The following is a 56,233-nucleotide window of genomic DNA, read 5'->3' on the forward strand; positions in this document are numbered from 1 at the left end:
CGCGCGTGATGGGGCGTCAGTCGGTGCCCAGCTCCATGGCGGCGCGGTCCAGCGCGTCCTCGTCCGGGGCGGTGCCGCGCGAGGCGATGGCCTCGGCGCCGCCGTCGGGGAGGGCGCCGATGAGGCCGGTCGCGGCCGCGGTGCCGACGGCCGGGTGGTCGGCGCCGAGCAGGCCGATCGAGGCGTACTGCTCGAGCTTCGCCCGCGAGTCGGCGATGTCCAGGTTGCGCATGGTCAGCTGGCCGATGCGGTCGGACGGGCCGAACGCCGAGTCCTCGGTGCGCTCCATGGACAGCTTGTCCGGGTGGTAGCTGAGGGCGGGGCCGGTGGTGTCGAGGATCGAGTAGTCCTCGCCGCGGCGGAGCCGGAGCACGACCTCGCCGGTGATGGCGGTGCCGACCCAGCGCTGCAGCGACTCGCGGACCATGAGGGCCTGCGGGTCGAGCCAGCGGCCCTCGTACATGAGGCGGCCGAGGCGGCGGCCCTCGTTGTGGTACTGCGCGAGGGTGTCCTCGTTGTGGATGGCGTTGACCAGGCGCTCGTAGGCCGCGTGCAGCAGTGCCATGCCCGGGGCCTCGTAGATGCCGCGGCTCTTGGCCTCGATGATGCGGTTCTCGATCTGGTCCGACATGCCCATGCCGTGCCGGCCGCCGATGGCGTTGGCCTCCATCACCAGGTCGACGGCGGAGGCGAACTCCTTGCCGTTGATGGTGACCGGGCGGCCCTGCTCGAAGCCGATCGAGACGTCCTCGGTGGCGATCTCGACGGCCGGGTCCCAGAACCGCACGCCCATGATCGGGTCGACGGTCTCGACGCCGGTGTCGAGGTGCTCCAGGGTCTTGGCCTCGTGCGTGGCGCCCCAGATGTTGGCGTCCGTGGAGTACGCCTTCTCGGCGCTGTCCCGGTAGGGCAGCCCGCGCTCGAGCAGCCACTCGGACATCTCCTTGCGGCCGCCCAGCTCCTGCACGAACCGCGCGTCGAGCCACGGCTTGTAGATCCGCAGGCGCGGGTTGGCGAGCAGGCCGTAGCGGTAGAACCGCTCGATGTCGTTGCCCTTGAAGGTGGAGCCGTCGCCCCAGACCTGCACGTCGTCCTCGAGCATGGCCCGGACCAGCAGGGTGCCCGTGACCGCACGGCCGAGCGGCGTGGTGTTGAAGTACGCGCGGCCGCCGGAGCGGATGTGGAAGGCGCCGCAGGCGAGGGCGGCGAGGCCCTCGTCGACGAGAGCCGCGCGGCAGTCGACCAGGCGCGCGATCTCGGCACCGTAGGTCTTGGCACGGCCGGGGACCGACGTGATGTCGGGCTCGTCGTACTGACCGATGTCGGCGGTGTAGGTGCAGGGGATGGCGCCCTTGTCGCGCATCCAGGCGACGGCCACCGAGGTGTCGAGGCCACCGGAGAAGGCGATGCCGACACGCTCGTCGACGGGCAGGGAAGTCAGGACTTTGGACACAGGAAAACTATGCAGTCCTCCGCATGTTCATGCAAGGCCGTTTCACATATCGGTCACTCGTCCGGGTAAAAACTCGGCCTTGCGCACGATGCCAATGCCCCAGTTCAGGGCGAAACGGACAAGCATGAGGGACGCGAAGCCGCGGGCGCGCGGGACCTTCGTCACATCCCGCACGAGTCCCGCGCCGGTTCGGCACCGGTACGGCCGATGCGTCACCACCCAGGCATATGGGTTATACAGGCCAGACGTTTCACCCGTGTCACCCGGGTCTCACCGGCCCCGGGCGGCGCCGCGGTCAGGCCGCCGGCGGGATGGTGAGGGTCATGAACGAGCCGGTCAGGGCGAAGCCGAGCTTGTCGTAGGTGTTGCGGGCCCGGTTGCCCTCGGTGACCGTGAGGCCGATCGCGCGCACCCCGTCCTGCGCGGCGCGGGCCAGGGTGCTGCGCAGCACGGTCACCCCGAGGCCGGCGTACCGGGAGGCCGCGTCGCGGAAGACCTCGGTGATCCACGGCCCGCCCATCGGCGCGCTGCCCGGGCGGTCGCTCACCAGGCAGGCGGCGATCGGCCGGGAGCCGTCCAGGACCGCGACGCTGCACGGCATGAGTCCGCCGATCAGCGTCCCGTCGAACAGGATCGCGAGCTGCTCGCGGGCGCTCTCGAAGGTCTCGCCGTGCCGGTTGTCCGGGTGGCCGACCGGATACGCGGACATCCACGCGGGCGTGAGGTGGGCCGCCTCGAGGTCGCCCGCCGGGACCATCACCATCGTGCGCGGCAGGGCCGGGAACTCCCAGCGCGGTTCCGGCGGGGCGGCCGCCAGGTCCCAGGTGTAGCAGTGCGAATGCCGGCGCAACTCGGCGCCGTGCGCCGCCAGTTGCACGCCGACCTCCTCGTCGACGGACACGTGCCAGTCCGGCAGGCCGGCGCGGATGGCGGCGACGAGGTCGGGTACCGGCGTACCGGGCGCGGCGCGCAGGTCGTCCGCCCACGGGCGGCCGCCGCGCATGCCGGCCAAGTAGTCGGCGACGATGCGCCCCCGGGCATCGCGGAGTGGCTCTCGTTCGGTCATCAGGTCATTGTCGCGGGAGCCCGGAAGCCAGGCGATGCGGAGGACCAATTGCGCGCAGTTCCGGCGAAGTTGCGGCGAACTGCCCTGCTGCGGACCGCGCCGCGGACCCGGTGGCGGGTGCGCACCGGCGCGCACATAGGGTGTCCGCATGGGACCTCTGACGCCTGACGTCGCCGACCTGATTGTCGCCATCCTCGCGTTCGCCTTTGTGTTCGCGATAGTCGGCGGCGTGCTGATACCCCGCATCACCAAGGTCCTCGCCGACCGCCACGACGCGCTCGAGGGCGGCTTCGACCGCGTCGGCCGCCTCGAGGAGGAGATCCGCGAGGCGAAGGCCGAGCTCGTCCGCGAGACCGCCGACGCGCGCCGCGAGGCGGCCCGGATCCGCCAGGACGCCGTCGACGAGGGCGCCGAGGCGGTCGCCGAGGCGCGCGGCGAGGCCGGCCGGGTGCGCGACGAGCTGGTCGCCGCGGGCCGCACCGCGATCGCTGCGGAGCGTGCCGCCGCCGAGGTCGTGCTGCACGCCGAGATCGGCATCATCGCGACCGAGCTGGCCGCCAAGATCATCGGCGAGCAGCTCGGCGAGTTCACCGCCTCGGGCGACACCGTGACCCGGTTCCTGGCCGAGGTCGAGGCCCGCGACGCCGCCAAGTCGGGCGCTGCGGAAGCTGCGGACGCCTGAGTCCGAATCTTCGGCCGAGGGGCCATCGGGGCGTTTCGCCCTGATGGCCCCTCGCTGTTTTCCGGGCCGCGCGGCGCCTATACTGGACAACAAAGTTGTCGATATGCGAGGGGTACGCCGATGGCTTCCGCGCCGCACGATGCGCCGGGCTTCGAGCTCCCGCTGCGCATGTTCATGGCCTTCCGCATGGCCCTCGACGAAGTGCACGCCGAACTCGCCGCCCAGGGCCACCCGGATGTGCGCCCCACGCACGGCTACGTCTTCCAGGCCATCGGCCCGCACGGCACCACCGCCGCCGACCTGGGCCGCGCGCTCGGCATCTCCAAGCAGGCCGCCGGCAAGTCCATCGCCACGTTGGAAGGCCTCGGCTACGTCACCCTTTCCCCCGACCCGCACGACGCGCGCCGCAAGCTCGTGCACCTGACCGCGCGCGGGGTGGACGTCCTGGTCCGCTCGGCCCGGGTCTTCGAGACCATCCGGGCCCGCTGGGCGGCCGAGCTGGGCCCCGAGCGGCTGCGCGAACTCGAGGCCGACATGCGCCGGATGACCCCGGACGACTTCTTCCGGCTGGACGTCCCCGGCTGGTTCGGCTCGGTCGGCTGACTCCCGGCGGCACCCCAGTCCGCACCCGGCGCCCGGCCGGGCCGCGCTAGCATCCCTCCGGGCTGCCGGGGGGCGAGCCAGGGACACGTCTACGGACAGGGGGACCGTGATGATGCGTAGCGGGGAGCGGACCGGAAGATCCGCGGCGGCGCGGCGCGCCGCCCGGCGGGCCGCGGTGGGCGCTCCGCTGATCGCGGCGGCATTCGCGGTCGCTGCGTGCTCGTCCGACATCATGGACGGCCCGATCCACGACACCACCCGCGACTACCTCAAGGCGGTCGCCGCAGGCGGCTCGGCCGAGGCGTTCCACGGCCAGTGCGGCGGGAAGCCCGGCGAGGACCCGTTGAAGGTCCTGGCCGGGGAAGGCACCGGGTTCACCGCCGAACTGACCGGCTCCGTGGAGAGCGGCGACACCGCGACGGTGAACGTGTCGATCACCGGCACGGACAAGACGCCGAGCCCCTACAACGTCGATCTGCGCCGCGAGGGCGGGACGTGGCGGGTGTGCGGGATCTCCACGGGCAGCGTCCACATCGACGTGGACTGACCGGCCGCCCGCCCGGCGCCGGGCCGGCCGTCGGCCGGCCGCGGCGCCCAGGCTGCGCTGGTCAGGCTGCGCTGGTCAGGCGGGCACCTCGACGCCGCGCGCCGTCACGACGCGCGTGCTGCCCTCGGCGAGCCGGTACGACATGCCCACGACGGCCGCGCGCCCGGCCTCGACCAGCTCGGCCAGCACCCGGGAGCGGTCCATGAGGACGTCGACGGTGTGCCGGACGTGCTCGTCGATGATGTCGTCGTCGGAGGTGAGTCCCGCGGCCCGGGCGGCGAGGACGCTGGGGGTCACGCGCTCGATGACGTCGCGCACGTAGCCGCTGGTCGGCAGCCCCTCCTCGACGGCCTGCCGGGCGGCCGCGACCGCACCGCACGAGTCGTGGCCGAGCACGACGACCAGGCGGCAGTCGAGCACTCCGGTCCCGTACTCGATGCTGCCCAGCACCTCGGCGCCGAGCACCTGGCCCGCGGTGCGCACCACGAACAGGTCGCCGAGCCCCTGGTCGAAGATGATCTCGGCGGCCAGGCGCGAGTCGGAGCAGCCCAGCAGCACCGCGAACGGCGTCTGCGCGGGCGCCTGGTCGGCGCGGCGCGTGGCGTCCTGGTTGGGGTGCTCGGGCACGCCCGAGACGAAGCGCTGGTTGCCCGCGAGCAGTCGGGCGAGAGTCTCGGCAGGCGAAGACGCGGCAGATCCCATATGGCTGAGCCTACGAGCGCCGTGATCATCCTGTGCGGCCACCCCCCTGCGCGTCCGCCCCGCGTCACCCATTCGCCTGCATGCGCCGGACGTTGGCCGCCCGGCTGAGGCATCCACGATGCGAGACACTGCGCATCGTGGACCTCGCCCGCCGGGGCGGCAGCGCGACGCGCGACGCCTGTTGCCGGACGCGACGGGCACCGCCGTACGGCCGGGGACGGCCCGAACTCCCCGCATTCCGCGCCGAGATGCCCCGGATCGCTCCGCAACGCGCCGTCCGCCGAAGCCGTTCGCGGATGGCGCTGACGCGGCGGCCGTCCTCGGGACACCAGTTCCGCAATCCGGTGCCGAGTTCCCGCGGCAACGCCCGGAGCGGCGCGGGCGGGGTTCAGGACCCGGCGAGCATGGACGCCACCAAGGCCAGCGGCGGCCAGTCGCGGCGCCCGTGCGGGGCGACCGCGTAGCAGCGCATCTCCACGTGCGGCGAGGCGAGCGGCAGGATGCGGACGCCCGGAACCACGGGGACGTCCATCGGGAGCAGGCCGACGCCCAGGTCCGCGGCGATCATCTCCTGGACCAGGTCGAGGCTGTCCGCGCGGTGCGTGATGCGCGGATGGAAGCCGGCCATCGAGCCCAGCGTGCCGATCACGACGTCGTCGGCGGTGTTCCGCGAGTTGACGATCCAGTCCCGGGTCCGGAAGCGGGCGAAGACGTCGACCGCGTCGGCGGGCGGCAGCGCGCCCTCGTCGGGTACGGCCAGTCCCCAGCGCGTGGTCCACAGCCGGGTCGTCCACACCGAAGGGTCGGGCGGCTCCGGGGCCATGTTGTAGTCGTACGTCAGGGCCAGGTCGACCTCGTCCGCGGCCAGCATCGCCAGCGCCTCGGCCGGCTCGTGCTCGCGGACCAGCACGTGCAGGCGCGGATGCGTCCCGGCGAGCTCGCGGACGACGGGCAGGAGCGAGCGGCGTACCGCGGTGGCGAATCCGGCGGCCCGCAGCGTGCCGTTCGGCTCGGCGTCCGAGCCCACGTCGAGGCGGGCCGCCTCGACCGCGGCGAGGATCGTCACGGCGTGCTCGGCGAGGCGGCGGCCCTGCGGGGTGAGGCGTACGCGCCGCCCGTCGGGCTCGATCAGGGTGGCCCGCATCTCGCGGGCGAGGACGCCGATCTGCTGGGAGACCGTCGAGGTGGTGGTGTCCATCGCCTCCGCGACCGCGCGCATCGAGCCGAGCCGGGCCAATTCCGCGAGCATCTCCAGGCGGCGTGTCTCCATGAGCCCATTGTCCGTCATCTTCGAACGGATCATCAACAATCAACACGTGGACACGAATGATCCATACGGCGTGTACTGGTCCCCATGAAGACCCACCACCTGGCTCCGCCTGCCCGCGGAGTCCAAGCCGGCGCGCTCATGGCGGTATCGGCCATGCTGTGCGTCCAGCTCGGGCTGGCCGCCTCGGTCCACATGTTCGACAGCCTCGGCCCGCTCGGCGCGGCCTGGGTCCGGCTCGCCTGGGCGGGCGTGATCCTCCTGGTCCTCATACGCCCGCGCCCCTCCGACTTCACCCGCAAAGACCTGATCGCGTGCGTGGTCCTCGGCGTCGCGACCGCCGCGATGATGCTGCTGTTCATGAGCGCGGCCGCCCGCATCCCCCTGGGCACCGCCAGCGCGCTGGAGTTCCTCGGCCCGCTGGGCGTGGCCATGTACACCGCCCGCGGCGGCCGGAAGATCTGGGCGCTGATCGCGGCGGCCGGCGTCCTGCTCCTCACCGAGCCGTGGCACGGCGGCGTCGACCTGCTCGGCGTCGGCTTCGCACTCGCGGCCGCGGTCGGCTGGGCCGCCTACATCCTGCTCACCCAGCACGTCGGCGACAACGTCACAGGCCTCAAGGGCCTCGCCGTATCGATGCCGGTCGCCGCCCTGGCCGCCACCTTCGTCGCCGCACCGACCGAGGCGGGCAACCTCACCTGGCAGCTGCTGCTCATCACCCTGGCGCTGGCCGTGCTGCACCCGGTCCTGCCGTTCACCCTCGAATTCCTGGCCCTGCGGAAGCTGAGCACCGCATCCTTCGGCGTCCTGATGAGCGTGGAACCGGCCATCGCCCTGCTGATCGGCCTGGTCTTCCTCGGCCAGATCCCGGGCCCGGCCTCGGTCCTCGGCGTCGTGTGCGTGGTCGCCGCGGGGATGGGCGCCACCCGGTCGGGTGCGCGTACCGAGTCGGCAGATTCCCCGGCCGAGGTTCCCGCTCCCCCTGCAGAGCCCGTCCCGGACGACACGCGCTCCGGCGCGCTCGTCTGAGCGCCGGCCGGCGTCCGCTCAGGTGGTCTCCGCCGCGCACCAGTCCACTGCGGAGAGGCCGAACTCCGCCATCAGGCGCCGCATTCCGGGGAGGGCGGCCGGGTGGGCCCCGGCGAAAGCCAGCACGGACACCAGCGGCCCGTCCTCCAGTCCGTAGACGGTGACGCCCTCGCCCGCGTCGAAGGCGTACGACCCGGCCACCCGGCCCGGCTGCCCGCCGAACCCGACGCCCCGGTGGACCTGGCCCTGTACCGGGATCAACTCCGTCAGCCGCTGCATCGGCAGGGCGACGCCGTCCAGAGGAACGGTCGGCGTCGCCCGCACGTGCAACTGGTCGAAGACGCGCAACTGCCGGCCTTCGTGCGTCACCTGCTGAGCATGGAACCGGTGGATCCGGCGGATCTCGGCCAGCTCCATCGCCACCTCCGCACCGACCAGGCCGGACACCAACTCGACCTGCCGCCAGTCGTCTTCGTGCAGCATGAAGAGCGGCTCGGGGCCGTCGTGCGGCTCCATCGCCGGGAGCGGGTCGCACAGTGTGGGCATCGAGTACTTCACGTCGCGCGGGGCCACCTGCTCGACGCGGGCCAGCGTCAGGACCAGGCGCCCCTGGGCCACGTACTCGGCGGCCGTGGGCGGATCGGCCCGGACCACCTCCCAGTCCACGCCGCCCATCGCCAACTGCGTCGCCGTCTCGAAGGATTCCGGCAGGTGACCCGCGGGCACCGGGCTGCGCGCGAACTCCGCGCCGGTCGCGGCGTCCACGAACAGGACTTGGATGACTGCTTCGTCGGCCATCCGCGTACGGTATCCGGCGTTCACGGGCCGCCGCAGGAGTCGCCCCCCTCGGCCGCCGCGGCCCCTCGGGGTCAGAAGGCTCCCCACGGAGTCGAAGGGCGGGTGTGGACGGCAGCCGGTGTGCGGGTCAGGGCGGCGGCCACCAGCGGGGCGACCTGGTCGAGTTCGATCAGGAAGCCGTCATGCCCGTAGGGCGAGTCGATCCAGGCCAGGTCGCGGGCGGTCGGGATGGCCTCGGCCAGGGCGCGCTGCTGGGCGGGCGGGTAGAGGCGGTCGGTGCCGACCGCGGCGACGGTGGTGGGGGCGGTGATCCGCGACAGCGCCGCGGCGATGCCGCCGCGGCCGCGGCCCACGTCGTGGCTGTTCATGGCCTCGGTGAGGACCACGTAGCTGCCCGCGTCGAAGCGGGCCACCAGCTTCGCGGAGTGGTGGTCCAGGTACGACTCGACCGCGTACCGCCCGTGCGGGCCCTCGCCCGGTTGGCGTTCCCGGCCGAAGCGGGCCTGGAGTTCGGCCTCGCTGCGGTAGGTGATGTGCGCGATGCGCCGGGCCACGCCGAGGCCGCGCCACGGGCCGGACTCCGGCGGCAGGTGGTGGTAGTCGCCGCCGTGCCAGCCCGGGTCGGCGCGGATGGCGTGGGTCTGGGCCGCGCACCAGGCGATCTGGTCCGCGGTGGCCGCGGCTCCGCAGGCGGCCAGGAAGAGCGCCCCCACGCGGTCAGGGTGGGTGACGGCCCATTCGAGGGCCCGCATGCCGCCCATCGAGCCGCCGACGACCGCCGCCCACCGGTCGATGCCGAGCGCGTCCGCGGCGGCGGCCTCGGCCGCCACCTGGTCGCGGATGGTGAGCCGCGGGAAGCGGCTGCCCCAGGCCCGCCCGTCGGGTGCGAGGGACGCCGGGCCGGTGGTGCCGCGGCAGCCCCCGAGCACGTTGGGGGCCATGACGAACCACCGGTCGGTGTCCAGCGCCCGCCCGGGCCCGACGAGTCCGTCCCACCAGCCGGGGCTGGGGAACCCCGGGCCGGCGGGTCCGGCGACGTGGCTGTCGCCGGTGAGCGCGTGCAGGACGAGCACGGCGTTCGACCGGTCCGGGGCGAGCGTCCCCCAGGTCTCGTAGCCGATCCGGACATCGGGCAGCACGCCGCCGGACTCGAGGTGCAGGGGACGGTCGAGGGCCAAGGTGCGCAGGCCGGACGGCATGCCGCTGCTCCGACCGGTCAGGCCGTCGGCACGGCGGCCGGCGGCGCGGGCGGGGCGGCGGCGTCCGCGCCGGGTTCCGCCGAGGCGCGGAATCCGGCCTCCAGGTCGGCGGTCAGGTCGGCGAGCCCTTCGATGCCGACCGCGAGCCGGACCAGTCCGGGCGTCACCCCGGTGGCGAGCCGCTCCTCCGGGGTGAGCTGGGCGTGCGTGGTGCTGGCCGGGTGGATCACCAGGCTGCGCACGTCGCCGATGTTGGCGAGGTGGCTGAAGAGCGTGAGCGCGTCCACGAAGCGCCGCCCGGCCGCGACTCCCCCGGCGAGTTCGAACGCCACGATGGCGCCGGCGCCGCGCGGCAGGTACCGCTGCCCTGCCTCGTACCAGCGGCTGTTCGGGAGTCCCGCGTAGTGCACGTGCTCGACCTCGGGGCGGCCGGACAGCCAGTCGGCGATCGCCGCGGCGTTGGCCACGTGCCGCTCCACGCGCAGCGAGAGCGTCTCCAGGCCCTGCAGGATGAGGAAGCTGGTGAGCGGCGCGATGGACGCCCCCACGTCGCGCAGCAGTTGCACGCGGAGCTTCGCGGCATAGGCGCCCGAGCCCAGGTCCGGCCAGTAGCGCAGCCCGTTGTAGCTCGCGTCCGGGGTGACGAAGCCGGGGAAGCGCTCGGCGTGCGCGCCGAAGTCGAACGTCCCGGCGTCGACCACGATGCCGCCGATGGCCGTGCCGTGGCCGCCGAGGTACTTGGTCGCGGAGTGCACGACGACGTCCGCGCCGTGCTCGATGGGGCGCAGCAGGTACGGCGTGGGCACGGTGTTGTCGACCACCAGCGGGACCCCGGCCGCATGCGCGACCCCGGCGACCGCCTCGATGTCCAGGACGTTCCCGCGCGGGTTGCCGAGGGTCTCCGCGAACAGCAGTTTCGTCTCGGGGCGGATCGCGGCCTGCCACGCGGCCGGGTCGTCGGGGTCCTCGACGAACGTCACGTCGATGCCGAGCTTGGGCAGCGTCCAGTGGAAGAGGTTGTACGTACCGCCGTACAGCGACGCGCTGGACACGATGTGGTCGCCCGCGCCCGCGAGGTTGAGCACCGCGAGCGTCGTGGCGGCCTGGCCGGATGCGGTGGCCACGGCCGCGACGCCGCCTTCGAGTGCCGCGACGCGCTGTTCGAGCGCGTCCGTGGTCGGGTTGTGGATGCGGGTGTAGATGTGGCCGGCCTGGGACAGGTCGAACAGCCCTGCGGCGTGGTCGGTGTCACGGAAGACGAACGAGGTCGTCTGGTAGATCGGGACGGCCCGTGCGCCGGTGGCCGGATCGGGTGCGGTGCCCGCGTGGATCTGGCGGGTCTCGAAGGACCACGTCGACGGATCGAGCGGCTCGGGCGCCGCCGCAAGGCCGTCGGCGGCATCGGCAGCCGTGTCGAGGGCAGTGCCGGGGGCGGCGTCGAGGGTGGTGTCGACAGTCATGCGCATCTCCTGCGGGGTCGCGGCGGCAGGCCGTGATGGTAGGCAGCAACTCACCAGGTCACCAAGGCTTTTGCGGCCTTCCGGGCGATCCGGCAACGACTCGTTCGCGCCGCGTTCACAAGTGGACGGACCGGCTGCGGGCGTGCTTTCATCGCCGCCATGGCCCCGCAGCAGATCATGTCCGCGCTCCTCGACCCGTTCTGGGCCGGGCGCCGCGCCGACCACTTCGACCAGATCTGTCGCTGACGCGCGCCCGGCGGCCCGGCACAGCCCGGAAGACCGCCGCTTCGCCCGCCCTCCGCTCCGCCGAGCCCCCCGACGCACCCCGTACGCCCCGTCCCGTCGCGCCCTTCGCCCGTGCGCCGTACGGCAGTTGCCGCACCGCGCCGCACGCGGCTGCCGAACCGCGCACCGATCGGCCGTACCGGGCATTTCCGAGGACCACGCATGTCAGCGACCACAGTGCCACCTGCCTCCGCCTCTCCCGACTCCGTCTCCCCCGCATCGACCGCCCCCGGCTCGGACCGGGCCTCCGGCTCCCCCGCGCTCCCGGTGATCGACATTTCCCGGTTCCGCGGCACCCCCGGCGAGCGCGCCGCGCTGCTGGCCGAACTCCGGCACGCGGCACGCGAGATCGGCTTCTTCTACGTCGTCGGCCACGGCGTCGACCCCGGACTACGGGCGCAGGCCCTCGCGGTCGCGCGACGCTTCTTCGCGCTGCCCGAGGAGCAGCGCCTGGAGATCGAGAACGTCCGGTCTCCGCAGTTCCGCGGCTACACTCGCACCGGCACCGAGTACACCGCCGGCGGCCCCGACTGGCGCGAGCAACTGGACATCGGCCCGGAGCGGCAGGCGCTGCGCATCGAGCCCGGCGACCCGGCGTACCTGCGCCTCGTCGGCCCGAACCAATGGCCCTCCGCACTACCGGAGTTGAAGGACGTCGTGCTGCGCTGGCAGGCCGAGGCGCTGCGGGTGAGCCGTGAGGTGCTCCGCGCGCTGGCCGCCGCCCTCGGCCAGGACTCCGGCTACTTCGACGAGTGGTTCGACGACGAGGCGGCGGTCCACGTCAAGGTCGTGCACTATCCGGGCCGTCCCGCCGCCGACGTCGAGCAGGGCGTGGGCGCGCACAAGGACTACGGGTATCTGGCGCTGCTCCAGCAGGACGAGGTCGGCGGGCTCCAGGTCCAGGCACGCGACGGTTCGTGGATCGACGCGGCACCGCTGCCCGACTCGTTCGTCTTCAACATCGGCGAGATGCTGGAGATCGCCACCGGCGGCTATCTGCGGGCCACGCAGCACCGGGTGGTGGCCCCGCCGCCGGGCGTGGACCGCTATTCCCTGCCGTTCTTCCTGGGCCCGCGGCTGGACGCGGTGGTCGAGCCGCTGACCCTGCCCGCGGAGCTGGCCGCGGTCGCGGACGGCGTCACCGAGGATCCCGGCAATCCGCTCGAACCCGCGTTCGGCGAGAACGCCCTGCTGGGCTGGCTGCGTTCGCACCCGCGCGTGGTCGACCGCTGGTGGCGCGACCTCGCGGAGGGCGGGGCAGTGCGCAGCGGCCCGGCGTTCGACACGCTGCAGGTCCACGCGGGCGCCCGTCCCGATCCGGTGACGGGTGCGCGGGCCGTGCCGGTGTACCTGACGACGAGCTACGTGTTCCGCGACACCGGGCACGCCGCCGACGCGTTCGCGCTCACCGACCTCGACACGCACGCGTACACCCGCCTGTCCAACCCGACGACCGCGGCGGCCGAGGAGCGGATCGCCGCGCTGGAAGGCGGCACCGCGGCGGTCGCGGTGGGCAGCGGCCAGGCGGCCACCACGCTTGCGCTGCTCAATCTGGTGCGGGCCGGCGGCCACATCGCCGCGGCGGCGTCGCTGTACGGCGGCACCCGCACGTTGCTCGAACACACCTTCGCCGACCTGGGCATCGACGTGACGTTCGTCGACGACCCCGACGACATCGGCGCGTGGCGGCGCGCGGTCCGCCCCGAGACGCGGGCGCTGTTCGCGGAGAGCATCGGCAACCCGCGCGGGAATGTGCTCGACATCGCTGCGGTCGCCGGCGTCGCGCATGCGGCCGGGGTGCCGCTGGTGGTCGACAACACGGTCCTCACGCCGTACCTCCTGCGCCCGCTGGAGCACGGTGCGGACATCGTGGTGCACTCGACCACGAAGTTCCTGGGCGGGCACGGCACGGCGATCGGGGGCGTGGTGGTCGACGGCGGCCGCTTCGACTTCGGGGCGCGCCCGGAGCGCTGGCCCGGGCTGGTGGCGCCGGATCCGACGTACCACGGGCTGTCGTTCTGGGACCGGTTCGGCGCCGACCGGGTGGCGTACGCGCTGCGCCTGCGCGTACGCCTGCTGCGCGACCTCGGCCCAGCCGTCTCGCCGCTCAACAGCTTCCTTCTCCTCCAGGGCCTGGAGACGCTGTCCCTGCGCGTCGCCCGGCACACCGCGAACGCCGAGCAGGTGGCGGCCTGGCTCGCCGGGCAGCCCGGCGTGCTGCGCGTCGACCATCCGAGCCTGCCGTCCAGCCCGTGGCACGAGGCCGCCCGGCGGTACCTGCCGCGCGGTGCGGGTGCGGTGCTCGCGGTCGACCTCGCGGGCGGGCTCGACGCGGGCCGCCGGTTCGTCGAAGGGCTGCGGCTGTTCAGCCACTTGGCGAACATCGGGGACGCGCGCAGCCTGGCGATCCATCCGGCGTCCACCACGCATGCGCAGCTCGACGCGGCGCAGCAGGCGGCCGCGGGCGTGTCGCCCGGTCTGGTCCGGCTGTCGGTGGGCCTGGAGGGCGTCGGCGACCTGATCGCGGACCTGCGGCGCGGCCTCGCCGCGACTCTCGACTCCGCACCCGTCGCGGGCGATGCTGATGCGGCTCTGGACCCGACCGCGGAGGCGCGCTCATGACGATCCATCACCTCACTGCCCGGGAGATCAAGCTGCGCGGCGCCCGCGGAGAGTTCCACCTGCGGGTCTGGCCGGCGGCCGCGGCCACCGGCGCCGCGGAGGCGGCGAGCGGCGCCGATGCGTCCGGCAGCCCGCAGACCGCACCTGCGGGGGTCGTGCTCTTCCTCCACGGACTGGGCGAACACGGGGGCCTGTACGGCCCGTTGGCCGAGCGGCTGGCCGCGGACGGGGTCGAGCTGTGGGCGCCCGACCACATCGGGCACGGTCTGAGCGACGGTACGCGCGTCCTGGTGGAGAGCCTGGACGCGCTGGCCGACGACGCCGAGCTGATCCTCGCCCGCATCGCGGAGGAGCGTCCCGGCGTGCCGCTGGTGCTCGCGGGCCATTCGCTCGGTGCCGCGATCAGCCTGCTGCTGGCCGGCGAACGCCCGTCCGCCGCACATGCGAAGGCCTTGGTGCTGGCCGGCGCGAGCATCGGGCTCTCCGCCGACGGAAACCCGGAGGCGGACCGGGCGGGCGGCCTGCGCAAGCTCCTCGAAGAGCTCGGGATCGACCCGTTGGACCTGCGCAAGGACCCGTCCGAGCTGTGCGGCAACTCCGCGTACGCGGACCAGGTCCGCAACGATCCCCTGGTCTGGGACGGCGGTCTGCGCCTGGAGACCCTGGACGCCCTGGAGGAGGGCGGCCGCCGCATCGCCGGGATCGTCGGCGCCGGGCGCCCGACCGTCCCGATCCTGTTCCTGCACGGCGGCGCCGACGACCTGGCGCCGGCCGCCGCGGTCGAGGCCACCGCCGCGCGCCTGCCGAACGCACGGGCCCGGGTCTTCCCCGAGGACCGGCACAACGTGCTCGCCGAGACCGACCAGGCGGACGTGTACGACGAGTTCGCCGCGTTCGTGCGGGCCGCCGTCACCGCGTAGCGGCCCCGCGGCCGCCGCCGCGAACCACCAGTCCGTCTTCCCCTTCCCTTCGTTCCCTTCGTTCCCTTCGTTCCCGGCGTTCCCGCCACGACTTCACCGGCCACGTGCCGCCCTGCAAGGAGATCACTTCACCATGCGCAGATCCCTTTTCCGCCTCGCGACCGCCCTCGTGCTGACCGGTGCCGCCGGCTTCGGCGCGGTCGCGTGCGGTACGGGCGAGTCGCCGTCGGGCAACGACGGGAACACCTCGACGGGCGCCGCCGGCCCGTCCGGAAGCCCGTCCACCGCACCGGACTCCGCACTCGACCCGAACGCCACGGTCAACGTGCGCCTGGTGCTCGAACCGACCAGCCTCAACCTGACCACCACCGCCGGCGCCGCGCTCGAGCAGCTGCTGCTCGACAACGTGTACCAAGGCCTGCTCACCGTGGACACCAACGCGGGCAACAAGATCGTCCCCGCGCTCGCCGCGTCCTACGAGGCGTCGCCGGACGGCCTGACGTACACCTTCAAGCTGGCCGCGGGCGCCGCCTTCCACGACGGCTCCCCGGTCACCGCGGACGACGTCGTCTGGTCCTTGCAGCAGGCCGTCGCACCGGGCAGCAAGCAGCCCAACGCCAAGGCGCTCGCCTCCATAGCGGGCGTCGCCGCACCGGACCCGGGCACCGTCGTCGTCACCTTGAAGCAGCGCGACAACGACCTGACCTGGGGGCTCACCGGCCGCGCCGGGGTCGTCTACAAGAAGGGCACGGACTTCGCGAAGCTGGACGCCACCGAGAACGGCACCGGGCCTTTCAAGCTGGGCGGCTGGCAGCGCGGCTCCTCGGTGACCCTGGTCCGCAACGACGCCTACCAGGGCCCCGGCCCCAAGGCGAAGGCCGCCAAGGTCGTGCTGCGGTACATCACGGACCGCAACGCCGCCAACAACGCGCAGGCCACCGGCCAGACCGACATCCAGACCAGCGCGGACGCGACCCTGCTCCAACCCTTCACCGGGAACGCCGGCTTCGCGGTCCTGCGCGGCACCACCACCGACAAGTACACGCTCGCGCTCAACAACGCGAAGCCCCCGCTGGACAACCCGGCGGTACGGCATGCGATCCGCCGCGCGATCGACAAGAACGCGCTGATCGAGGCGCTCGGCGGGGCCGGCGTGCGGGTCGGCGGCCCGGTGCCGACCGCGGACCCCTGGTACGAGGACCTGACCGGGATCGACGCGTACGACCCGGCCGCGGCCAAGAAGCTGCTCGCCGACGCGGGGTTCGGCGGCGGGCTGAAGCTCACCCTCAAGATCCCGAGCATCTATCCGGCGGCCATCGGCGACGTCCTGGTCTCGGACCTGAAGAAGGCGGGCATCGATCTGACGGTCAAGCAGCAGGAGTTCACCGCCTGGCTGACCGAGGTCTACACCGCCAAGGACTACGAGCTGAGCCTGGTCAACCACGCCGAGCCGCGCGACCTGGGCAACTACGCCAACCCGGCCTACTACTTCGGCTACGCCAACAAGCAGGTCCAGGACTGGTTCGCCCAGGCCGTGGCGGCTCCGGACGAGAAGACGCGCACCGCACTGCTCGCCAAGGCGGCCCGGCAGGCCTCCGAGGACGCCGCGGCGGACTGGCTGTTCCAGGCGCAGACGATCACCGTCGTCCGCAAGGGCGTGGCGGGTGCGCCGCAGCACTTCACGAGCAGCCGGCTGCCGCTGGCGGGCGTGGGGATCGTGAAGTGACCCGCCCCCGACCGGCCCGGCCCGCCGACGCACGCGTCCGGCCCGCTGCCGCACGCGTCCGGCCGCGCCGCCGTACCGCCGTCTCCGCGGCGGCCCGGCCGTGACCGTGTTCGTCGTACGGCGCCTCGTCCTGCTGGTGGTCTCGCTGTTCGCGGCGAGTGTGCTGACCTTCGCACTGCTGCGGCTCCTCCCCGGGGACGCCGCCGCCGCGATCGGCGGGATCACCGCGGACGAGGCCCAACTGCGCGCCGTCCGGCACGAACTGGGGCTGGACCGGCCGCTCGTGCAGCAGTACGCGACGTGGCTGGCGGACGTGCTGTCCGGCGATCTGGGGCGCTCGCAGCTCAACGGCACGTCGGTGACCGCGGAGTTGGGCGAGAAGGCCCGGGTCACCGGGCCGCTCGTCCTCGGCTCGCTGGCCCTCGCCCTGGCCGGCGCGGTGCCGCTGGGCGTGCTGGCCGCGCTCCGGCACCGCAGCCGGGTCGGTACCGGCATCAGCGCGGCGAGCCAGATCGGCATCGCGCTGCCGACGCTGTGGGTGGGCCTGCTCCTGGTGACCGTGTTCGCGGTGCAGAACCGCCGACTGCCGGCCCAGGGCTTCCCGGTCGAGGGCTGGGCCGAGCCGGGCCAGGCGCTGCGCAGCCTCGTGCTGCCCTGGATCACCCTCGCGCTGTCGGAGGGCGCGGTGCTGCTGCGTTTCGTCCGGTCGGCCACGTTGGACGTGCTGGGGCAGGACTTCCTGCGCACCGCGCGGGCGAACGGGCGTACCCGGGCGGGGGCGCTGTGGCGGCACGGGCTGCGCAACGCGTCCGGACCGGTGGTGTCGGTGCTGGGCATCCAGGTGGCGGCGCTGCTCGTCGGAGCGGTCGTGGTGGAGAAGCTGTTCGCGCTGCCGGGGGCGGGGTCGATGCTCGTCGCCGACGTCGGCAACCGCGATCTGGTCAAGGTGCAAGGCGAGGTGCTGGTGGTGGTCGCGATCGTCCTGGCGGTCGGTTTCGCGGTCGACGTGGGCCAGCGGCTGATCGATCCGCGGCTGCGGGAGACGGGCCGGTGAGCGGGATCCTGCGGGCGCTGCTGCGGCACCGCAGCGGACTGCTCGGCCTCGTCCTCGTGTCGGTCCTGGTCGCCGCCGCGGCGGTGTCGTGGGTCTGGACGCCGTACGACCCCACCACCACGGATCTGAAGGCCCGCTGGGTGCTGCCGTTCCGCGACGGCCACGTGCTGGGCACGGACATGCTGGGGCGGGACCAGTTGAGCCTGCTGCTGGTCGGGGCCCGGGAGACGCTGGCCGTCGCCCTGCTGGCCACCGCCATCGCGGCCGCGGTGGGTTTGCTGATGGCCGGCGCCGCGGCCTTGGCCCCGCGCTGGATCTCCGCGTCCGTCGTGCAACTGGTCGACGTGGTGATCGCGTTCCCGGCGCTGCTCACCGCGATGGTCCTGGCCGCGGTCTTCGGCGGATCGCTGTGGACCGCGGCGAGCGCGGTGGGGATCGCCTCGGGCGTGCATGTGGCCCGCGTGACACGCCTGGAGATCGAGCGCGTCCGCGGCACCGACTACGTGCTCGCGGCCACCGCGAGCGGGTCGGGCACGTGGCGCACGATGCGCCGCCACGTGCTGCCCAACATCGCCCCGACGCTGATCGTGCAGCTGTCCCTGGTGATGGCGGTGGCGACGCTGACCGAGGCGTCGTTGTCCTACCTGGGGTACGGCAGCCCGTCGCCCGCGGTGTCGTGGGGGCGCATGCTGCACGACCAGCAGCCGTACATCGAGGCGCGCCCGCTGCTGGTGGTCTGGCCGGGCATCGCGGTGGCGCTGACGGTGCTCGGCTTCAACCTGCTCGGGGACGCGCTGCGCGACGCGACCGATCCGCGACTGCGCGGCTCGGGCGTCGGCTCCGCGGCGCCCGGCGGCGTCCCGGAATCCGCTGCGGAGGGCCTCCCGAAGCACGGCTCGGCGGCCGCTGTCCCGGTGGCTGCCGTGGCGGCTCCCGCTTCCGCTCCCCTGCTGACCGTCACCGACCTGACCATCCGCGTCGGGGCGCGCATCCTGGTCGACGGGGTCTCCCTGTCCCTGGCTGCCGGTGAACGGCTCGGCCTCATCGGGGAGTCCGGCTCCGGCAAGTCGCTGACCTCGCTCGCGGTCCCGGGCCTGCTCCCCGAGGGCCTGACCGCGTCCGGGAGCATCCGGATCGACGGCGTCGAGCTCCTGGGCCGTCCGGAACGGCAGCTGGCCGGTATCCGCGGCGAGCGGGTGGCCATGGTGTTCCAGGAGCCGCTCACCGCGCTGGACCCGCTGTGGCGCATCGGCCGGCAGATCGCCGAACCGCTGCGCCTGCACCGGGGTCTGACGCGGCGCCAGGCGGACGAGGAGGCGCTGCGGCTGGCCCGCCGCGTCGGGCTGCCCGACCCCGAGCACATCGTCCGCGCCTGGCCGCACCAGCTGTCCGGTGGCCAGCGGCAGCGCGTCGGCATCGCCATCGCGTTGGCCTGCCGTCCGGCCCTGCTGATCGCGGACGAGCCGACCACCGCCCTCGACGCCACCGTGCAACGCGAAATCCTGGCCCTCCTGGACGAGTTGACGCGCGAACAGGGCACCGCGCTGATCTTCGTCACGCACGACCTGGCGGTGGTCGCGAGCGTCGCCGACCGGATCGCGGTCATGCGCCGCGGACGGATCGTCGAGCACGGCCCGCTCGGCGAGGTGCTGGCGTCCCCGCGGGAGGCGTACACCCGCTCCCTGCTCGCGGCAGCCCGCGCGACGTCCTTCACACCGTCCCCTGCGTCCCCTTCCGCGGTACCTCCCATTCCGCCTTCCGCTCCCTCCGCCGAGCCCTTCGAACCGTCCCTGGCCACGGAGGCGACCACATGAACGAGACCGCATCACTCCCGACGGCCGAAACGGCGACCGAAACAGCACCCGAACCACTGCTCAGCGCCCGCGGGTTGAGGCGCACGTACCGCCTGCCCCGACGCCGCCTTCTGCGCCCCGCACCCGTCCGCCAGGCCCTGCGCGGCGTCGACCTGGAGGTCCGGGAAGGCGGCAGCCTGGGGATCGTCGGCGAGTCGGGCGCGGGCAAGTCGACGCTGATCCGGCTCCTGCTCGGCCTCGACCGGGCCGACGCCGGGCAGGTGCTCTACCGGGGGCGCGAGGTGGCGGGCGGCGGGCGGCCCCGCGACCTGGCGTGGTTCCGGCGCGAAGTGCAGTTCGTGCCGCAGGATCCGCTCGGCTCGCTGGATCCGCGGATGCGCGTGCGCGACATCGTCGCCGAACCCCTGGAGTGCCTGGCCGACGCGAGTACGGCCGCGGACGGAAAGGCCGGCCGCGACCGCCGCATCGACGAAGTGCTGCACGCCGTGGGCCTGGACGCGGCAGACGTACGCCGCCGCTACCCGCACGAGTTCTCCGGCGGCCAGCGCCAGCGCATCGCCATCGCCCGCGCGCTGGCGCCGCGGCCGCGCCTGCTGATCGCCGACGAACCGGTCAGCGCGCTGGACGTGTCGGTGCGCGTCCAGGTGCTGGATCTGCTCCGCGACCTGACCGCCCGGCTCGGGTTGGCGCTGGTCCTGGTCTCGCACGATCTAGGCGTGGTGCAGCTCCTGTGCGAGGAGGTCCTGGTCCTCAAGGACGGCCGCGTCGAGGAGCAGGGCCCGGCGGAGGCCGTCCTCCGTGCTCCGCGGTCCGGCTACACCCGGGAACTTCTGGCCTCCGTCCCGTCTTTGGCCGCCGACCCGGTCAGCGCACCGCGGTACGGTCCCACGCGCTGAGCGCGTCGCGGATCATGTGGGCCGGCGCTTGCCATCTACTTGGGGACCGGGTCATTACCCCCTGCATGCCGCGGATTGCAGCGCCGCAGGCGACGCACCGTCAGGTACGTGCCTTTGACGGCCCCATGGCGCTCCAGTGCACCCACCGCGTACGTCGAACACGTCGGCGTGTAGCGGCAGCACGGCGGGTGCTTCGGGCTGATCTCACTCCGGTAGCGGTGCACGGCATGCAGCAGCCGCCCCCGCAGGCCGCTTCCGTGCGTGCCTGCGCGGCCCGTACGGAACAGGGCCGCGAGCATGATCCCGGCGATGCCCAGGAACTGGCCGGTGAGGACCGTCAGGCAGTCGCAGCTCGGCACGTCGCATCCGCAGCAGTCCCCACCGTCGGTCGCCGAGTCGGCCACGTCGATGGCGTTCTCGAGGACCCGGTCGGACGACTGCTCTTCCTCCCCCTCGCCGGCGCCCCCCGCACCCCCGGCGAACGGGTTCCCGCTCGGCATGGCGTTCATCATCCCCCCGAGTCCGCGGACCCTGCCCCGGCGGCGGAGCCTGCTGTCGCCGACTTACACGCCACACGGGCCCCATCCGGTTCGCCGAGCCGGGCAATCAGCCCCGCATCGCCGGGGATTTATGTTCTCAATCTAGCGACAGTCAAAAAAGCGCGCTAACGTTCGTGGCGTCGACGCTGCTGAATCCATTCATCCGAGTGTGGGACAGGCCTGCGACGTACCCGCGGTACGCGCCGAGCCCCCGCGCTGCGGCCTCCTTGCTGCTTCCCCGCAGCCCATCCGTCCCGATTCCTTTTTCTGCCTCCCCTGCTGCACACGCCCGAGGTGAGCATGGCCATCCTGCGCCTGGTGGTCCGGCGGCTCTTGTCGTCGCTACCCCTGCTGTTCATCGTCTCCGCGTTCACATTCGTGCTGGTCTCACTGGTGCCGGGCGACCCGGCCCGGACGATCGTGGGACAGCACGCGACCGAGGAGCAGTACGAAAACGTGCGGGCCCAACTGGGCCTCGACGAGTCATTGCCGGTCCAGTACTGGAACTGGTTGGAGGGCGTCGTCCGCGGCGACCTCGGCGCCTCGCTGTTCAGCGGCGAGCCGGTGACCGCGATGCTCAACAACCGGCTCCCGGTGTCCCTTTCGCTGATCATCGCGGCGACCGTCGTGTCCGGCATCGCAGGCGTGGCGCTCGGCGTGCTCAGTGCCCGGCGCGGCGGTGCGCTCGTGCGGACCGTCGACGTGCTCGCGCTGCTGGGGCTGGCGGTCCCGGCGTTCTGGCTCGCGCTGGTGCTGATCGCGTTCTTCGCGGTGCAGTTCCGCTGGCTGCCGGTGACCGGGTACGTCCCGCTCGGCGAGGACCCGGTCGAGTGGGCGCGTTCGCTGGTGCTCCCGGTGGTGTCGATGTCGCTGAGCGCGGTGGCGATCATCGCCAAGCAGACCCGCGATTCGGTGCTCGACACCATGACCAAGGACTTCATCCGCGTGATGGAGGCCAACGGCTTCCGGGACCGCTCGATCCTCTACCGGCACATCCTGCGGAACGCCGCGCTGCCGGTGGTGACCGTGCTCGGTGTCGTCATGGTCAGCCTGCTGGCCGGCACGGTCTTCGTGGAGACGGTGTTCGCGATGCCCGGCCTGGGCGGGGTGACGCAGCAGGCGACCGTGCAGCACGACATCCCGGTCATCCAGGGGGCGGTCCTCTACATCACGGTCGTGGTGGTCGTGGTGAATCTGCTCGTGGACCTGGCCTACGGCCGGCTCGACCCGAGGGTGCGTGCCTGATGGGGATGGACAACGCGAAGAAGACGAGGCAGGGTCTCGCCCGCCGGGTGCTGCGGCGCCCCGCGGCGGTCATTGCGGTGGCGTGGCTGGTGCTGCTGGTCGCGGCGACCACGGCCGCGCCGCTGTTCACCTCGTACGGCGCTCTCGAGCAGGATCTCGGGAACGTGCTCGAAGGGCCTTCCGCCGACCATCTGCTGGGCACCGACGTCCTGGGCCGCGACCTGCTGAGCCGGCTGCTGTTCGGCGGCCGGTCCACGCTGGTGGCGGTCGCCGAGGCGCTCGCGGTCTTCCTGGTCATCGGCGTGACGCTGGGCCTGCTGGCCGGCTACCGCGGCGGCTGGGTGGACTGGCTGGTGACGCGCGGCGCGGACCTGATGTTCGCGCTGCCCGGCATCGTCATCGTGCTGGTCGTGCTCTCCGTCTTCCCGGGGAACCTGCACGCCGCCATGATCACGTTCGGCATCCTCGGTGCGCCCGGTCTGATCCGCATCCTGCGCGCGCAGACGCTGACCATCCGCGAGGAATTGTTCGTGGCCGCGGCGAAGGTGGCCGGGCTGACGCACGGTCAGATCCTGCGCCGGCACGTGCTGCCGCGCATGGCGAGCATCATCATCGTGCAGGGCGCGCTGTTCGCCGCGATCGTGGTGACGATCCAGGCGGGCCTGGGCTTCCTGGGCCTGGGCGCGCAGCCGCCGGAGCCGTCCTGGGGCGGGCTGGTGGCGGACGCCTCGCAGTCCATCGACCGAGCGCCGTGGATGCTGGTGCCGGCCGGGGTGCCGATGGTCCTGACCGTGGTCGCGCTCGGCCTGCTCGGCGATGCGATCCGGGACGCCGCGATCGAGAACTGGGCGGTGTCGCGCAGCAGTTCGGCGCAACCTGGGGGCCGTCCTGCCGAGCGCATCCCCGCCCAGCGGGCCGCGGCGGACGACGCGGTCGCCGCCCCCGCACCCGACGCCCTGCTGTCGGTCCGCGACCTGACCATCGAGATCGGCGGCCTGCGCGTCGTGGACGGCGTCAGCCTGGACGTCGCCCCCGGCGAGACCGTCGGCCTGGTCGGCGAGTCGGGCTGCGGCAAGTCGGTGACCTCGCTGGGCATCCTGGGCCTGATCCCGGGCGGTGGGCGGATCACCGGCGGCCGGGTCGTCTTCGACGGCGTCGACGTCGCGGGCGCTCCCGAGGCGATGGCCCGCATCCGCGGCACCGGGATCGCGTACGTCTCGCAGGAACCCATGGTGGCGCTCGACCCGACGTACGCAGTCGGACGCCAACTCGCCGAGGCGGTACGCACGCACCGCCGCTGCGACCGCAAGGGGGCCCACGCCCGGGCGCTGGAACTCCTCGACCTGGTGCACATCCCGGACCCGGCCGCAGTCGCCCGGCGGTACCTGCACCAACTGTCCGGCGGCATGGCGCAGCGCGTCGCCATCGCACTCGCGCTTGCCGGCGAGCCGCGGCTGCTGATCGCCGACGAGCCGACCACAGCGCTGGACGTCACCGTGCAGGCCGAGATCCTGGGTCTGCTGCGCGAGATCCAGGAGCGCACCGGCATGGCGGTCCTCCTGGTCACGCACGACTGGGGCGTGGTGGCCGACCTGTGCCGCCGCGCGGTGGTGATGTACGCCGGGCAGGTCGTCGAACAGGCCGATGTGGACGGCATGTTCGCGCACCCGCTGCATCCGTACACCGGCGGTCTCATGGCCGCCAATCCGCATCACGCGGTGCACGGCGAGGCGCTCCCGACCATCCCGGGCACGGTCCCCGCGCCGTACGAGTGGCCGTCCGGCTGCCGGTTCGCGGCGCGCTGCGACCGGGCCACCGAGGAATGCGCGGCCGCGCCGGTCCCGCTCTCCCTGCCGGTACCCGGGCGCTCCACGCGGTGCATCCACGTCGGTTCCCTGCTCCAGGAAGGCGGCCTCCGGTGACCGCATCGAGCGCTTCCACGTCCGAGACCGGAACGGCCTCCGCTCCCCCGGCGGTCCTCGAAGTCCGGGACCTGTCGGTGCACTTCCGGCAGGGCCGCGGCCATCCTCCGCTGCGCGCGGTGGACGGCGTGAGCTTCGCGGTCCGCGCGGGCGAGACGGTCGGCCTGGTCGGCGAGTCGGGGTCCGGCAAGTCCACGATCGGCCGGGCCGTACTCGGCCTCAACCCGGTCACCGAGGGCCGGATCAGTTTCGCGGGCGACGACATAACCCGCGCCGCGCCGCGGGTACGCCGCCGGCTCAGCTCCCGGCTGCAGGTCGTCTTCCAGGACCCGTACTCGTCGCTGAACCCGGCCCGCACGATCGGGCAGACGCTCGCCGAGCCGCTGCTCGTCCACGAGAAGTCCGGCCGCGCCGAGACCGCCGAACGCGTCGCCGCCATGCTCCGGCGCGTCGGAATGCCCGCGGACGCAGCCGACCGCTACCCCGGGCAATTCTCCGGCGGCCAGCGGCAGCGCATCGCGATCGCCCGGGCGCTGATGCTGTCGCCGCAGCTGGTGATCTGCGACGAGCCGGTCAGCGCGCTGGACCTGTCGATCCAGGCCCAGGTGATGAACCTGCTCGCCGAGTTGCAGGACGAACTCGCGCTCAGCTACTTGTTCATCGCACACGATCTGCCGGTGGTCCGGCACCTGTCGCATCGCGTGCTGGTGCTGTACCGCGGCCAGGTCCTCGAATCGGGCGATGCGGGCGCGGTATACGACCGCCCGGCGCACCCGTACACGCAGGCCCTGCTGGCCGCGGCCCCGGAGCCGGACCCCGCCGCACAACGGGCACGCCGCGCCTCACGCGCTGCTGCCAAGGCGGAGCCGGGTCCGCCGTCCCCCACCGGCTGCGTCTTCGCCCACCGCTGCCCGCAGGTCGCCGACCGCTGCCGTACCGAGCGCCCGGAGCTGCGCGTCCTGGCCCCGGAGCCCGCACCCCGGGCCGTCGCCTGCCACTTGGTGGACGAACTCCCTTGATCCGGAGGGCGTGGCCCCTAGTGCTGTGGCCGGGAAGGTTTGCCGGTTCCCGGTGTTCGGTGCGGTGCATCGCAAGGCGCAGGGCCGAAGCTCGTACTCGGTCGTACTTGCGAGGCCCTGCAACGCCGCGAGGTGCCGTGCCGGGCGCCGGGAACCGGTGAACCTTTCCGGTCACAGCACTAGGCGCGTGCGCGTGCCCGCTGCCGCAATGCGCCGGGTGTGCGCCCGCTACAACGGGCTCCTTCTGGGCATATCAAATACAGCAGCCGATCGCGGCTGCCCCCGTTTGCACCAAGCTCGCGCATCGGCCGTGCGGGTGAACCGGGGGCGGCGCGACCGGCTGCCGTCGGCCTCAGGGGGCGGCTGTTTGTCCCGAGCGTGTAACCGATGGGCCATAAGGAGCATCGGGTGGTCTGACAACCCCCACCTGTTGGGCAAGACAGTGATGAGCCGAGCTTGCGAAGGAACTTCGGGAGCCCGGGGGCAAGGAGTCCACGACGCTTCAACCGGGCAGTGCCCGGCCAACCCTTCAGGAGGTGGCGGACATGCCGCAGGTCAGGATCGTCAAGCGCCCTACCCCCGCTCGTCCGCGGCCTCCGCTGGACCTGCGTACGCCGTCCGGCCGGCCGCTCCCGTACTGAGCCCGGTCCGTACCCTCCGGAACTCCGACTCTTCAGGCGGTCGGCCCACCCGCGGGCCGACCGCCTGAAGCCGTGATCCGTCCGACCGCCTGGAGCCGTCATCCGTCGGACCACCGGGAGCCGTTATCCGTCGGACCTACTGACGCCGTTGTCCGTCAGAGCGCCGACCGCAGGTGCGCGGTGACGCCCGCCAGATCGGCGGCGATCTGGTCGCGGTCGATGTCGTGCTGGCCGCCGATCCGCGCCACCACCTGGTTAGGGATGCCCGCCTGGGTGAGCAGCGCACCGAAGTCCTGCTGGCTGCGCAGCACCTTGGCCTCGCTCATCGTGCCCACGAAGGGGATCTCGCCCAGCGATGCGGTGCTGTCGCCGGCGCTCATGAAGATCCGCTTGCCGCGGTAGCGGTCCACGTTCTGGCACGGGTTGTCGGCGCTGACGCGCGCCTCCGCCCACGGGACGCCGTAGACCATGCCGCCGTTGAGGTCGACCATCGAGGACAGGTTGATCCAGTGGCCGAGGATCCCGCCCTGGCCGCGGATGTCGGCCGGGCCGGAGTACGAGCTGACCGCGGAGAAGTGGCCGTAGTACTTGGCCGTGTACTTCAGGGCGCCGAAGCCGCCCATGGAGAACCCGGCGACCGCGCGCCCGGCGAACTCGGCGTGCACGCGGAAGTTCGCCTCGACCCAGGGAAGCAGCTGGGTCATGTGGAAGTCCTCCCAGTTCCGCGCACCGGAAAAGGAGCTGACCGGGTTGCAGTACCAGCCGGCACGCCCGCCGTCGGGCATGACGACGACGAGGTCGAGGCCGGCGGTGAGCCGGCGTATCTCGCCGTAGCCCTCCCACCAGGTGTAGTCGCAGTTGCCGCCGTGGTGGAGGTAGAGCACCGGGTACGTCTTGCCGCTGGTCTCGTAGCCCTCGGGGAGGAGCACGTTGACGGCGGGTCCGGAGTTGAGCCAGCCGATCGCCGCCGTCTTGAACCGGTAGAACTTCAGCCGGGGGTCGCTCTCCCGGCTTTCGATGATCTGCAGTCCGAATCCGTTGCTCGCGGCATGCGCTTGGCTCGCGCCGGCGAGCAGTCCGGCGCCGCCCAAGGCGAGCGCGCCGCCGGCCTTGAGAACGGACCGGCGGGAGAGAGGAAGACTAGGCATGCCGAAAAGCTAGTCGAATTCACGTTTCAGAACAGCGGGATCGACGACAATGGCCGAAAAGAGGGCCGGGCCCGCCACCTCACTCGCCCGCCGGGACGTACCGCAGGACACCGCCGCGCGGCACCAAGTAACCGACTCCGACCTGCCGGGGGAACTCGCCGCGCAGAGTTGCCGGATCGGCCACGCAAGCAACCTCCCATCCGACGACGCCGAAGCGGAAGGGAGCGGTCTCGAAGGCTTTGCGGGCGATCCCGGCGAGCCAATCGTCCAGGGCCGCCGAGCGAATGGACAGCCGCTCGTCCGCGAAGGGCACGCCCGCGTGGCTCAGGGCACCGTACGGCACGCAGAAGGAGAGCCAGTCGCCGTCCTCGCCGCCGACGACCGCGTCCGGATCGCCGCGGACCACCAGGCACAGGCAGACCACGAGTTGCCCGGTCGGCAGGCGGACTTGGCCGCGGAGGGCGTACGCCTCAGCCAGGGCCGCGACCGTGCGCGGCACGCGATCCTGCTCGTGCGGTTCGCGGTCGCGCTGCGCGAAGCAGCCCCGCACGTCCGCGGCCGACCACACGGCGTCGAGGACGGCCTGCAACTGGGCGTCGTCGCCCGGCGCGAGCTCGATGGCGAGTTCGTAGTAGCCGCCGTGCCAGTTGTCCGCGACGCGGAACGCCGCCGGGTCGGGGCGGGACGTCTCGCCGAGGCCGTCCGGTGTGTCGGCTCCGGGCCCGGGCACAGGTCAGCCGGTCGCGAGGAGTTTGCCGAGCAGGGCTGCGAGTTGCGTTCGCTCCTTGGCAGTGAGCGGGGCCAGGGCCTCGGCGAGGTAGTCCGGGACGTCGCGTTCGAGGACGGCGAGCGCGGTGCGGCCGGCATCGGTGATGGTGACCGCGTACGCGCGCCGGTCTTCGGGGTTGCGTTCGCGGCGGACGTGGCCGTTGCGCTCCAGTTCCTCGCACAGGCCGACCATGACGCTGCGGTCGATACGGAGTTCCTCGGCGAGGACCTGCTGCGAACGGGGGCCCACGGCGTCCAGCATCTTCAGGACGAGGTGCTGGCCGACCAGGTAGCCGCGGCGTTCGGCGAACGCGTCGCCCGCGCGGGCGACCGCGGCCGCGGCCCGGCACAGGGCGATGTCCGGCCGCTCGGCGGCGAGTTGCGTGAAGTACGCACCGGGCACGTGGCCCTCGCGTCGGCTCGCCATGCGGTCTCCTCCGGCGGTGCTGGGTACGGGCGGGACGCTACCACAAATCGTCTGTGCGCCAATCGTTTGACGGAAGACGATTGGTGCTCGTAGCGTGCACAATCATCTGCGCCAAGACGATTTTCCCGCCGAGGAACTTCGGAGGACCTGCCATGCCGCTGGACCTGTCGCCGGACGAACTGCTGTCCACCACACGCGCCGTACGCAAGCGGCTCGACTTCTCGCGCCCGGTGCCGCGCGCGCTGATCGAGGAATGCGTCGACCTGGCCACCCAGGCGCCGACCGGCCGCAACCGGCAGCGCTGGCACTTCATCGTCGTCACCGAGGATCCGCAGCGCCGGGCCGTCGCCGCGCTCTTCCGGGAGGCCGCGGCACGCGGCGGCGGGCGGCCTGTCGGCGACCGCGACCTGGAGCGGATGCATGCCTTCCCCGGCTCGATGGAGCGGATAGCCGACGGCTTCCAGCACCTCTACGACAACATCCACCGCGTACCGGCGTTCGTCATCCCCGCGGTCGAGGGCCGCACCGACCGGGCCGGTGTGCAGGACCAGGCCATGACCTGGGGATCGATCCTGCCCGCCGCGTGGAGCTTCATGCTCGCCGCCCGGGCCCGCGGCCTCGGCACTGTCTGGACCACCGCGCAGGCGCCGGTCGAGCGCGAGTTGGCCGCGGTGCTGAAGGTGCCGTACGACGACGTCATGCTCGCCGCGTTCGTCCCGCTGGCGTTCACCCTCGGCACGGACTTCCGGCCGGCCCGCCGCATCCCCCGCGAGGAGGTGCTGCACTGGAACGGCTGGTGACCCTGCCGGAGACCGCACCCCGAGCGCGGGACTCGGACGGACACGTCGAAAGCTCAGGCAGTCGAAGCTCAGGCAGTCAAAGCTCAGGCTGTCGAAAGCTCGGGCAGTCGAAAGCTCAGGCTTCCGCGCAGCTCAGGCTTCCGAGCAGCTCAGACCGGTGACCTTTTCCACGTGCCGCAGGCCCGCGGCGGCCAGGCCCTCGTGGAGGTCCTGGAAGACCCGGCGGGCCTCGACGGCGTTCCAGTCGTCGGGCAGCAGTTCGGCGGGCAGGCCCGGGTCGAGGTACGGGAGCCGGCGCCACTCGGTGAGCATCGGGACGTAGCGGCGGAACGCGTGGTCCGGGTCGGTCTCCGGGTGGGCGGCGAGTTCCGCGGCGACGGGCCCGTAGCGGACGGTGAACTCGGCGTACTGCTCCTCTATCGCCTTGAAGTCCCACCACTCGGCGACCGCGGTGCGCGGGTCGGAGAAGGCCGCGTAGTCGCCCGCGAAGAGGTGGACGTAGTCGCTCAGCCCCACCCGGGTGAGGGTGGTGCGGGCGTCCTCCAGGAGGCGGCCGGGGGCGACCCATACGCCCGGGGAGGCCTTGCCGAACCCGAGCCAGGTGAGGCGGGCGCGGAGTTGGTGGCGGTGCGCGCGCTCGCTCTCCGGCACGGAGAAGACCGCGACGACCCAGCCGTCCTCCAGCCGGGCGGGCTCCAGGTTGCCGAAGATCCGCCGGTCGCCCTCGTCGAAGACGGGGCCCATCGCCGGGCTGAGCCGGTAGCCGATGCCGGACTGGCGCTCCTGCACGAGCGTGCCGCGCTTCTTGAGCCGGGAGATCGCCGAGCGCACCGCGGGCGCGTCCACGTCCAGTTCGCCCATCAGCGTGATCAGATGGGCGATCGAGATCCACCCGCCGCAACGCCGGACGAACGCACCGTAGATGGTGTTGATCAGAGAACTGGGTCGGTACGCGCTGTCGGCCATGATCGCCTTCCTGGGGTGTGCCGCGGCGATCCTATCCAGCAACCGTGCCGGGGCACGTACGGTGCCCGCGCGGCGCTGCCATGCGGCGCCGCGCGGGCGGTCCAGGGCACTGCCCGAGGGCCCGTGCGGGCGTCAGCCGGGCAGCGGGGCCTCGGCGTACGCGCCGGACAAGAGGTGTCCGGCGCCCGGTGCGTGGGCGGGCAGTCCGAGGGCGCGCAGCATCTGGTGCGCGGTGCAGATGGCCGCCGACACGACCGGTTTGCCGAGGCGCTGTTCGGCCTCCTCGACGGCGGCCAGCGACGGCATCTGGACGCACGCGGAGAGCACCACGGCGTCGGCGTCCGCGTGGTCGAGGGCGGCCGCGATGCCGGGCAGCCGCAGCGGGTCATGCGCCGCGACGTCCAGGTTGTCGGGGATCTCCAGGGCGGTGAAGTCGAGCACCTTGATGCCCTCGTGCCCGAGGTAGTCCACGACCGTCCGGGTCAGCGGCATCATGTACGGCGCGACGAGGGCCACCTTCGTGGCGCCGAGCGTCTTGAGGCCGTGGACCAGGGCCCCGGCGCTGGTGACGACCGGCGCCGGGCCGCCGTTCTCGACCGTGCGCCGGTGCAGGCGCTCCTCGGAGGTGCGGTGGTAGCCGAGGCCCATGCTCATGATGGCGACCAGGCAGGCGTACCCGAGGACGTCCATGCGCGCGTCGGAGAGTTCGACGGCGCAGCGGTCGGAGTCCGCGTCCATCGCCTTGAGCTGTTCGGGCGTCACGTGGGTCATGCGCATGCGGCTGGAGTGGAAGGTGAACCGCTCCGGGGCGACCTGCTCGCGGGCGCGCAGGATCGCGGGTATCTCGGTTTCCATCGTGACGTTGGAGCTCGGCACGATCTGGCCGATGCGGTAGCTGCGTGGGGACACCGGAAGTGCCTCTCTGTGGTGCGGGGCGGGCGGCGGGGCGACTCGGCGTCAGCGCGCGTCGACGACCGGGTTGGACAGGGTGCCGATGCCCGCGATGGTGGCCTCGACGATGTCGCCGGGCCGGAGGAACTCCGGGGGGTTCATGCCCGCGCCGACGCCGGACGGCGATCCGGTGGCGATCACGTCGCCGGGTTCGAGGGTGACGCCGGAGCTGATGTCGGCGATCAGCCGCGGGATCCGGAAGAGCATGTCCCGCGTGTTGCCCTTCTGCTTCGTCCGGCCGTTGACGGCCAGGTGCAGGTCGAGGTCGAGGGGATCCTCGATCTCGTCGGCGGTGACCACGGCCGGGCCGAACGGGCAGTAGGAGTCCTGCCCCTTGGAGAAGAACCACTGCCCCGAGCGGCGCTGGTCGCGGGCGCTGATGTCGTTGACGATGCTGTAGCCGAAGATGTGGTCCCAGGCGTCTTCCTCGCTCACCCGGAACGCGGTCTTGCCGATGACGACCGCGAGTTCGCACTCCCAGTCGAGCTGCGCGGTGAGGTTCCCGTTGTGCAGGATCGGGTGCCCGGGGCCGGTGACCGCGGTGGCCGGCTTGCTGAACAGGACCGGCCGGTCCGGGAGTTCCTTGGCGGTGTCGAGGCTGCGGCTGGACTCCTCGACGTGCTCGACGTAGTTCAGGCCGACGCCGATCACCTTGCCGGGCCGCAGCGGCGCCTGGAGGGTGACGTCGGCGAGCGCCCGGACCGCGCCGTCCGGCAGCTCGGCCGAGGACGCGGCCAACAGCTTGCGCGCCGCGGCGTGCGCGACCGGGCCGGCGGCGATCAGGGAGCGCAGGTCGCCCGGAAGTTCGGTGCCCCGGGCCGCAGCCAGCGCGCCCAGGTCGGCGACGCGGTCGCCGGCGAGCAGCGCACCGAGGCGGGGGTCGGCGGAGGTTGCGGTGGTGAAGGTGACAAGTCGCATCTGTGGTTCCTCGGTGAGTGCGGCAGGGCTGCGTCGTGTGCGGCAGGGGCTGCGTCCGGGCGGGCGGCCGGGAGGCGGAGAGGGGGTCAGCCGGTCGGCTGGTGTCCGTCGTTGTCCGGGTACGCCTCTTCGCGGTGGAATCCGAGCGAGCGCATGACCGGGAAGTCGTTGAAGGAGAACAGGCAGGCGTCGTCGGACGCGTCGAGGTTGGCGTGCTCGTGCCACGCCCAGGACGGCACGCAGAAGATGTCGCCCTTGGTCCACTCGAAGCGCTGCCCCGCGATGACCGAGGCGCCGCGGCCCTTGGCGACCGTGTAGACCACCGAACCGGTGTGCCGGTGGGCCTTGGTGGCCTGCCCGGGGAGCAGCAGCTGCATGTGCGCGCCCATGGTGGGCATCACGGAGCCGCCGGTGACCGGGTTGGTGTACTCCATGATGACGCCGTCGTACGGCGAGCCTTCGGTGGTCTTGGCGAGGTTGCGGAGCGCCTGGTACGTGGGCTCCCAGGGCCAGGCGAGCAGCGGCGAGTAGGGCCGCGTCCACTTGTCGGCGCCGTACGGCAGCAGGTTCGCCCCGTAGGCGAGCACCGACTCGTTCCGGATCGGCCGCGGCTGCTGGTAGAGGTCGGGGTGGACCTCGTAGAAGCCCGCGTCGAGGGCGTTGACGAGCGGGATGTCGAGGCCGTCCTGCCAGATGACGGGCTCGTCCTCGCCTTCGTTGCCGTGCTCGTGCCAGGTCCCGTTGGGGGTGATGGCGAAGTCGCCGGGGCCGACACTGAGTTTCTCGCCGTCCACGATGGTCCAGGCGCCCGTGCCTTCGTGCACGAAGCGCAGCGCCGCGGCCTGGTGCCGGTGGGCGGTCATCGACTCGCCGGGGCCCATGATCTGCAGTCCGGTGTAGAGCAGTCCGGCGGCCGCGCTGACGTCCCGGCGGCCGGGGTTGACCAGCATGACGACGCGGCGTCCGGCGTCGTCGGCCTTGACCAGGTCGAGGGCTTTGCGGACGAGCGGGCGTAGTTCGGCATACCGCCACAGCACGGGCACCGACAACGGCTGCGGGTACCACGGCTCGATCTTGTTGGCGACGGTCCACAGCGCGCCGGCTTCGAGATCGGCCAGTTCGCCGTAGTAGGCGGTGAGTTCGGGTGAGTCGGCGACCCGGGCCCGGCCGAGCATGCTGTCGTCCTGGTGCGCGGTCATCGTTCCTCCTCCTCCTTCTCCTTCTTCTCCGTGCCGAGGCCGGACGCCGGGTCGGACGCCGGAGCGGACGCGTACGCCGACGGGCCGGGCGGAGTGAAGGTGACGGGGCTGCGCGGCGTGGTGTCGACGCGCAGGTCGAAGATGTCGAAGCGGTTGTAGTGGCCGAGGATGTCGTGCATCTGCTTGGGCTGGATGCACCGGTTGAGGTCGATCTCGGCGTAGACGATGCCGTCGTCGTCGACCAGCGGGTCGGTGACCGGGCGGCCGTCCGGGCCGAAGATGCCGGACAGGGCGCTGCGCTTGCGGCGCAGTTGGGCGCGTACCTCGGCGTCGTCGCCCGCGATGGCGTCGACCATTGCATCGGAGATGGTCGAGCAGGAGACGACCGAGAACACCTTGCCCTCGAAGCAGTGCGCGGCCGTGCGGACCGCGATGGCCTCGGCCATGTCGTAGTCGGCCGGGGCCACGGGCAGGGCGATGTACGAGGCGGCGTGGACGAGTTCGCCCTGCGCGAGCAGGGTGAAGCGGGCGAGGGTGTTGGTGTTCTCGCCGCAGGCCAGGACGCCGAGCGGGCCGATCGGGGTCGGGTGCACCTTGAGGGAGCTGCCGTCGCCGCCGGTCCAGGTGAGCTTCTCGGCCCAGGTGGGCACGAGTTTGCGGTGCACACCGAGGAGTTCGCCGTCGGTGCCGATGGTGAGCATGGTGTTGTAAAGCTCGCCGAGGCTGTGCGCGCCGCGTTCGTTGACGCCGATGACCACGACGACGCCGTGGTCGCGGGCCGCGGTCCGCAGCCGGTCCACGTGCGGGCCGGGGATGTCGACGGACGCCCGGTAGAGCCGTTCGAACCACGGGGACCCCTGGACCGGGTTCATGGTCCAGTTCCAGTAGGGGTAGCCGGCCACGAAGACCTCGGGGAAGACGACGAGTCCGGCGCCGTTGGCGGCGGCTTCGCGGATGATCCCGACGGCCTTGTCGACGGTCGCGGCCGGGTCCAGGAAGACCGGCGCCGTCTGGACGGCTGCGGCGGTGAAGCGCGGCAGGTTGTCGCGCTGGTGGGCCAGCAGGCTCTGCATGGTTCTGCCTCCTCGGACCGCGGCCGGGACGGGGTGTCCGCCGGCCGCGGCCGTTCGCAGTGCTTCTCGGTGGTTCTGGTGGTTCCGGTGGTTCTCGGTATTTCTGGTGCTGCTCGCTGGTTCTGGTGCTGCTCGCTGGTTCTCGGTGGTTCGCGTGCTGCTCGGCCGATCGCAGCGGTCAGGCGCCGGTCGCGGCACTGAGGTAGGGGACGGGAGTCGCGGTCCCCCACCTCCGGTGGAGGGGTTCGGCCGGGGCGCGCAGCAGGTGGAGCCGGGGCGGGACGCGGTCGCTGCGGGCCCCCGGCGGGCGTCCGCTGCCTGCGCGCCACGGCTCGGGCCAGGCCGCCCCGGGCCCGGTGTAGTCCTGCGCGGCGGCGGCATGCAGCGTCCACCAGGGGTCGTGCAGGTGTCCGCGGCCCACCGCGCAGAGGTCGGCGCGGCCGGCCAGCAGGATGGAGTTGGCGTCGTCGTAGGTGGAGATGCCGCCGACCGCGATGACCGGGACGCCGGTGGCGTTGCGGATCAGGTCGGCGAACGGGGTCTGGTAGCTGCGCCCGTAGGCGGGGCGTTCGTGCGCGACGACCTCGCCGCTGGACACGTCGACCGCGTCCGCTCCCCCGGCGGCGAGCGCGCGGGCGATCGCGACGCTGTCGGCCGCCGTGGTGCCGCCGTCCGCCCAGTCGGACGCCGAGATGCGCACGACGAGCGGCTTCCCGGCCGGCCACGCGGCGCGGACCGCGGCCAGCACCTCCAGGGGGAAGCGCAGGCGTCCCGCGAGGTCGCCGCCGTACTCATCGGTGCGGTGGTTGGTGAGCGGCGACAGGAACGACGAGACCAAGTGGCCGTGCCCGTATTGGAGTTCGAGGACGTCGAACCCGGCCCGGTCGGCGCGGGCCGCGGCCTGCGCGAAGTCGGACGCTATGGCAGCCAGTTCGTCGACGGAAGCCTCGTGCGGGAGCGCGCTCGCGGAGTCCCAGGCGATGGGGGACGCGGAGACGAGCGGCCATGCGGCGTCCCCGTCCAGCGGGCGGGACCGCCCGTCGGGCCCGGGGTCGGTACGCGCGGCGCGCCGGCCCGCGTGGGTGAGCTGGATGCCGAGTGCGGCGTCGCTGTCGGCGCCCGCGGCCGCGACGATGGCCCGCCACGCGGCCTCTTGTTCGGCGTCGAAGAGGCCGGGACTGCCGGGCGAGGGCAGGCCTTGCGCGCTCACCGCGGTCATTCCGGCGAAGACGAGCGCGGCGCCGCCGAGGGCGAGAGTGGTGAGGTGGGCTTGGTCGAACCCGCCGGGGACGCCGCGGACAGCCGTGCTGGTGGCCATCGGCGGGGCGACGATGCGGTTGTGCAGGCCCAGCGGGCCGAGCTTGAACGGGCGGAACATGGGCGGAGTCGCGGCGGCGGTGTCCGACGCGGCGAATGCGGCGTCGACGGCGCCGACGAACTCCGGGTCGCGCGAGCGCAGGTTCTCGTAGGTGACGCGGCGGCTGCGGGTGAGCAGGTTGAACGCGAACTGCTCGGCAGGCTGCCCGGCGTACCGCCCGATGGTCTCGAACCATTCGAGGCTGGCCTGCGCGGCGCGCTGCGTGGACTCGACCACGGGGCGGCGTTCGGCCTCGTAGGCGGCGAGTGCGTCGTCGATGCCGGCGTTCTCGTGCAGGCAGGCGGCCAGCGCGAGGGCGTCCTCCATGGCGAGCTTGGTGCCCGAGCCGATGGAGAAGTGCGCGGTGTGCGCGGCATCGCCCAGCAGGACGACGTTGCGGTGCCGCCAAGAGGCGTTGCGGACGGTCGTGAAGCGGATCCAGCGGGAGTTGTTGGAGACGAGGCGGTGCCCGTCGAGGTGCTCGGCGAGCAGTTCCTCGCAGCGGGCCACGCTTGCGTCGTCGCTGGCACCGGGCGGCAGGTCGCGGGCCCGGTCCTGCGCCGCGAGGTCGGCGAACCCGGCCGCCTGCCAAGCCTCTTCGGCGAGTTCGACGATGACGGTACTGCGGGTTGCGTCGTACGGGTACGCGTGCACCTGGAGGGTGCCGAAGTCGTGCCGGTCGACGATGAAGGTGAAGGCTTCGAGGACCTTGTCGGTGGCCAGCCACATGTAGCGGCAGTGGCGTTCGTCGAGGTCGGGGCGGAAGGTCTCGGCGTACCGGTCGCGGACCACGGAGCGGACGCCGTCGCAGGCCACGACCAGGTCGTATTCGGCGGCCAGCAGGTCGACGTCGGGGGCCTCGGTGCGGTAGCGGACGTCGACGCCGAGCTCGGCGCACCGGGTCTGCAGGATCTGCAGGAGCCGCTTGCGGCCGAGCGCGGCGAATCCGTGCCCGCCGGAAGTGAGGGTGCGGCCCGCGTACCGGACGTCGATGTCGGTCCACCGGGCGAACTCGGCGGACATCGCGGCATGCACGACCGGGTCGGCCTGCGCGATGCCGTCGAGCGTCTCGTCGGAGAAGACGACGCCGAATCCGAAGGTGTCGTCGGGGGCGTTGCGCTCCCAGACCACGACCTCCCAGGACGGTGACAGCTGTTTGGCGAGGGCCGCGAAGTACAGCCCGCCCGGTCCTCCTCCGATTACCGCAACCCGCACGTCGTCCTCCTGGCCTTTCTGGCTCCGCCACCACTGTATGGCGTACATTTTGCGAGCGTCAATCATTCACAACATATGACGGGTGCGGTCAGCCGCCTCCCTGCGGGCCCGCGGTGCCGAAGAGCCGGGCCTGCTCGGGTGTCCAGGGCTCGGACGAGGTGGCCCGGGCGGCGGACCGGGCGATCGACATGCGGCCGGTCGCGGCCAGGCCGTCCCGGCCGTGCACCTCGAATCCGTAGTGCAGCGACGTCGTGCCGACCTTCTCGACGCGCAGCTCGATGCGGACGGTCTCGCCGAACCACAGCCGGCCGCGGTAGTCGGCCTCGTAGTGCACGCGCGGGATCGACCCGTAAAGCTCGTCGAGGCCGACCCGGCGCAGCAGCTCGGTCTCGGCGGCCTCCGCCCAGCGCAGTACGGCGGAGTGGTGGTGATGGCCTGCGGCGTCGGTGTCCGACCATTCGACGCGGCGCTCGACGACGACGCTCGCGGGGGACGTGCTCTCCATGTACGGGTCCTTGGCTTGTGCGGGAGATGGCTTGGGGCGCGGCGCGAACCGCTTCAGGGGGAGGGCGCGGACTCCGGGTCCGGAATGCCCTGCGCGGCCCATTCGCGCAGCGTGGAGCGCTGCAGCTTGCCGTTGCTGGTCCGCGGCAGTGCCGCCACGAATTCCACGGCGCGCGGGTACTTGTAGGGCGCGATGGTCGCCTTGACGAAGTCCTGGAGGGCCTTGACCGTCGACTCGTCCGCGGGGATGCCGTCGCGCAGCACCACATAGGCCTTGACGATCATGCCGCGGCGTTCGTCCGGCGCCCCGGCGACGCCGCATTCGACGACGTCCGGGTGCATGGCCAGGGCCTGTTCGACCTCGGGGCCGGCGATGTTGTAGCCGGACGAGATGATCATGTCGTCGCTGCGCGCCTGATACCAGAAGTACCCGTCCGCGTCGCGGATGTAGGTGTCGCCGGTGATGTTCCAGCCGCCGCGGACGTAGGTGAGCTGGCGCTCGTCGTCGAGGTAGCGGCAGCCGGTCGGGCCCTTGACGGCGAGGACGCCGGGCTGGCCGTCGGGGGCGCGCTCGCCGTCCGGGGTCAGCACGTCCGCGGTGTAGCCGGGCACGGCAAGTCCCGTGGCGCCGGGGCGGATCTCCTCGTCGGCCGCGGAGATGAAGACGTGCAGCATCTCGGTCGCGCCGATGCCGTCGATGATGCGCAGGCCGGTGGCCTCGTGGAAGCGGTGCCAGACGTCGGCAGGCAGGGCCTCCCCCGCCGACACGCAGCGGCGCAGCGTCGCCATGCGCTCGGCGAGCCCGGCGGCCAGGATCGCCCGGTAGGCGGTCGGTGCGGTGATCAGCACGGTGACGCCGAATTGCGCGACCAGTTCGGCCAGTTGCTGCGGATTGACCGGCTCGGTGAGCAGGGTCGCGGCACCGACACGGAGCGGGAAGACCACCAGGCCGCCGAGGCCGAAGGTGAATCCGAGCGGCGGCGTCCCGGCGAACAGATCTCCGGCTTCGGGCCTGATGACGTGCCGGGAGAACGTGTCGGCGTTGGCCAGCACATCGCGGTGGAAGTGCATCGTGGCCTTGGGCCGGCCGGTGGTGCCGGAGGTGAACGCGATGAGCGCGACGTCGTCCGCGGCCGTGTCGACGGCCTCGAACTCCCCCGCCTTCGCGGCGCTTCGGGCGATCAGGTCGTCGGCGCCGGAACCGCCGTACGCGACGACGGCCAGGCCCGGAACGTCGGCGGCCTCGAGCTCGCCGAGGTAGCGGTGCTCGCACAGCGCGAGGACCGGGGCGGAGATCTCGCACAGCGTGCCGAGTTCGTGGGCGCGCAGCAGCGGCATCGTGGTGACCACCACGCCGCCGGCCCGCAGGACCGCGAACCAACAGGCCACCAGCCAGGGGTCGTTCGGCCCGCGCAGCAGCACGCGGTTGCCGGGCACGAGGCCGAGGTCCTCGGTGAGCACCTGGGCGATCCGGCGCGAGCGGTGCAGCAGGTCGCCGTACGACCACTGCTCCGTCGGCGTGAGGATGCAGCGACGGTCGGGACCGTGCTCCGCGGCGACGTCGTCGAGCAGGGCGACGGCGCAGTTGAGGCGTTCGGGGTACTGCAGCTCCGGAAGATCGAAGCGGAGTTCGGGCCACTGCTCGAAGGGCGGCAGCCGGTCGCGGCAGAAAGAGTCCGCGTGGGCGGACGGAGACAGCTCCATGAGCGCCACCTCGTCTGGGGGTCGGCGGGAGTCGTGCCGCCAAATTATCCAGCGATCATGACGACAGTCAATAGTTCGCGATATCTGCCGTCCGATCGCCGCGCATCCATGGCCCGCACGACCCCAACTCCCATGCTCGCCGCGCCGATGGCACCGGACACCGCACCGCCGCCCGACGCGCAGGCCACTCACTCCGACGGCCCACCCCGTCCACGCATCGAGATTTTTGTGTTGTAAATCTGGCGACAGTCAAACGAACGCGCTAACGTTCGCGGCTGTCAGGGCTGAAACGTGTCAGCATCGGCAAGAGGAGCCGCACGTGCCACCAATTTCCGCACCCCGCCCCGGCCCCCGACCCAGACCCCGCGCCGCGTCGCTACCCCACGGCCCGCGTCCGGCCGCCCGCTTCGCCGCCCTCGCAGCCGCCGCTGCCCTGGCCCTCGCGGCCACCGGCTGCGGCGGCTCGTCCAGCGGCGGCTCCGGCGGCAAGGGCGAAACCCTCAACCTCATCGCCATGAGCCCGCCGGCCAGCCTGGATCCGGCCAAGGCCAACGTCGGCTCGGACAACTGGTTCGTGAACCTCGCGTACGACTCGCTGATCCACCGCGAGGCAAGCGGCAAGCTCGTCCCCGGGCTGGCCGTCATGTGGGGCTACGTCGGCAACGGCAACACCGACTTCGAGCTCACCCTCCGCGAGGGCGCGGTCTTCGCGGACGGCACCCCGGTGACCGCGCAGGCCGTCGCCGCATCGCTCGACTACACCCGCAAGAACGGCCTCAACGTGTCGTGGCTGTCCGCGATCGAATCGGTCACCGCGACCGGTCCGCTGACCATCCGCATCCACTGCGCGTCCGCCAACCCGATCCTTCCTGACCTGTTCACGCAGGTCACGATGGCCGGCTCGGTGGTCAGCCCGGCCGGCCTGGCCGACCCGGCGAAGATGGGCACCCAGTCGTACGGGTCCGGCCCGTACGTACTGGACGGCAAGGCCACGGTCACCGGCGACCACTACACCTACACGCCGAACCCGAAGTACTGGGACCCGTCGAAGATCAAGTGGAAGAAGGTCGTCGTCAAGGTCGTCCCCAACCCGCAATCGGCGCTGCAGGCGGTCAAGACCGGCCAGGCCGACGCGTTGGCCATCGGCCCGAACCAGGTCGACGCCGCCAAGTCCGGCGGTCTGGAGATCACCAAGACGCCGGCCGTCCTGATGGGCGTCAACCTCGCCGACCGGGCGGGCACGGTCGCCAAGCCGCTGAGCGACGTCCGGGTGCGCCAGGCGCTCAACCACGCCATCGACCGCGATGCGATCAACAAGGCGCTCTTCCAGGGCTACGCCCAGTCCACCACCCAGGTCTCGCTGCCCGGCCTGGACGGCTTCTCCGCCGAGACCGACAAGCGCTACCCGTACGACCCGGCCAAGGCCAAGAAGCTGCTGGCCGACGCCGGCTACCCGAACGGCTTCTCCTTCCCCATGGAGACGCAGAACCTGCTGGGCATCGACCTGGTCACGCAGGCGGTCGTCGAGCAGTGGAAGCAGATAGGCGTGCGCGCCGAGGTCACTACCGACACGACCGTCGGGCAGTGGCTCGGCAATGCGACATCGAAGAAGTTCCCGGTGCTGGGCTTCGGGTACGGCGGCATCCCGACGTACATGCTGTCGCTGGACTGGATGCTCCCGCACGCGACCGCGTTCAACCCGTACGCCTCCGAGGACCCCGAACTGACGCGGCGCCTCGCCGCAGCGGCCGCCGTCCCCGCGGAGCAGCAGCCCGCGCTCTACCAGGAGGCCATGCGGTACGCGGTCGACCAGGCGTGGTTCGTGGCCACCTCGCGCATCGACGGGATCTACGCCTTCAACCCGAAGAAGCTCAGCGGATTCACCACGGGGACCGGCTACCTGCCGGATGTGGCGTGGGACACCACACCCGCGTAAGACGCCTGTCGGCGGCCGGACGGCCGAGGCGGAGCGGGCAGGCATTCCCGCAGGTACGCCATGCTCGCACCGCCCGGCACTCGGCCATCCGGCCGCCACTTCACGGAGGGACCGCATGATCGTCCAGACCGCCGACGGGCCGGTCTCCGGCACCGCGACGGCAAACGGCGCCGCCTTCAAGGGAGTTCCGTACGCCGCTCCCCCGGTCGGCCCGGCGCGCTTCCGGCCGCCGCAGCCGACCGTGCCGTGGGAACTGCCGCGCGCGGCCGTCGCCTACGGCCCGGCCGCCGCGCAGCCGCCCGACCACCTGCTCACCGCGATGTTCGGCACCGAGCCGTTCCCGTCCGACGAGGACTGCCTGACGCTCAACATCTGGACGCCGGGCGTCTCGGCTTCCGGTGAGGGCGCGCGGCCGGTGATGGTGTGGCTGCACGGCGGCGGCTTCATATTCGGCTCGGGCCGCGACCCGTTCTTCGACGGCGAGCGGCTCGCATCGCGCGGCGATGTCGTGGTCGTGACCGTCAACTACCGGCTGGGGGCGTTCGGCTTCCTGCACCTGGGCGGCCTGCTCGGCGACGACTACGCAGGGTCGGGCAACCTCGGTCTGCTCGACCAGGTCGCCGCGCTGACGTGGGTGCGGGCCAACATCGCGGCTTTCGGCGGCGATCCCGGCAACGTGACGGTCTTCGGCCAGTCGGCGGGCGCGATGAGCGTCGCGGCGCTCATGGCGATGCCGGCCGCGGCCGGGCTGTTCCACAAGGCGGTGGTCCAGAGCGGCAGCGGCTCGTATGTACGGACCGCGGAGGACGCCGACGGGATCGCCCGGCGGATCGTCGCGGCGCTGGGCAGCGACGATCCGCGCGTCCTGCTCGAAGCGTCCACCGCCGAGCTGATCCGCGCCCAGGAAGCGGTCACCGCGCAGCTGTCCGCGGAAGACCCGGCGGCGCTGCTGCCGTTCGCGCCGGTGGTCGACGGCACGGTGCTCGGCGAGTCGCCGCTGGCGTCGTTCCGGGCCGGCAAGGCGGCGCGGATCCCGCTCATCGTGGGGGCGAACCGGGACGAGATGCGGATCGGCTCCCTGTTCGGTGCAGCTGCGGACGCGGAGCCTGCGGACGTCGAGGAGGCGGCCGAGACCGAGGCGACCTTGGATGCGGCCTTCGCTGCCGCGTACCAGGATCCCGGCAGTGCGCTCGGTGCCTTCCGTTCGGCCGAACCCGAGGCGACCGGAAAGGAGTTGCTCGCGACGCTGGTCGGCGAGTCGATGTTCCGGCGCCCGGCCTACGAGCTGGCGCAAGCGCACGCCGTGCACACGCCCGAGGTATGGCTGTACCTGTTCACGTGGCCCTCGACCGCGCACGGCGGCCGACTGGGCGCGTGCCACTCGCTCGACCTGCCGTTCGTCTTCGACAACCTGCAGTTGCCGGGGGCTGCCCGGTTCACCGGCCCCGAGCCGCCGCAGGCTTTGGCAGACGCCATGCGCGCGGCCTGGACGGGGTTCGCGCGCACCGGGAATCCCGGACTCGCCGGTTGGCCTGCCTTCTCCGCGGCCGAGCGGCAGACGATGATCTTCGCAGCGGAGTCGTACCCGGCCCCGCACCCGCTCACCGCCCTGCACGAACTGCCCTTGCCGTCGACCGACTGACGCGGCGCCCTGCGGCGCTCCGAGGCGCCCGCGGTGCCCCCACAGCCCCCGAAGCGCCCCCCAAGCGCCCCCCAGCGCCCCCACGGCGACCCGCGTCGCCAGGAAGGACGAAGCCATGACGACTTCCCCCGAACTCCCCGACCCGTCCAGCGCCCCCGACCTCTCCGGCGGCCCCGTCGTCGAGACGAGTCTCGGTCCGCTGCGCGGCGTGCGCGAGGACGGCCTGGCGGTCTTCCGCGGCGTCCCGTACGCGGCACCGCCGACCGGCGCGCTGCGCTGGCGGCCCGCGGCCCCGCACCCGGGCTGGACCGAGGTGCGGGACGCCTCCGCGTACGGGCCGAGCGCGCCGACGCTGTACTTCGAGGACCCGATCCTCGGCGGCCACAGCCTGCCGCCGTTCGACGAGGACTGCCTGACGCTGAACGTGTGGACGCCGGCCGCGGACGGGCGCAAGCGCCCGGTGCTGGTGTGGCTGCACGGCGGCGGCTTCGTGTCCGGGTCCGGGAACCTGCCGATCTACGCGGGCGACACCTTCGCGCGCGACGGTGACCTCGTGGTCGTGTCGGTCTCGTACCGCATCGGCGCGCTCGGGTACCTGTACCTGGGCGCCGAGGACGGCACGGACGCAGGGAACTTCTGGATCACCGACCAGATCGCGGCGCTGCGCTGGGTGCAGGCGAACATCGAGGCGTTCGGCGGGGACCCGGACAACGTGACGGTGGCCGGGCAGTCGGGCGGCGCGTTCTCCACCGCGGCGATCGCCGCACGTCCGGAGGGGGCGGGCCTCTTCCACCGCATGATCCTGCAGAGCCCGCCGCTCGGACTCACGCTCCCCACTCCGGACGAATCGCTGGCCACCACGAAGCTCTTCATGGACGTGGCGGGCGTCGACTCGGTCGCGGCGCTGCGCGAACTGCCGTGGGAGCGCCTGGTCGAGGCCACGATGGGCATGTTCATGGCGACGGGACGCCTGGGCCACTGGCGTGTTCCGTTCCTACCGGTCCTGGACGGCGTCACCCTCACCGAGCACCCGCTCGCCGCGCTCTCGGCTCCGACCGACGCGACCGCCTCCGTCGACATCCTGCTGGGCTGGACCCGCGACGAGGCCACGTTCGCCTTCGCCCTCGACCCCGGCACCGCCGCGGCCGACGCCGCCCAGGCGGACGCCCGCTTCGCCGAGTCCTTCGGCTCGCGGGGTGCCGAACTGCGCGCCCGCTATGCGCGGGAGCGTCCGGGTGCCACGCCGGGCCAGACCGTCGCCGACCTGACCACCGACGAGTTCTTCCGGGCCCCGGGCGTCGAACTCGCCGAGGCCCGCGGCGTCTCTCCACACCCTGCCTGGATCTACCAGTTCGACTACGGGACCCCGGCGTACGACGGGATCCTCGGCGCCGCGCACTGCCTGGAACTGCCGTTCACCTTCCGCAATCCGGACCGGTGGACGCACGCCCCGTTCGTGGCCGGTATCGACGCGGACACGTATGACACTCTGGGCACGGCCATGCACGACGCGTGGATCGCTTTCGTACGCAGTGGCGACCCCAACCACGCGGGGATCCCGACCTGGCAGCGCTACACCACCGAAATCCGCACGGCCATGCACTTCGGGGAGATCACCGAGCCGTCGGACGCCCCGATCGGCCCGCTCCCCGGCGAACTCGATTCCTGACGAACTCGCCACCTGACGACCTCGCCACCTGACGAACCCTCAAAAAGGTACGCCCCGACCGGGGATCACTCCCGGGCCGGGGCGTACTGCTGGTACTCCGCGTCCTTCGTCAGCCGCTTCCCAAAGCCTGAGCCAGCGACAACTTTCCCGTCGCAATGTGAATCCCCCGCGCCACGATCCGCGCGTTCGTAGTGTCGAGCGAGGGCAGTTGCGACCAGGGCGCAGCGCCGTCGTCGTGCAGCGCGCAGCACAGCAGCAGCATCGTCCGCAGACCGCCGTCGCTGAACGCGGAGTCCGGCGCCTCGACCAGCGCGCGGAGCGTCTCCCATTGCACGGTGGCGTACCGGCCGTCGTCCGACCAGTCCAGGCAGACCGCGTAGAGATCGGAACGGCGAAGGAACGTGCCTTCCTCGGTGAGGATGTAGGCGGTCGCCTCCGCTCCGGGACTGCCCTCGGCTCCCCGGTAGAGCGCGGCCTCGATCACCTCGGACGAAAGCGCCGGCACCGACGCGCCGGGCTGGCGGCTCATCGTCCCGCTCCAAGTTCCTCGGTACGACGGCCCGCTGCACCGGCCTTCCGCGCGGACAACCGCGCGACTCCCACCACCATCCGTATCGGCCCTTCCGTCCCCGTGTCGCACGCCAAGAGCAGTGCACCCCTCACCCAAGAAAGAGTAAGAGGAGGAGCGACATCCCGCGGACACAACACGCCATCCGCCCAAACATCCGCAACGATTCCGTCAGTTTGCCGTGCTCATCGCAGTCAGCCGCCAAGCTTGTCGGTCCCCTGCCCCATGATCGCCACACGAGCACGACCACAAAATGAGGGCACCATGCCGATCACGAACCAGCAGGCCGCCGAGCGCGCGTACCTGAAGCCGCTCTACGAGGACGACTACTACCCGGACCACGTCCTCGACAAGGGCAAGGCCATCCTGCTCCGCCTCTGCGAACGCATCGAGGCCGAGCAGCCGACCGACCTGCCGGCCCTGTACGTACTCACCCACGCCGCAACCGAGGAGTTCAACGACCTCGAGGTGGAGTTCGACAAGGCCGGCAGCGAGATCGAGACCGTCGCCCGTGAGGAAATCGCCGAAGACTTCTGGTTCATCGCCAATGCGTACGGCTTCACGGACGCCGACCACGAGGAACTGATCGCAACCCGCGATTGGTAGCGGACGCCCGGGGCCGGGAAGGCCGTCAATCCTTGAGGTCGCGGACCAACGCGTCCCAGGACCGAGCGGCAATCGTCAGATGGCCGCGCACGACGTCCTTACTGTCTCGGACTGCTACCGGGCAGGATCCCGCTCCGGCGACTTCCAAGCAATTGCCCCCCTGCGAGCCGGAGTAGGACGACTTGAACCAGGCGGGGGCGGGACGGTCTTCGTTCTTCACAGACTCTCCAGCTTCGAACGGATCAATGCCATGGACTCGGCAGGCGGCGACGCCTCGGCTCGCAACAGGTCGCAGCGACGTGTCACGTACGTGATCGTTGCCGGGTCGTAGGAGATCAGACCCTGTCCGATTGGTTCCACGTAGACAACGTCATCAGACCCGTGGTCGAACTTCAAGATTGTCGCCGGACCATCCAGCATGGCGTGGAATCCCCGGGCCAGCGGAAGGACCTGCAGCGTGACGTTCGGGAACTGAGCCACCTCCAGCAAGCGTTCAAGCTGCCCGGCCATCACTGTGCGATCGGCGGGCCTCCGGTCGAGTGTCGACTCATCGAGCACGAACCAGAACTCCGGCCCTTCCGGCGCCGTGAGCAGCGCCTGCCGCTCGATGCGAATGGCCAGGTCTTCCTCCACCGTGCGCGTCAACCGTCGGCGCGGGGCCGCTTCGAGAACGGCCCGCGCATAGCCTTCGGTCTGCAACAGCCCAGGGACGACCTGCACCTCGAACTGCCAGATGCCGGTTGCCTGGACCTCCAGTTCGCGCAGCTTCTGGAACCACTCCGGATGCGGGCTGCGGACCATCTCCTCGCGGATCGCAACCAACGCTCCGCGGGCGTCCAGGGTGTCGTCCATGACTTCCATGACGTCGCGCGACGGAATACGCGTGCCCAACTCCATTGCTGAGTAGTGCTTGAACGAGATGTGCAGCACCGAGGAGACGTCGACCTGCGTACGGCCGGCCATCTCCCGGTAGCGACGCATCTGGCGGGCCAGGAATCCGTGGATCCAGGACGGTGGTTGCGGCGCGGAGTCCCTACGCATGGCCATGGCGTTTCTCCCGCGAACGCTTGAAGAGTTTTCCCCCGCGAGCACGAGCGATGCTTCGCGCGTCGCGTGCGCGAGCTCCGCCTGGTTCCCAACCGTACTCCCGTACGTGTTCGCTCGATTGCACAACGTGAACACGTAGGGAAGGAATCCCGCCATGACGCCAATCCGCCGTATGGGGCTGACCGTTCGCGTCTACGTCGTGCACCCCGATGGGAGCACGACCGAGACGGTGGCCAAGAAGACGTTGGTGGCACCGCACACGATCACGCTCGTAGCCGACCCATGGCGAATCCTCGGACCGCAGCATGAAGCACGCGACGACACGGAAGCCTGACGGCCGGCGTCCGCGCGATCGGCCTCAAAAGAGCGTCGTTGTCGCCCGACCGCCGAGTACGCGAGCTCCGTGACCCTGGGCACTCACAGCGGCATCTTCCTCGCGTACGCCGCCGCGGTGGTCGCGTTGCCCGAGCGAGGCGTGGGGGAACCCGTCGGCGCGCCACATGCCTGCAGCAGCTCGCCCTGGCCCGGCTGCCTGCCATTGGGGAACAAGTCTTAACCCCGAACTGAAGTTCATCGATCGGATGGTCCAAAGGATCCGCATCCCCTGGTCCGTCGCCGTCCTCATGAGAAGGGACAGCCATCTGCCCATGCTGGATCTGATCGAGCAACTGGCAAGCGACTACGACGCCTTGGATGCCACGGACGCCCGCTCGGCGAGGCTGTGATACGCCCTTCGTGTCCTCGCCCAGCCTCCACAGTGCCGCCTACCGCCAGGGATGGCGACCACAGGCGCTCCTCGGTGAGGCCGTGCAATCCCCTACGCATGCAGGATCAGACCGGACGATTGGTCGTCATTTCTGCGCTCCTCGGGGCAGTCGGACGGGGCTGGGTCAGAAGCCAACAGCCAGCGAGGGAAAGGCCTTTGGCCGGTTCCGACCCCTGCGCAGGAGACCTCCCCGGCGTCATCCGGGTGAACCGGTCGACGTGCGCGACGGGGAAGGAGACCAACAGTGGCGGAGACGTCGGAGTCTGCAGGACGGCACAAGACTCCACAGGACCATTGCATAGCCGTGGACTGGCGCGGCGGCACCTTACTCGGCTGGGACCGGCACGGGGCGTACAGCCGTGCCGAGCACGTTCCGCCCGCACGACCGGGCCTGCCGCCGATCCCCCGCAACGCGCAAGGACGCGCACAGGTACGCGAACAACTCGGCGACACACCCGCAATGGTCGGAACCCTCGCTGAGGCACCGGGGATCAAGGTCATGGAACAAGCCTGCTTCATCGACCACCGGGGATTCATGGCCGCCTTCGACAACCCGCTGCCGACCGTCCAGCTCTACCTGCTGCGGTCCGGAGGGTTCCTGCGCCGCTCGCGCGGCCAGGAGGAGTTCATCGACCCGACCGTCGGCTTCGCGATGGGCCACGGCCAGGAGATGAGCATCGCCCACCCGGCCGGGACCTGCGACATCAGCACCTGCATCACCCTGGACCTCGACACTTACGCAGACTGGGTGGACCAGACCCAGGTCGACACCACCCCCGCATTCCCCGTGCCCGCCCGGCTCGACCTGGGCCACCGCGTACTCACCGCCGCCTGCCGCTCCGGTGCCGACCGGTTCGAGACAACCGAAGCCGTCCACGCCTTGCTCCGCCAGATCACCACGCACCGACCGCCCGACGGCCTGGACCGCCGGCCCGACACCGTACGGGCGCACCGCATGCTGGTCGCCGAGGTTCGCGCGGCGCTCCTCGACGACCCGTCCGCACCGACCCTCACGGACCTCGCCCGGCACGCCGGCTGCTCCCCGTTCCATCTGAGCCGGGTGTTCCGCCAGGTCACCGGCAACACCCTGGGCTGCTACCGCAACCAACTGCGTACCCGGTCGGTGCTGGAGCACCTCGCCGACGGCGCCGACAACCTCGCCGACCTGGCCGCCGCACACGGATTCTCCGACCACGCCCACCTCACCCGCACGCTGCGCCGCCATCTCGACACCACGCCGTCGGAACTCCGAGAACGACTGCGGCACACCCTTCCCGTGCCAGCGCCAGCCATCGCCCCGCCTTCCGGCACCTGACCTGATTTACCCCCAGCGCCGCACAAGGTGAGCAAGAACCTTCAAGCCCCGTCGGCTCCCTCGCCTGCACGATTCAACGGGCCGGTCGCCACCGCCCGGGGCACCGACCGTGCACGGACACAGCGGCGACCGCCCGCCGGCACCACAACGCCGGGTGGCCGGACGGCCTTCCGCCCCGTCCACCCGGCGTCCTGCACCACGCCGCCCCGACCTGCCCAGAGCAACCCCGGCGGCGCGTGATCGCGGCCGAACAACCCCACGCACGCCGTTCGTCCGTGCAGGGAACACCCACCGGTGCCGGCCCGTGCACACGTTCGTCGAGAAGGGAACCGCATGCGATTCATCCGCCTGGCCGCATCCGCGGCCGCGCTCGCCACCGCGTCCACGGCACTCGTGGTGCTCGGCGCCGGACCCGCAGTCGCGAAATGCGAGGAGCTGCCCACCTCGTACCTCGCCTACAGCAACCCCAAAGACACTCTGATTCCGTTCCAAGGTGCCGCAAACACCAACGACGACGGCTGGGTCACGGCCAAGCCCGGCGACACCGGGACCGCCACCGAGCTCGAGGGCGTGCAGGTGTCTGTCGGCGTCGCGGTCAGCGGAACCATCGGGGCCGACATCAGCGCCATCGTCGCAGGTGCCAACGCTTCCCTCGGCACCACCGTCAGCACAGGCTTCACCTGGCAGGCCGGCAAGCTGCTCGGCGGGACCTTTCCCGGTCCCGCGACGAAGCGGTCCTGGGCCTACTTCTCCGGCACAGAGTTCACCGTCACCAAGTACGTCCTGGCGGTCGGCACGTGCCAGTACAGCGTCCTGAACAGCGTCAAGGTTGTCGCCCCGGACGCGGAAGGGAAGGGCTACAGGACCGTCGCGCTCCAACCGCTCTCCGAGATCTTCCCGGACAAGTCCGCCGCGTCCCAGGAGTCCAGCGCAGCCGGCAGCACCCCCTTTGTCGCATACCGGCAGCTGCGTACCAACGAGTTCGGCGCCCGGTACGCGGACCCGCGCGACAGGGTCAGCGGCACCGCGGACCTGCCCACGCCGCCCGAGCCGGAGCATCCCGACGGCGTGGCATCCGTCTACGGGATCCTCGCCGACGGCCGCCTCACCTACACGAGCATCGACGTCGCCAACGGCAACCGGGCGCACCTGTCCATCTCGACCAGGCCCCTCGGCTTCACCCCCAAGGCCCTGGCCACCCTCAACTTCAACACCCTCCTGGTCACCTCCACCGCGGGACGCCTGTACCGCGTCGACGTCGACTCGGTCAGCACCGGCACCCTTACCTTCGCGGCGCCAGTTGACCTGGGCGGCGGCTGGACACACGACCTGCTCACCTACGACGGCAGCGGCAAACTCTTCGGCATCGCCGCCGGCACGCTGCGCCGCTACACCGTCCACACCGCCAAACCCACCGCATCGGGCATCACCGGCGACGGCATCGTCGGCACCGGATTCACCCTCAAGACCCTCACCTCCACCGCCCCCGACTGGATCCTCGGGACGACCGCCGACGGCCAACTCCTCACCTACAAGATCAACGGCGTGGGCGGGAACTGGACACGCCACCAACTGCGCTCCTCGACCTGGGAGAACATGACGCACCTGGCCTCGCCCGGCAGCGGCGTCCTCTACGGACGCCACAACTCCTCCGGCATGTACCACTACTGGGACATGGACCCGACCGACGGAAGCGGCACCGACCTGATCGGCTACGCCAACGACCCGGTGGACTCGGCAGGCTGGAGCCAGATCCTTCTCTCAGCGAACCCCAACGCCCTCTGAACCACCACCACCGCCGGCGCCGGATCGACACACCGATCCGGCGCCGACATCAGCCATTTCCCCGGCCCGGGCATCCGACGAATCGCACCCTGCAGTCCCACTCCCCGTCGCGCTCGCCGCCACCGGAAGCCCCTGACCGTCCAGGTCCTCCTGCCCCCGGGGCCCGAACCACTCGGGCAGATACGGCCACAGCACCCCCGGCCCGCAGCCATTCGACCTGCGTCAGATCACGATCCACGACCAGCGCAACGATCGACCGGGCCGACAGTCTCAAGATCCCCAAAACGCTGCTCAGGCGGCGAGGCAGGGTTCCCGTGAAGGGACAATTCGCGCGGGGAGTTGGTGATTGTCCGGGGTTCTGCCTAGAACTGGATCATGTGCACCGAGTGCGTGGGCGCAACCGACCCCGATCCCGAATTCGCCGCCGAGCTGCGGCGTTGGCGTGCCGTACGGCAGCTCAGCCAGCTGGAGTTGGCCACACGCGCCGGGACCACCCAGCGGCACATCAGCTTCCTGGAACGCGGGCGGTCCCGGCCGGGCCGTACCGTCGTCGTCCGGCTGGCAGAGTCGCTCGACCTGACAGCCACGGAGACGGACACCCTTCTGCACGCCGCCGGTTACGCTCCCACCGACGAGGCAAGGCGGCCGTCGAAGCACCCGGCAGGATGTCCGCTCTGCAGTCTGACCGGCGAGCTCTCCCTCGGGATGTTCTATCGCGCGCTCCTGCTGGGCCGGACCCGTCCGGAGTAGGACACGATGGCGCCCCGAGCGCAGGAGTTGATCGAGGCCGAGACCGCGGCGAGGATCGGCGCGGAGTGGAACGAGCACACCGAGGCCTGAACCAACTTCCGCAACGGCACCGGGAGCGTGGACGACCTGGTCAAAGCCCTGGGCGCGGACACCGGGATCTCCAAGAGCGAGGTCTCGCGGATCTGCGCTGGGTTGGACGAACCGCTGACCGCGTTCCGCACGAGGCCGCTGGACCGCACTCGCTTCCCCTGCGTCTACCTGGATGAGACCTACTGCAAGACCCGCGTGAACCACCAGACCGCGTTCCGCGCCGTGGTGATCGCCACCGGCGTCCCGAATGTGAGACAGAGCCGTTCGCTTTACAGTCCCGAACGGCATCGGAGTGCGCGACAGCAAGGGACTCGCTCGCGGTCAGCTCCGTGTGCAGACTGCCAGTTGGGGCCGACTGGGCCGACTGCTCTCGGATGTGAAGAACTCCCGCCAAGCAGTCCTCACAGCTCGGCCAGCGAACCCAGCAGCCAAGTCAGGCGTAGTTCGGTCGCCGTGGTGCGTGCCGCCTCGATCAGCGTCGCGCGTTCGGAGGCGTCCTCCGCCAATGCCTGGGCCAGGGTTGCCTGGGCGGCCGCCGTCTGGGGGCGGGCTCCGGCGGCGGCGCGGAGGTGGAGGGAGCGGCGGAGAAGCTGCTCGCCCTCTGCCTTCTCGCCTCGTTCGAAGAAGGCCAGACCGCCGAGGTGGCGGACCGCGTAGGACTCCAGCAGCAGGTCGCCCGTGTCGCGGCTCGCGGCCAGTGCCTTGCGGTAATGCGCCTCCGCGGCGTCCTTGTCCTCGGCGATGTGCTCCTGGAACGTCCCGCTGTGGAGCTCGCCCCAGCCGTGGAGTTCCTTGTCCTCCGCCGCCGCCCGGTAGCCGGCTTCGGTGGTGGCCCTGTCGTCCGGGTCCGCGTCCTCGGCGAAGAGCAGGCGGCTGTACGCGAGCTTCCCGCCCAGGTACCGCGCCTGAACCGATGCCGGATCCAGTGCCGCGACCGCCTCGGCGGCGGCCTCGCCGCCGGTCCGCTGCCAGAAGTTCCGATCGACCAGGAGCTCGGCCCGAAGCGTGGCGCCCTCGTCGCCGTCGCCCGACAACGCCAGTGCGGCATCCCATTCGCCGGCCAGGTGGAGCCGCCGGATGACAGTCGGCATCAGGCAGTAGGTGTCGTTTGCTATCATGGTACCTACATTAGAAATGGCGAATGTAGGTGGTCAAGTGCAATTCGGCGACTACATGGGAAACGTGATCCGGCTGGCCGTCGAACTGGCCAACGCCGACGGGCTCAGTGAACCCAGTGACCTGGCCCGCCAGATGTTCGACGAGCACGAGGTCGACGCGCCAGGCGACGGGGAACTCGGTGCACTGCCCCGGCTCGTCGGCGACGCGCTCGGCCAACTCGTCGACCGCGAACCCCCGACCGCGGTGCACCGCATGCTCGACACCTACCCCCCGGAAATGCACCTCGCCGACCACGACGGCACCCTGCACCTGCACTTCGCCCGCAACGGGGCCCCGGCTGAACAGTGGCTCGGCCGACTCATCGCCGCCAAGCTCGCCTTGGTCGCGGCCGGGGACCCGTCCGTCACCCTCGGGCGGTGCGCCGCCGAAGGCTGCCCGAACTACTTCGTCGACCAGTCCCGCAATCGCACGCGGCGCTTCTGCGGCAATACGTGCGCCAGCCGTACGACGGTCGCCGCGTACCGGGAGCGCGCCGCACGAGGCTGACACACCACGCCGGCCGCAACCCAGGCCTTCGCGCGCGGCGGATCTTCGTCGACTACGGTGCGGCCATAGCGAATTCCGTACTTCTCCCCGGTACGTAGCTCGGCGCGGAGGCGTGGGACGCGGTCGTCCCCGGACTGCGCGAGGCCGGGCACGCGGCGTACCCGCTCACCCTGTCCGGCGTCGCCGAAAAGGCCGGCGTCGACGCCGATCTGGAGACCCATGTCCAGGACATCGTCGACGGGCCGCGCCAAGCTCTACTCCAACGCCCTGGACGCCGCCTGGAAGCGCGCCGTTCCGCAAGTCGAGTATCGCGTCCATCGACACTGCTTGACTTGAAGCGCGGTTCAAGTACGAGGGTAGGTCAATGACCTCCTCGAAGATCTTCAGTCCCGCCGAGACCGCCTATCTGCTCAGCCAGCGGCTGGGGCGGCTGGCGACCGTGGCCGCGGACGGCACCCTGCAGAACAACCCGGTGGCCTTCAAGGTCAACGACATCCTCGGGACCATCGACATCCGCGGCTACCACCTCGGCGCGACCCGTAAGTTCCGCAACGTCGAGGTCAACCCCGAAGTGGCCTTCGTGGTCGACGACATCGCCTTGTACGACCCGTGGACGGTCCGCGGAATCGAGATCCGCGGCACCGCGGAAGCGTTGCGCGGGGTGGACTCGACCGACAAGTGGACCAGCCCCGAAGTCCTGCGCATTCACCCCCGACGCATCATCGTGTGGGGCCTCGATCCCGACACCCCGGGCATGCACAGTCGCAATGCCCCTGCTTCGGCCTGAGTGGGCGTCGAATTCGCAGGCCCATGATTCAGGCTCGCCGGATCGTGGGACCGCTTGCCGTTCGAGCGGTCTGGCGGTCGTGTCCCTGCCGGGATGCGGGCGTGGCGAGAGCGCAGTATCCGAGCGACTTGCCGGACGATCGGCCGCACTGTCCGGCGTCCGCTGTGCGTCCGTCAACTCCCCTGCGGTTGCTCAAGTTTGCCCAAAGTGTCGGTTGAGGGACCGGCGCTGGCCCTATCGTCGGGACAACGCGGGCCGACCGTGGCCCGCTCGGCCATTGGGGGGCCTTGTGCTGACGATCAGAGGCAACGCGTCGCAGAGGTTGCGGCAGCTCGCCGACCAGTTCATCCGGAACGTGGTCGCGGTCCACAACGCCACCATCCAGACCGTCGTGGCCGACCCGCATATCCGGCTCATGGTGCTGGTCGACGTCGTCGAGAGCGATTCCTCGGACTCCGAAGGCACGGACCGGCTGCAGAACACCCGCATCGGCTGGGTGGCGCCGGACAGCGAGATCACGATCACCATGGAGATCGCCCCCGACGGCAACGGCCTGTACGACGGCCTCCTGCACGAGCTCATCCTGCACGTGGCGCCCGCGGCGCTGAAGCACGCGACTGCGATCGCCCGGCATGCCGCGCCCGTATACCCGGTCTCCGACGCAGCCATCCAGGCCGAGGAAGCACAGGAGCACGCGGCCCAGGCGGCGTGGCAGACGATGGCCGACATCAGCGTGGCCTCGGGCATCGGCGGGCTGCTGGACGCGGTGATCATGGACACGTGTGCGCACAGCAAGGCCATCGCGAGGGCCGTGGTCAACACGCTGCGGCAGAATCACCGCATCAGCGACGTGACAGCGGGCGAACTGCTACAAGAAATCAACTCGTAAGCGACTGCTGGTCTTCTCGCCGCCACAACGTCCCGTCCTGCTTCGCAGGGCGGGGCGTTCCGCCGATGAGGAATGCCGCCGGGCCGCAGCCCGCGAGCCTGCCAGGATCTCCAGTCGCCGACCGAGCCACCCGCTTGCCGACGGAAGACGTCCCCGAGACGAATTGGTGGTGCGCTTGCCGGGGTGCACGGTGGAAGTGGTACGGAGGGCTTGTGACATCCCTGATGGCCTGGTCGCCGGAACAGCCTGACTACCTGGCGCTTCTCGACGGCTGCCGTACCTCGGCAGTGCACATGGAGCTGCGCGACGCCTATGCGGTCTCACACGAGGACGACGACTGGGCGGCGGGCTGGCCGGCGACCGCGACCCGGCGCGCAACGAAGACCGATGGTCGCCGTTCTGCGAGACCATGCTGCAGGCAACGACACGTGGCGTAGCAGTACGAAGGTTGCGCGTGGTCTCCACACCGGTCACGGAGTACGCGAAGTTCGAGTACGCCGGGACGCCGGCCAACGTGCGCTCCGGAGAGTCGGTCCGCTGGCTGCCACGCGCACACGCTCGCGAACTGCTTTTGCCCGCAATCGACTTCTGGGTGCTGGACGGCCAGCGCCTCCTCCTCCATTACTTCGACGGGGACGGAGGCTGGCTGGGGCACGAATTCAGCGAGGCGCCCGACCTGGTCAAGGTGTACGTGGACGCCTTCGAGAGTCTCTGGGAACGCGGAATCCCCCATGAGGACTTCACGGTCTGACGCTCTGCTCCGCCGATGACCAAATCGCCGTCGTCAGCTGTCCGGATCGCCCGTGCGGCGCCGGCAGTCCGACTGAAGGAAGTCATGGTGCGCGGCGGCCTCGGCGACCGGCGTCGATGGCGGTCAGGCGGGAGCGCTCCGGACCGTGGCCGTTGCGCGTGAATAGGCAGCGTGATCGACGCTTCGGGCAGCGAGTCGCTCTTCCGCGCTGGAAGGATCGCCGTTCGACGACGGAGACCGTGGGTCGTGCGGCCAATTGTGCGGAGGACAGGTGCAGTTCTTGTTGATCGCCTTCGACGGAGTCGATGAGGGCGCGGCGGGACGGCGTCTCGCGGCTCGGGAGGCGCATATCGAGCTCGGCGATGAGATGGTCGCCGCCGGGCGCATGCTGTTCGGCACGGCGATCCTCGACGACGAGGGCCGGATGATCGGGTCCATGCTGGTTCTGGACTTCCCGAGCCGTGCGGAGCTGGACGCCTGGTTCGCCGTCGAGCCCTACGTGACCGGCAAAGTCTGGGAACGTGTCGATATCCGACCGTGTGCGGTTGGCCCGTCGTTTCGTGGCATGACCGTCGCCGGGAGAGACTGAGATGTCATCCACGAACAGCGGACGAGGGGACGCGGCGGAGCCGGAACCCGGTCTCGACCCATTGGCCAGGACGGCGTTGTGGACCGCTGCGATGCGCGCCCGCGAGCACGCACGCCCCGACCGGCTGTTCTCGGAACCGCTGGCGCACGCGCTGGCCGGCGACGAGGGACCGCGGATCATGCACCTGTTCGAACGCGACGTCCAACGCGGTGTCGAGGACCCGGCGCTCGCGGTGCGGACGCGTTTCCTCGACGAGGAGCTCCTGCGGCACGCCGACCGCGGGATCAGGCAGTTCGTGTTCGTGGCCGCAGGTATGGACACCCGTGCCTACCGGCTGACGTGGCCCGCCGGGACAGCGGTCTACGAGCTGGACCGCCCCTCCCTGCTCGCCGTCAAGGGGTCGGTGATCGAAGCATCCGGCGCCGACCCCGGGTGCGCTCGCGTGGACGTGGGCGTCGACTTGCTTGCCGACTGGCAGACACCGCTGCGCGCTGCGGGCTTCGATCCGGGCGTACCGACCGCGTGGCTTGTCGAAGGCCTGCTGTACTTCCTCACCGGGACCGAGCGTGACACCTTGCTGCGGCAACTCGCCGACATGTCACGGCCCGGGAGCCGTCTGCTGGCCGACTACGTGGGGCAGAGCGTTCTGGACGGACCCGGCATGCGCGCCTGGCGCGAACGCATGGCCGAGCAGGGGCATCCATGGAAATCGGGATGCGACACACCCGAGGACCTCTTGGCGGACCTGGGGTGGTCCGCCAAGGTCACCGCCTACGGAGACCCCGAGGCCGACTTCGGACGCTGGGACCACGCCACGATCGAGCCCGGAACTCCTGGCACCCGCGGGCGCTACCTCATC

General features: G+C 71.5%; 52 protein-coding genes and 2 pseudogenes (1 of these 54 cut by a window edge). 31 read left to right on the top strand and 23 right to left on the bottom strand.

Annotated elements, in window-relative coordinates:
- Window positions 1-16 precede the first annotated feature (16 nt).
- Window positions 17-1,453 (bottom strand): argininosuccinate synthase, encoded by a 1,437-nt coding sequence (gene argG, locus LZ495_RS08670; RefSeq protein ID WP_235051424.1) that lies wholly within the window; start codon window positions 1,451-1,453, stop codon window positions 17-19.
- A 295-nt stretch (window positions 1,454-1,748) separates the two neighbouring features.
- Complete coding sequence (locus tag LZ495_RS08675; protein ID WP_235051425.1) at window positions 1,749-2,519, bottom strand: GNAT family N-acetyltransferase; 771 nt, start codon at window positions 2,517-2,519, stop codon at window positions 1,749-1,751.
- A gap of 148 nt (window positions 2,520-2,667) precedes the next feature.
- Here LZ495_RS08675 and LZ495_RS08680 point away from each other — a divergent pair, with 148 nt between their 5' ends.
- From LZ495_RS08680 to LZ495_RS08690, 3 genes are all read left to right on the top strand, one after another.
- Window positions 2,668-3,201, top strand: a complete 534-nt coding sequence (locus tag LZ495_RS08680; protein ID WP_235051426.1) for a F0F1 ATP synthase subunit B family protein — start codon at window positions 2,668-2,670, stop codon at window positions 3,199-3,201.
- A 120-nt stretch (window positions 3,202-3,321) separates the two neighbouring features.
- Complete coding sequence (locus tag LZ495_RS08685; protein ID WP_235051427.1) at window positions 3,322-3,804, top strand: MarR family winged helix-turn-helix transcriptional regulator; 483 nt, start codon at window positions 3,322-3,324, stop codon at window positions 3,802-3,804.
- Window positions 3,805-3,913: 109 nt separating this feature from the next.
- The gene (locus tag LZ495_RS08690) at window positions 3,914-4,351 is read left to right on the top strand and encodes a hypothetical protein (protein WP_235051428.1); all 438 of its coding nucleotides are present in this window, start codon (window positions 3,914-3,916) and stop codon (window positions 4,349-4,351) included.
- Between the two features lie 75 nt (window positions 4,352-4,426).
- Here the strand turns inward: LZ495_RS08690 and LZ495_RS08695 are convergent, their stop codons facing one another.
- The gene (locus LZ495_RS08695; RefSeq protein ID WP_235051429.1) at window positions 4,427-5,053 is read right to left on the bottom strand and encodes a carbonic anhydrase; all 627 of its coding nucleotides are present in this window, start codon (window positions 5,051-5,053) and stop codon (window positions 4,427-4,429) included.
- A 388-nt stretch (window positions 5,054-5,441) separates the two neighbouring features.
- A complete protein-coding gene (locus LZ495_RS08700; protein ID WP_235051430.1) occupies window positions 5,442-6,323 on the bottom strand; it encodes a LysR family transcriptional regulator in 882 nt (293 codons plus the stop codon).
- A gap of 84 nt (window positions 6,324-6,407) precedes the next feature.
- On the opposite strand from LZ495_RS08700, the gene LZ495_RS08705 reads away from it, so the two are divergent.
- Window positions 6,408-7,349 carry an EamA family transporter gene (locus tag LZ495_RS08705; protein WP_235051431.1) on the top strand — a complete coding sequence of 314 codons (942 nt, stop codon included), beginning with the start codon at window positions 6,408-6,410 and terminating at the stop codon, window positions 7,347-7,349.
- A gap of 18 nt (window positions 7,350-7,367) precedes the next feature.
- Here the strand turns inward: LZ495_RS08705 and LZ495_RS08710 are convergent, their stop codons facing one another.
- From LZ495_RS08710 to LZ495_RS08720, 3 genes are all read right to left on the bottom strand, one after another.
- Complete coding sequence (locus LZ495_RS08710) at window positions 7,368-8,147, bottom strand: hypothetical protein (protein WP_235051432.1); 780 nt, start codon at window positions 8,145-8,147, stop codon at window positions 7,368-7,370.
- A gap of 71 nt (window positions 8,148-8,218) precedes the next feature.
- On the bottom strand, window positions 8,219-9,346 hold the full coding sequence (gene metX, locus LZ495_RS08715) for a homoserine O-acetyltransferase MetX (RefSeq protein WP_235051433.1): 1,128 nt from the start codon (window positions 9,344-9,346) through the stop codon (window positions 8,219-8,221).
- A gap of 17 nt (window positions 9,347-9,363) precedes the next feature.
- On the bottom strand, window positions 9,364-10,806 hold the full coding sequence (locus LZ495_RS08720) for a bifunctional o-acetylhomoserine/o-acetylserine sulfhydrylase (RefSeq protein WP_235051434.1): 1,443 nt from the start codon (window positions 10,804-10,806) through the stop codon (window positions 9,364-9,366).
- 447 nt (window positions 10,807-11,253) lie between these two features.
- Here LZ495_RS08720 and LZ495_RS08725 point away from each other — a divergent pair.
- From LZ495_RS08725 to LZ495_RS08755, 7 genes and pseudogenes are all read left to right on the top strand, one after another.
- A pseudogene (locus LZ495_RS08725) lies at window positions 11,254-12,105 on the top strand (isopenicillin N synthase family dioxygenase); the annotation flags it as partial.
- 204 nt (window positions 12,106-12,309) lie between these two features.
- Window positions 12,310-13,713: an O-acetylhomoserine aminocarboxypropyltransferase/cysteine synthase family protein gene (locus LZ495_RS08730; RefSeq protein WP_308267818.1), complete on the top strand. Its 1,404-nt coding sequence runs from the start codon at window positions 12,310-12,312 to the stop codon at window positions 13,711-13,713.
- On the top strand, window positions 13,710-14,633 hold the full coding sequence (locus LZ495_RS08735) for an alpha/beta fold hydrolase (RefSeq protein ID WP_235051435.1): 924 nt from the start codon (window positions 13,710-13,712) through the stop codon (window positions 14,631-14,633). The genes LZ495_RS08730 and LZ495_RS08735 overlap by 4 nt, the downstream gene beginning before the upstream one ends.
- A gap of 133 nt (window positions 14,634-14,766) precedes the next feature.
- A complete protein-coding gene (locus LZ495_RS08740; protein WP_235051436.1) occupies window positions 14,767-16,359 on the top strand; it encodes an ABC transporter substrate-binding protein in 1,593 nt (530 codons plus the stop codon).
- Between the two features lie 100 nt (window positions 16,360-16,459).
- A complete protein-coding gene (locus LZ495_RS08745) occupies window positions 16,460-17,413 on the top strand; it encodes an ABC transporter permease (protein WP_235051437.1) in 954 nt (317 codons plus the stop codon).
- Window positions 17,410-19,227, top strand: coding sequence for a dipeptide/oligopeptide/nickel ABC transporter permease/ATP-binding protein (locus LZ495_RS08750; protein ID WP_235051438.1), 1,818 nt, complete (start codon window positions 17,410-17,412; stop codon window positions 19,225-19,227). The genes LZ495_RS08745 and LZ495_RS08750 overlap by 4 nt, the downstream gene beginning before the upstream one ends.
- On the top strand, window positions 19,224-20,123 hold the full coding sequence (locus LZ495_RS08755) for an ABC transporter ATP-binding protein (protein ID WP_235051439.1): 900 nt from the start codon (window positions 19,224-19,226) through the stop codon (window positions 20,121-20,123). Before LZ495_RS08750 ends, LZ495_RS08755 begins: the two co-directional genes overlap by 4 nt.
- A gap of 35 nt (window positions 20,124-20,158) precedes the next feature.
- On the opposite strand, the gene yidD is transcribed toward LZ495_RS08755, so the two are convergent.
- A complete protein-coding gene (yidD, locus tag LZ495_RS45250) occupies window positions 20,159-20,623 on the bottom strand; it encodes a membrane protein insertion efficiency factor YidD (protein WP_235051440.1) in 465 nt (154 codons plus the stop codon).
- 339 nt (window positions 20,624-20,962) lie between these two features.
- On the opposite strand from yidD, the gene LZ495_RS08765 reads away from it, so the two are divergent.
- The 3 genes from LZ495_RS08765 to LZ495_RS08775 are packed head-to-tail and all read left to right on the top strand — an operon-like array spanning window position 20,963 to window position 24,848.
- On the top strand, window positions 20,963-21,907 hold the full coding sequence (locus tag LZ495_RS08765) for an ABC transporter permease (RefSeq protein WP_235051518.1): 945 nt from the start codon (window positions 20,963-20,965) through the stop codon (window positions 21,905-21,907).
- The gene (locus LZ495_RS08770; RefSeq protein ID WP_235051441.1) at window positions 21,907-23,829 is read left to right on the top strand and encodes a dipeptide/oligopeptide/nickel ABC transporter permease/ATP-binding protein; all 1,923 of its coding nucleotides are present in this window, start codon (window positions 21,907-21,909) and stop codon (window positions 23,827-23,829) included. Before LZ495_RS08765 ends, LZ495_RS08770 begins: the two co-directional genes overlap by 1 nt.
- Entirely contained in the window at window positions 23,826-24,848 is a 1,023-nt protein-coding gene (locus LZ495_RS08775) for an ABC transporter ATP-binding protein (RefSeq protein ID WP_235051442.1), read from the top strand. Before LZ495_RS08770 ends, LZ495_RS08775 begins: the two co-directional genes overlap by 4 nt.
- A 796-nt stretch (window positions 24,849-25,644) precedes the next feature.
- Here LZ495_RS08775 and LZ495_RS08780 read toward each other — a convergent pair.
- The 3 genes from LZ495_RS08780 to LZ495_RS08790 all read right to left on the bottom strand — a co-directional run bounded on the left by LZ495_RS08780 (window position 25,645) and on the right by LZ495_RS08790 (window position 27,832).
- Window positions 25,645-26,637, bottom strand: a complete 993-nt coding sequence (locus tag LZ495_RS08780) for an alpha/beta hydrolase (RefSeq protein WP_235051443.1) — start codon at window positions 26,635-26,637, stop codon at window positions 25,645-25,647.
- A 79-nt stretch (window positions 26,638-26,716) separates the two neighbouring features.
- Entirely contained in the window at window positions 26,717-27,367 is a 651-nt protein-coding gene (locus LZ495_RS08785) for a hypothetical protein (protein WP_235051444.1), read from the bottom strand.
- A gap of 3 nt (window positions 27,368-27,370) precedes the next feature.
- The gene (locus tag LZ495_RS08790; RefSeq protein ID WP_235051445.1) at window positions 27,371-27,832 is read right to left on the bottom strand and encodes a MarR family winged helix-turn-helix transcriptional regulator; all 462 of its coding nucleotides are present in this window, start codon (window positions 27,830-27,832) and stop codon (window positions 27,371-27,373) included.
- Window positions 27,833-27,984: 152 nt separating this feature from the next.
- Here LZ495_RS08790 and LZ495_RS08795 point away from each other — a divergent pair, with 152 nt between their 5' ends.
- Complete coding sequence (locus LZ495_RS08795; RefSeq protein ID WP_235051446.1) at window positions 27,985-28,632, top strand: nitroreductase family protein; 648 nt, start codon at window positions 27,985-27,987, stop codon at window positions 28,630-28,632.
- Between the two features lie 132 nt (window positions 28,633-28,764).
- On the opposite strand, the gene LZ495_RS08800 is transcribed toward LZ495_RS08795, so the two are convergent.
- The 8 genes from LZ495_RS08800 to LZ495_RS08835 all read right to left on the bottom strand — a co-directional run bounded on the left by LZ495_RS08800 (window position 28,765) and on the right by LZ495_RS08835 (window position 38,519).
- Window positions 28,765-29,598 (bottom strand): PaaX family transcriptional regulator, encoded by an 834-nt coding sequence (locus LZ495_RS08800; RefSeq protein ID WP_235051447.1) that lies wholly within the window; start codon window positions 29,596-29,598, stop codon window positions 28,765-28,767.
- A 132-nt stretch (window positions 29,599-29,730) separates the two neighbouring features.
- On the bottom strand, window positions 29,731-30,453 hold the full coding sequence (locus LZ495_RS08805; protein ID WP_235051519.1) for a maleate cis-trans isomerase family protein: 723 nt from the start codon (window positions 30,451-30,453) through the stop codon (window positions 29,731-29,733).
- Between the two features lie 102 nt (window positions 30,454-30,555).
- The gene (locus tag LZ495_RS08810) at window positions 30,556-31,467 is read right to left on the bottom strand and encodes a fumarylacetoacetate hydrolase family protein (RefSeq protein WP_235051448.1); all 912 of its coding nucleotides are present in this window, start codon (window positions 31,465-31,467) and stop codon (window positions 30,556-30,558) included.
- Window positions 31,468-31,553: 86 nt separating this feature from the next.
- On the bottom strand, window positions 31,554-32,666 hold the full coding sequence (locus tag LZ495_RS08815; RefSeq protein WP_235051449.1) for a cupin domain-containing protein: 1,113 nt from the start codon (window positions 32,664-32,666) through the stop codon (window positions 31,554-31,556).
- A complete protein-coding gene (locus LZ495_RS08820; protein WP_235051450.1) occupies window positions 32,663-33,739 on the bottom strand; it encodes a carbon-nitrogen hydrolase family protein in 1,077 nt (358 codons plus the stop codon). Before LZ495_RS08820 ends, LZ495_RS08815 begins: the two co-directional genes overlap by 4 nt.
- Window positions 33,740-33,917: 178 nt before the next feature.
- Entirely contained in the window at window positions 33,918-36,359 is a 2,442-nt protein-coding gene (locus LZ495_RS08825) for an oxidoreductase (protein ID WP_235051451.1), read from the bottom strand.
- A gap of 40 nt (window positions 36,360-36,399) precedes the next feature.
- Window positions 36,400-36,816: an acyl-CoA thioesterase gene (locus LZ495_RS08830; protein WP_235051452.1), complete on the bottom strand. Its 417-nt coding sequence runs from the start codon at window positions 36,814-36,816 to the stop codon at window positions 36,400-36,402.
- 53 nt (window positions 36,817-36,869) lie between these two features.
- On the bottom strand, window positions 36,870-38,519 hold the full coding sequence (locus LZ495_RS08835; RefSeq protein WP_235051453.1) for an AMP-binding protein: 1,650 nt from the start codon (window positions 38,517-38,519) through the stop codon (window positions 36,870-36,872).
- A gap of 319 nt (window positions 38,520-38,838) precedes the next feature.
- Between LZ495_RS08835 and LZ495_RS08840 the strand changes: the two genes are divergently transcribed.
- The 3 genes from LZ495_RS08840 (at window position 38,839) to LZ495_RS08850 (ending at window position 43,766) form a co-directional block, all read left to right on the top strand.
- Entirely contained in the window at window positions 38,839-40,455 is a 1,617-nt protein-coding gene (locus LZ495_RS08840; protein WP_235051454.1) for an ABC transporter substrate-binding protein, read from the top strand.
- A 115-nt stretch (window positions 40,456-40,570) separates the two neighbouring features.
- A complete protein-coding gene (locus LZ495_RS08845) occupies window positions 40,571-42,097 on the top strand; it encodes a carboxylesterase/lipase family protein (RefSeq protein ID WP_235051455.1) in 1,527 nt (508 codons plus the stop codon).
- A 115-nt stretch (window positions 42,098-42,212) separates the two neighbouring features.
- Window positions 42,213-43,766: a carboxylesterase/lipase family protein gene (locus tag LZ495_RS08850; RefSeq protein ID WP_235051456.1), complete on the top strand. Its 1,554-nt coding sequence runs from the start codon at window positions 42,213-42,215 to the stop codon at window positions 43,764-43,766.
- A gap of 109 nt (window positions 43,767-43,875) precedes the next feature.
- Here the strand turns inward: LZ495_RS08850 and LZ495_RS08855 are convergent, their stop codons facing one another.
- Entirely contained in the window at window positions 43,876-44,295 is a 420-nt protein-coding gene (locus tag LZ495_RS08855; protein ID WP_235051457.1) for a hypothetical protein, read from the bottom strand.
- 303 nt (window positions 44,296-44,598) lie between these two features.
- On the opposite strand from LZ495_RS08855, the gene LZ495_RS08860 reads away from it, so the two are divergent.
- Complete coding sequence (locus LZ495_RS08860) at window positions 44,599-44,940, top strand: DUF5713 family protein (RefSeq protein ID WP_235051458.1); 342 nt, start codon at window positions 44,599-44,601, stop codon at window positions 44,938-44,940.
- 25 nt (window positions 44,941-44,965) lie between these two features.
- On the opposite strand, the gene LZ495_RS08865 is transcribed toward LZ495_RS08860, so the two are convergent.
- Both LZ495_RS08865 and LZ495_RS08870 read right to left on the bottom strand, forming a co-directional pair.
- Window positions 44,966-45,160 carry a DUF397 domain-containing protein gene (locus LZ495_RS08865; protein WP_235051459.1) on the bottom strand — a complete coding sequence of 65 codons (195 nt, stop codon included), beginning with the start codon at window positions 45,158-45,160 and terminating at the stop codon, window positions 44,966-44,968.
- On the bottom strand, window positions 45,157-45,987 hold the full coding sequence (locus tag LZ495_RS08870; protein WP_235051460.1) for a helix-turn-helix domain-containing protein: 831 nt from the start codon (window positions 45,985-45,987) through the stop codon (window positions 45,157-45,159). Before LZ495_RS08870 ends, LZ495_RS08865 begins: the two co-directional genes overlap by 4 nt.
- Window positions 45,988-46,159: 172 nt before the next feature.
- Here LZ495_RS08870 and LZ495_RS08875 point away from each other — a divergent pair, with 172 nt between their 5' ends.
- From LZ495_RS08875 to LZ495_RS08900, 6 genes and pseudogenes are all read left to right on the top strand, one after another.
- Window positions 46,160-46,321, top strand: coding sequence for a hypothetical protein (locus tag LZ495_RS08875; RefSeq protein WP_235051461.1), 162 nt, complete (start codon window positions 46,160-46,162; stop codon window positions 46,319-46,321).
- Between the two features lie 247 nt (window positions 46,322-46,568).
- Window positions 46,569-46,712 carry a hypothetical protein gene (locus tag LZ495_RS08880; protein WP_235051462.1) on the top strand — a complete coding sequence of 48 codons (144 nt, stop codon included), beginning with the start codon at window positions 46,569-46,571 and terminating at the stop codon, window positions 46,710-46,712.
- A 345-nt stretch (window positions 46,713-47,057) separates the two neighbouring features.
- Window positions 47,058-48,068, top strand: coding sequence for a helix-turn-helix transcriptional regulator (locus LZ495_RS44760; RefSeq protein WP_235051463.1), 1,011 nt, complete (start codon window positions 47,058-47,060; stop codon window positions 48,066-48,068).
- A 333-nt stretch (window positions 48,069-48,401) separates the two neighbouring features.
- Complete coding sequence (locus LZ495_RS08890) at window positions 48,402-49,853, top strand: tachylectin-related carbohydrate-binding protein (protein WP_235051464.1); 1,452 nt, start codon at window positions 48,402-48,404, stop codon at window positions 49,851-49,853.
- A 390-nt stretch (window positions 49,854-50,243) separates the two neighbouring features.
- On the top strand, window positions 50,244-50,603 hold the full coding sequence (locus tag LZ495_RS08895; RefSeq protein ID WP_372498543.1) for a helix-turn-helix domain-containing protein: 360 nt from the start codon (window positions 50,244-50,246) through the stop codon (window positions 50,601-50,603).
- 108 nt (window positions 50,604-50,711) lie between these two features.
- Window positions 50,712-50,936, top strand: a pseudogene (locus LZ495_RS08900) (transposase); the annotation flags it as partial.
- Window positions 50,937-51,094: 158 nt separating this feature from the next.
- On the opposite strand, the gene LZ495_RS08905 reads toward LZ495_RS08900, so the two are convergent.
- Window positions 51,095-51,811, bottom strand: coding sequence for a hypothetical protein (locus LZ495_RS08905; protein WP_235051465.1), 717 nt, complete (start codon window positions 51,809-51,811; stop codon window positions 51,095-51,097).
- 55 nt (window positions 51,812-51,866) lie between these two features.
- Here LZ495_RS08905 and LZ495_RS08910 point away from each other — a divergent pair, with 55 nt between their 5' ends.
- The 6 genes from LZ495_RS08910 to LZ495_RS08940 form a co-directional block, all read left to right on the top strand.
- On the top strand, window positions 51,867-52,358 hold the full coding sequence (locus tag LZ495_RS08910) for a CGNR zinc finger domain-containing protein (RefSeq protein ID WP_235051466.1): 492 nt from the start codon (window positions 51,867-51,869) through the stop codon (window positions 52,356-52,358).
- A 364-nt stretch (window positions 52,359-52,722) separates the two neighbouring features.
- Window positions 52,723-53,145, top strand: a complete 423-nt coding sequence (locus LZ495_RS08920; protein ID WP_235051467.1) for a PPOX class F420-dependent oxidoreductase — start codon at window positions 52,723-52,725, stop codon at window positions 53,143-53,145.
- 289 nt (window positions 53,146-53,434) lie between these two features.
- Window positions 53,435-54,034, top strand: coding sequence for a hypothetical protein (locus LZ495_RS08925; protein ID WP_235051468.1), 600 nt, complete (start codon window positions 53,435-53,437; stop codon window positions 54,032-54,034).
- 409 nt (window positions 54,035-54,443) lie between these two features.
- Window positions 54,444-54,785, top strand: a complete 342-nt coding sequence (locus LZ495_RS08930; RefSeq protein WP_372498544.1) for a DUF6879 family protein — start codon at window positions 54,444-54,446, stop codon at window positions 54,783-54,785.
- A gap of 271 nt (window positions 54,786-55,056) precedes the next feature.
- A complete protein-coding gene (locus LZ495_RS08935) occupies window positions 55,057-55,374 on the top strand; it encodes a YciI family protein (protein ID WP_235051470.1) in 318 nt (105 codons plus the stop codon).
- 1 nt (window position 55,375) lies between these two features.
- A protein-coding gene (locus LZ495_RS08940; protein WP_235051471.1) for an SAM-dependent methyltransferase crosses the window boundary here: on the top strand, window positions 55,376-56,233 show its 5' portion. Its footprint extends 21 nt past the window's final position; only the first 858 of its 879 coding nucleotides appear in the window; it begins with the start codon at window positions 55,376-55,378; its stop codon lies off the right edge, out of view.

The organism is Yinghuangia soli (assembly GCF_021502675.1).
Lineage (GTDB): Bacteria > Actinomycetota > Actinomycetes > Streptomycetales > Streptomycetaceae > Yinghuangia > Yinghuangia soli.

Excerpts from the sequence above, each read along its gene's own strand:
- LZ495_RS08770 (WP_235051441.1), top strand. The coding sequence starts at position 21,907 with ATGGGGATGGACAACGCGAAGAAGACGAGGCAGGGTCTCGCCCGCCGG.
- LZ495_RS08845 (WP_235051455.1), top strand. The coding sequence starts at position 40,571 with ATGATCGTCCAGACCGCCGACGGGCCGGTCTCCGGCACCGCGACGGCA.
- LZ495_RS08825 (WP_235051451.1), bottom strand. The coding sequence starts at position 36,359 with ATGTACGCCATACAGTGGTGGCGGAGCCAGAAAGGCCAGGAGGACGAC.
- LZ495_RS08930 (WP_372498544.1), top strand. The coding sequence starts at position 54,444 with ATGCTGCAGGCAACGACACGTGGCGTAGCAGTACGAAGGTTGCGCGTG.
- LZ495_RS08690 (WP_235051428.1), top strand. The coding sequence starts at position 3,914 with ATGATGCGTAGCGGGGAGCGGACCGGAAGATCCGCGGCGGCGCGGCGC.
- LZ495_RS08810 (WP_235051448.1), bottom strand. The coding sequence starts at position 31,467 with ATGCGACTTGTCACCTTCACCACCGCAACCTCCGCCGACCCCCGCCTC.
- LZ495_RS08805 (WP_235051519.1), bottom strand. The coding sequence starts at position 30,453 with ATGGAAACCGAGATACCCGCGATCCTGCGCGCCCGCGAGCAGGTCGCC.
- LZ495_RS08735 (WP_235051435.1), top strand. The coding sequence starts at position 13,710 with ATGACGATCCATCACCTCACTGCCCGGGAGATCAAGCTGCGCGGCGCC.
- yidD (WP_235051440.1), bottom strand. The coding sequence starts at position 20,623 with ATGCCGAGCGGGAACCCGTTCGCCGGGGGTGCGGGGGGCGCCGGCGAG.
- LZ495_RS08780 (WP_235051443.1), bottom strand. The coding sequence starts at position 26,637 with ATGCCTAGTCTTCCTCTCTCCCGCCGGTCCGTTCTCAAGGCCGGCGGC.
- LZ495_RS08920 (WP_235051467.1), top strand. The coding sequence starts at position 52,723 with ATGACCTCCTCGAAGATCTTCAGTCCCGCCGAGACCGCCTATCTGCTC.
- LZ495_RS08910 (WP_235051466.1), top strand. The coding sequence starts at position 51,867 with ATGGGAAACGTGATCCGGCTGGCCGTCGAACTGGCCAACGCCGACGGG.
- LZ495_RS08890 (WP_235051464.1), top strand. The coding sequence starts at position 48,402 with ATGCGATTCATCCGCCTGGCCGCATCCGCGGCCGCGCTCGCCACCGCG.
- LZ495_RS08880 (WP_235051462.1), top strand. The coding sequence starts at position 46,569 with ATGGTCCAAAGGATCCGCATCCCCTGGTCCGTCGCCGTCCTCATGAGA.
- LZ495_RS08815 (WP_235051449.1), bottom strand. The coding sequence starts at position 32,666 with ATGACCGCGCACCAGGACGACAGCATGCTCGGCCGGGCCCGGGTCGCC.
- LZ495_RS08860 (WP_235051458.1), top strand. The coding sequence starts at position 44,599 with ATGCCGATCACGAACCAGCAGGCCGCCGAGCGCGCGTACCTGAAGCCG.
- LZ495_RS08790 (WP_235051445.1), bottom strand. The coding sequence starts at position 27,832 with ATGGCGAGCCGACGCGAGGGCCACGTGCCCGGTGCGTACTTCACGCAA.
- LZ495_RS08830 (WP_235051452.1), bottom strand. The coding sequence starts at position 36,816 with ATGGAGAGCACGTCCCCCGCGAGCGTCGTCGTCGAGCGCCGCGTCGAA.
- metX (WP_235051433.1), bottom strand. The coding sequence starts at position 9,346 with ATGCCGTCCGGCCTGCGCACCTTGGCCCTCGACCGTCCCCTGCACCTC.
- LZ495_RS08680 (WP_235051426.1), top strand. The coding sequence starts at position 2,668 with ATGGGACCTCTGACGCCTGACGTCGCCGACCTGATTGTCGCCATCCTC.
- LZ495_RS08795 (WP_235051446.1), top strand. The coding sequence starts at position 27,985 with ATGCCGCTGGACCTGTCGCCGGACGAACTGCTGTCCACCACACGCGCC.
- LZ495_RS08710 (WP_235051432.1), bottom strand. The coding sequence starts at position 8,147 with ATGGCCGACGAAGCAGTCATCCAAGTCCTGTTCGTGGACGCCGCGACC.
- LZ495_RS08720 (WP_235051434.1), bottom strand. The coding sequence starts at position 10,806 with ATGACTGTCGACACCACCCTCGACGCCGCCCCCGGCACTGCCCTCGAC.
- LZ495_RS08695 (WP_235051429.1), bottom strand. The coding sequence starts at position 5,053 with ATGGGATCTGCCGCGTCTTCGCCTGCCGAGACTCTCGCCCGACTGCTC.
- LZ495_RS08700 (WP_235051430.1), bottom strand. The coding sequence starts at position 6,323 with ATGGAGACACGCCGCCTGGAGATGCTCGCGGAATTGGCCCGGCTCGGC.
- LZ495_RS08870 (WP_235051460.1), bottom strand. The coding sequence starts at position 45,987 with ATGGCCATGCGTAGGGACTCCGCGCCGCAACCACCGTCCTGGATCCAC.
- LZ495_RS08905 (WP_235051465.1), bottom strand. The coding sequence starts at position 51,811 with ATGATAGCAAACGACACCTACTGCCTGATGCCGACTGTCATCCGGCGG.
- LZ495_RS08685 (WP_235051427.1), top strand. The coding sequence starts at position 3,322 with ATGGCTTCCGCGCCGCACGATGCGCCGGGCTTCGAGCTCCCGCTGCGC.
- LZ495_RS08740 (WP_235051436.1), top strand. The coding sequence starts at position 14,767 with ATGCGCAGATCCCTTTTCCGCCTCGCGACCGCCCTCGTGCTGACCGGT.
- LZ495_RS08850 (WP_235051456.1), top strand. The coding sequence starts at position 42,213 with ATGACGACTTCCCCCGAACTCCCCGACCCGTCCAGCGCCCCCGACCTC.
- LZ495_RS08835 (WP_235051453.1), bottom strand. The coding sequence starts at position 38,519 with ATGGAGCTGTCTCCGTCCGCCCACGCGGACTCTTTCTGCCGCGACCGG.
- LZ495_RS08820 (WP_235051450.1), bottom strand. The coding sequence starts at position 33,739 with ATGCAGAGCCTGCTGGCCCACCAGCGCGACAACCTGCCGCGCTTCACC.
- LZ495_RS08875 (WP_235051461.1), top strand. The coding sequence starts at position 46,160 with ATGGGGCTGACCGTTCGCGTCTACGTCGTGCACCCCGATGGGAGCACG.
- LZ495_RS08675 (WP_235051425.1), bottom strand. The coding sequence starts at position 2,519 with ATGACCGAACGAGAGCCACTCCGCGATGCCCGGGGGCGCATCGTCGCC.
- LZ495_RS08755 (WP_235051439.1), top strand. The coding sequence starts at position 19,224 with ATGAACGAGACCGCATCACTCCCGACGGCCGAAACGGCGACCGAAACA.
- LZ495_RS08705 (WP_235051431.1), top strand. The coding sequence starts at position 6,408 with ATGAAGACCCACCACCTGGCTCCGCCTGCCCGCGGAGTCCAAGCCGGC.
- LZ495_RS08765 (WP_235051518.1), top strand. The coding sequence starts at position 20,963 with ATGGCCATCCTGCGCCTGGTGGTCCGGCGGCTCTTGTCGTCGCTACCC.
- LZ495_RS08800 (WP_235051447.1), bottom strand. The coding sequence starts at position 29,598 with ATGGCCGACAGCGCGTACCGACCCAGTTCTCTGATCAACACCATCTAC.
- LZ495_RS08855 (WP_235051457.1), bottom strand. The coding sequence starts at position 44,295 with ATGAGCCGCCAGCCCGGCGCGTCGGTGCCGGCGCTTTCGTCCGAGGTG.